This is a genomic window from Faecalibacterium sp. An77 (genome assembly GCF_002161315.1).
In the GTDB taxonomy this organism is placed as follows: Bacteria; Bacillota; Clostridia; order Oscillospirales; family Ruminococcaceae; genus Faecalibacterium.
The window spans coordinates 1-56335 of sequence record NZ_NFHK01000016.1 but is presented as its reverse complement, the minus strand read 5'-3'; the positions used below and the strand labels follow the sequence as shown (position 1 = coordinate 56335).

The window sequence follows — 56335 nt, the reverse complement described above, 5'->3', positions numbered from 1 at the left end:
CTTGTTCTTTCCACTACGGGCGCACTCCTGCAGCAGGCTAAGGTAGTGCTGCTTTTTTAATTTCTGATATTGATTGCTCATTTTTTACCCCTGCGAGACTTCTCAGATTTCTAAGACTTTTGATACTTTCTCTTATTTTCTCACAGGTCAGTACTTTTTTACAGTCGGGGGATTATGGAGCGCTTACAAAATAACCCCTGTCTCGCTCTGAGACAGGGGTTACATTGTATAGTTTTTTCTGCGTGTGCCGGGTTATCAATAGTCAGGCTATGCGGAACTTTGCATCGCACCGGGGCGCAGCCCCAAACGTAACGAGCGAGCACGAGCGGAACTGCCCCGCGGAACCGCCGGAGACCCGCAAACTTCATGGTACACAGTAAAATCCCCGCCCAAAAGATGGGCAGGGGTTATTTTTATGGACAGGGTTTCAGGGCATACCAGGCGAGAAAACCAAGCCATGAGAAACTTTGCATCGTACCGGGGCACAGCCCCAAACGTAACGAACGAGCACGAGCGGAACGGCTCCGCGGAACGACCGGAGACCCGCAAACTTCATGGTACCCAGTGAAAAGTCTTTTGCCTACTTTTCTTCAGAAAAGTAGGGGGAGAAGAGGGGGATTTCGGGGATGCGCTTTTTGCGCAGCAGGAAGACGGTGGGGATCAGGTAGATCAGGACGCTGACCAGCATGCTGGGGTCGTAGGTGCTGACCACCTCGCTGACGCCGCCCACGCCGTCGTACAGGCCCGACTGAATCAGGGCGGCCACGTCCTGGAACATATGCAGGAAAACCACCACCCACAGGTTGCCGGTTCGGAAATAGATGGCGCCGTAGAGCATGCCCAGAGCCATGGTGATGCAGCACTGGATCAGGACGCCCAGGGTGGCGCTGCCCAGCAGGTTCACCATGTGTCCCGCGCCGAACAATACGCCGGACAGGACCACCGCCTTCCAGACGCCGGCCCGGTCAGAGCCGAAATGTTCCAGCAGGGTCTGGGCGATGACGCCCCGGAACAGGGCCTCCTCAGCCAGGCCGATGAGGAACATGGTGATCAGAAAGACCACCACCCGCCAGGCCGCCTTGGGTACGGCGCCCTCCGGCGGTCCCACAATCCCCACGTTGAGGCTGAGGCTCAAACTCAGCATCACAAAGGGGAACATGCCCACCAGCAACCCGTCCAGAAATCCGGTTCCCCGGTGGGTCAGGACTCTCATTCGTCCGGTGCGCCACAGCAGCACCAGCGCCACCAGGAATCCGATCAGGTCGTTGACGGCCTGCAGCAGATATTCTTCCGTCATGAAGGGCCGGATCACTCCCTCCGGCGCCAGCAGAGCCATCAGAAAGGCAAAGAGGTTGAGTCCCAGCGCCATACATGCCATAAACAGGATGACGGACAAGAGACAGTACAGATACGGGTGATTGCCCCGCAGTCGTTTCAGCATTCGGTGTTCCTCCCGGATCAATCAGTCGGGGCGCGGCCGGGCCGTCCCCAGCCCCATTGTACCACAAACCATACGGGAAAAACAGACTTCACAGATTTTTCGCCCCTTCGGGATCAGGCCGGTTTTCCAGCAGGTCTTTCAGGGTGGCGCAGAGGATGCGGAAATCGATGGGCTTGGAAATATGGGCGTTCATGCCGGCGGCGGTGGTGGCCGCGATGTCCTCCGCGAAGGCGTTGGCCGTCACCGCCACAATGGGCACATCGGCGGCGTCGGGGCGGTCGGCGGCCCGGATTTTCCGGGCTGCCTCGCAGCCGTCCATCTGAGGCATCTGCATGTCCATCAGGATGGCGTCAAAGGCAAAGGGCGCCGACGCCAGGAACAGGTCCACCGCTTCCCGGCCGTTCCACGCCTGGAACACTTCCAGCCCGTTCATGGTCAAAATCTCGCTGGCAATCTCCATGTTCAGGACGTTGTCCTCCGCCACCAGGATCTTTTTCCCCTTGAGGGAGCAGGGTTCCTCCGGCTTTTTCTCTGCGGCGGGGGCGGGAGCCGGCTGGTTCTCCGCCGAGGCGGCGGCCGCCGTCAGGAAGGGCACCGTGATGGTGAAGGTGCTCCCCTCTCCCAGCTTGCTGTCCACATAAATCTGGCCGTTCATCTGGGTGACCAGGCTCTTGACGATGGGCATGCCCAGGCCGGTGCCCATCACCTGGCGGGAGAAGAACCGGGTCTCCCGGATATAGGGCTCAAACAGCTGGGGCAAAAACTCCTCCGACATGCCGATGCCGGTATCCCGCACCACAATCTGGTACTGGGGCGTGGGCGGGACGCCCATCTGGCGCACCGTCAGGGAGACGGTGTCCCCCTCCGAGGTGAACTTGAAGGCGTTGGACAGGAGGTTGTTCAGCATCTGGGTCACCCGGGTGCTGTCCCCCATGATCCGCTTGTCCTGAAGCTTGCAGCTGACCTGGAAGGTTTTCTTTTCCTGCCGGGCCTGGGGCCGGAAGGAATCGGCACAGGCCTGGATGCACTCCTCCAGATCAAAGGCCTGGTGGTTGAGGGTCATTTTGCCCTGTTCCATCCGGGACATTTCCAGAATATCGTTCACCAGGTCCAGCAGCTGCCGGCCCGAGTAGGAGATCTTGTCGGCGTATTCCCGCACCTTCTGGGGATCTCCGGCGTGCTGGCGCAGCAGGTCCAGAACCCCCAGAATGGCGTTCAGGGGGGTGCGCATGTCGTGGGACATGTTGTTGAAGAAGGACAGCTTGGACTTTTCGTTCCGGCGGGAGATGGCCAGGGTCTCCTCCAGCAGCTTCCGCTCCTGGATTTCCCGGCGCTTTTCTTTGTCCACTTCCCGGAAGCAGAGGACCGCCTCATCGGGGCCCAGAGCCTCGTCAAAGAGGACCCGGATGTTGATCCACTTTTCTCCGCTGTCGTACCGGCCCAGAAAATCGCCGCCGTAGTCCCGGATATGGCCGGCGTTCAGGGCCCGCAGGCTCTCGGAGGAAAAGCTCTTGCAGAACTCATTGACGGTGTCGGCGTCCATCAGGCCGCTGATGGCGGACACAAATTCCGAATAAGGACCCTCCCGGGCCAGACGGTCCCTGGTGTAGGGGGAACTCTTGATGATCTCGTAGGTGTCCTCCTCGTAATTGACCCGGAAAATACCATAGTAGGAGTTGCTCAGGACCCGGATGGTCTCGCTGGAGCGCTCCACCATGGAGTCCAGGCGCAGATTGTGCCAGATGGTCACCGCAAAGCCGATGATCCAGGCCAGCATAATCAGGATATAGATTCCTATGAACTGGGTCAGCTGGCCCAGCATCCGGTCCACCGGCACCGTGAGGATGACTTTCCAGCCGTTTTCGGTGTCGGCGTAGTAGATGCCCCGCCGCACCCCGTCCATTCCCAGCACAAAGGAGTCATAGCGGCCCACCTTTCCGTCCTGGATGGAGGCCAGCATCCGGTCCACATAGACCTGCTGCTGGCTGGCGTCCAGCTCGGTGCGGGTGTAGACGGCGCTGCCGCTGGTGTCGCAGATAAAGACCGAGGTTCCCTCCGCCGGGACCACGCCGCTGGGCTGGATGTTGAGATTTTCCGGGAAGATATCCAGCGCCACCACCGTGTCGCTGTGGAGGCAGGCCCCCACCACCGTGATGATCCCCCGGTGATAGATGGAGTCGGTATACACGTCGGTAAAGACTACTTCGCCCCGGTGCTCCATGGCTTCCTTGTACCAGACCGAGGAGAGATAGTCGTAGGTTTCGTCCCCTTCCCAGGGGTTGGCTGCGTAGATTTTGCCCTTGTACACCACATAGGGGTCCACCTGGTCCTGCCCCAGGATGGTCTGGATTCGGATGCAGTACTGGTTGATGCGGGAGATGATGTCCTCGTCCGAGTCCCCTTCCCCCATCCGGGCGTCCAGCATATAGGTGCCGTAGGAGATCAGGGCCTTGTAGGTGCTCAGGTCGCCGTCCACCTCTGCGGCATAGTGCTGGGCGGCGGACGTCTCAATGGTCTGGTGGTTCTGGAGCAGGACTTTCTGCAAAAAGGCAGAAAACACAATCCCCGCTGCAATCAGCACCAGGGTGGCAAAGAGATAATAGCGCAGTTTTTTCCACAGGTTGACCCACTTTTCCCGGTTGATTTTCCGGGGCCGGGCCGGTTTGTATTTTGAATACCACATATTACAGCTGCCCGATGGCGTCGGCCGCCCGGCGGTAGGCCGCCTCAATGGCGGGCATCAGGGCGGCGGCGTCGGCAGGCTTGTCCTCCCGCAGCAGGGCCACCTGACGGGTGAACAGGTCGTACAGCTCGGTCATGGACAGATTGCCGCACATTCCCTTCAGGGTGTGGGAGGCCGCCAGGGCCTGCTGCCAGTCTCCGGCCTCCACCGCCTGGCAGAGGCTGCTGTAGGTCGCATCTTCCAGAAAGCGCTTGAGAAACCGCTCCAGCAAAGCGTCGCTGCCCATAAAGCGTTCCAGAGCGTCGGCGGCCTGGATGCCGCCCCGGGCCAGATTGTCCAGTTTTGCCTGATCCATGGTTTAATCCTCCTTGCAGGGATGTTGGTAGAGTTTGGCCAGTTCTCCTTCCACCTGGAAGAAGCATTCCAGCAGACGGGGGTTGAAACTGCCGCAGTCGCCGCTGCGGATCATTTCCAGCACCTTTTCCCGGGGGAACGCGTCCTTGTACACCCGCTTGCAGCTGAGGGCGTCGTAGACGTCCGCCAGGGAGACGATCTGGGCCGCCAGGGAGATCTCATCCCCCTTCAGCCCGTCGGGATAGCCCCGGCCGTCCCACCGCTCGTGGTGGTGGCGGGCGATGTCCCAGGCGTAGGGATAGGCGCCGTTTTCCCGCAGCTGGGGGATCTGTTCCAGCAGGCGGGCGCCCTGGACGGTATGGCTCTTCATCACCTCGAATTCCTCGGGGGTGAGTTTGCCGGGCTTGTTGAGGATGGCGTCGGGCACCGCAATTTTGCCCACGTCGTGCATGATGGACCCCAGGGCGATCTGTTTGATCTCGATGGGGGACAGGCCATCGCCCAGAGGGGTATGGGTGAGCAGGTAGGTGGTGATATCGTGAATCCGGCGGACATGGTCCCCCGACTCCTCGCTGCGGAATTCAATGGCGGCGGCCAGGGCCTCGATCATGCCCTTGTTCAGCTCGATGATCTGTTTGGCCTGGGCCAGCAGGTCGGCCTGCTGCAGCTCCACCACATTGCTCAGCCGCTCCCGCGCCTGGAACAGTTCCACCACCGACTGCACCCGCCGCAGCACCATATAGGGGATGATGGGCTTGCCGATGACGTCCATCACGCCCAGGGCATAGGCCTCTTTCATCACCTCGCCGCTGGCCTCGGCGGTGATGAGGAACACCGGGATTTTTTCCAAAAGGCCGTATTCCTTGAGGCAGCGCAGCACCTGGATGCCGTCCATCTCGGGCATCATCACATCCAGCAGGATGGCGCACAGGTCGTCCTGCCGCTCCAGCACACGATCCAGGCCGGCCCGGCCGTTTTCGGCCGTATCGGTGTCATAATAGGGCGCGAACAGGTTCTCCAAGATCGCGCAGTTGATTTCGTCGTCGTCCACAATCAGCAGCAAGCCGCGTTCCGGCCGCACCGCTGCCTGCATGGCCTGGGTCTGTTCTGTATCCATGGTTTCGTTCCTTCCTATCCTCAGCAACCCGCAATCAATCGTTGCTCAATACATTATTATACCTGCTTTTCCAGCAAATTACAATTCAAAAGACAGAATCGAGCTTTAAAAATTCGCATTCCCGCCCAAACCCGGCCTCCGGGCCCCGCTCCCTCCCCCGCCGGGCAAATTTTGCCCCCTCTGCTCATAGATTGAAAGCAGAAACGGCCCGTTCCGGCCCAATGCAAAAGGGAGGTTTTCATCATGCTGCTGAGCCTGCTCCAATTTTTCTCCGCCCGCTTCCTCTACCTGGCCCTTCACCTGGAATCCGGGAGCTTTCCCCGCCCCCTGACTCCCCGGGAGGAGGCCGCCGCCTTTGAGGCGCTGCGGGAGGGCGACCCCGCCGCCCGGGAAAAGATCATCCGCCACAACCTGCGCCTGGTGGCCCACATCGCAAAAAAATACTACGCCCTCCCCGGCGACCAGGACGACCTCATCAGCATCGGCACCATCGGCCTCATCAAGGCGGTCAACACCTTCGACAGCACCCGCCAGGCCCGCTTTTCCACCTATGCCAGCCGCTGCATTGAAAATGCGACCCTCTCGCCAAGGCCCTTTTGGAGGACCTGGCTGGAAAAGCGGGGCGGATTTTCAGGCTCCCGCCGGGGTGGAGCTTCTTTGGACAAATTGCGCCCCGTATCTTCCTTTTGAGCCGCGGTAGGACCTTATTTGCACCTCTTTGCCTCCACTCCTTCCGCCTGTCTCCGGCCTGCCGGTTATCGGAAGCACGAAAACTCCATCACCTTGGCGGCAGCTATGCACAAGCAGTCACCGTCCCCGAACGGCTGCGGTGGCTCCGCCATCATTTTGGCCTGCTGCAGAAGGAAGCAGCTGCCCAGGCGGGCATCCCCCTTCCCCGTTACATCGACATGGAGACCGGCGCCTGCACCCACTACCCTGCCACCGTCATGGACAAGCTGGCGGCGCTCTATCAGGTACCAGTAGAGGAGCTGCTGGACGAGTATAACCTCTTCCTTTACAAAGGCCAGGCCCGTCAGATCATCGCCCTGCGGGAAAAGCTGGGTCTGAGCCGCACCGCCTTTGCCCGGCAGTTCGGCATCAGTGAGCGCTCCCTGCGGGCGTGGGAGAGCGGGGAGAAGGTTATCAGCAAGGGGTGTTGGGAGAGGTATTTTCAGAGATTGATGGGGATACTATGAGCTCTTTCCAGATTCCCTCCGCAAAGGCCCGGTGGCCTTGTTCCGTAAAGTGTACACCGTCGTATGCCAGGCCCACACCCCATGCCCCGGCGTCAGCAAAACGGACCCCCAGTCGCTCCGCCAGCGCTCGATACTGCACGGCCAGCTCCGCCGAGGCATCAATCAGGCGCTGCTCCTGCACCCACGCGCCGAAAGCCACCGGCGGCGGCGCGATGAGCAAGATTTTATCATGTTCCACCGTCAACCCGGCAAGGAAGCGCAGCATTCTTTGCGCTGTCTCTGACGGGGTACGGCCCTGCAGCAGGTCATTGGTACCCAGCATTACCATCAATAAATCTGTGTCAGCCGGAAAGGCAGGTGCCTGTGACGGTATCTCCCGGCCATTCATCCCCCAATTCAGGATCTCCCAGCCGGTCCGCCGGGCAAGGATGTCAACCCATCGGTCATCCGCACCATATCGCTCGCCGAGCCAGCCACGCGGGTCGAAACCATAGGTGTTGGAATCACCGTAGCAGATGACTTTCACCGCTTTCCTCCTTGTATCAGTTTCCCCCACACTTCACGGTATACATCGGTCGTTCGGTCATCAAAGCAGGCGAACAGGACCGTCATGCCGGCGTTCGGGTAAACCTTCATCCAGTCGGCAACCGTTTCGAGGGCGATCTCAGTCGCCGCCCGCAGCGGATAGCCATAAACACCGGTCGAAATGGCTGGAAACGCAATGCTGTGGATGTCATGAGCCCGGGCCAGCTCAAGAGAGTTCCAATAACAGCTGTGGAGCAGTTTGGCGTCCTCGGCTGCGCCGCTGTACACCGGGCCGACGGTGTGGATGATGTATCGGGCCTTGAGGCGATAACCCCCTGTGATTTTTGATTCGCCGGTTTTGCAGCCGTGCAGGGTGCGGCATTCTTTCAGCAGGTCAGGGCCGGCAGCCCGATGGATGGCTCCATCCACGCCGCCTCCACCCAGCAAACTATTGTTGGCGGCATTGACGATGCACTCTACATCCGCCTGGGTAATGTCTATGGTGCGAATCGCGATGCGGTTCTTCCCTGTCAAAGCCCGGAATGTATCGAACCGACGCAAAACCGCTCTCAAGTCATCGGGCAGGTACTGCCGGCATTTTTCTTTCAGCGCATCGGGGACGCCATAAAAGCCTTCCGCTATGCTGCCAGCAATGGCAGTCAGAGTGTCGCAGTCGCCGCCCAGCGAAACGGCCGTGCGGATAACATCCTCAAAACTCTCCCCCTCCAGAAATGCCGTGATGGCCTCGGGGACTGTTTCCATGCAGGACTCAACGTGATGATAAACCAGTCGTATCTCGTCACAGGTACGATCCAGCGCGTAGCCGAACTGTTTCTCGATGTAATCGCGAATCTCTGCTTTGCTGTGCCCGGTCCGTGCCAGGAAAATGGCACTGGCGGTCGCCTCTGCGCCCTTGATCCCCTCAGGATGATTATGAGTGACCACGGCAGACAGGCGAGCTGCACGACGCACCTCATCCAGCGCATCAAACAGCCATGCTGCCGAAGATACCCGCATGGCCGAACCATTGCCAAAACTGCCGTAGGGCCGTGGATCTTTCTCCCGCAGCCACTGTGAAAACCTGGCGCCATACCCGGCGTCAGGGTAGCGTGCGCTGTACTTTTGCATCGCATATACGACGTTTTCTTTCACCACCTCATCCGTGAGACCTGTGCCGCCGGTTTGAGCAAAGTGCCTACCACAGGCTTCAACGGTATTCATCAGTGCCTCGGCGACAGCCAGGGTCATGACGCTGTCATCGGTGAAGGTGGAATCTTTGGAGAAAAGCGGAAAATCCTTCGTCTTTTCACCCTGGTCAAACTCATAGGGGCTGCCAATGATATCTCCTAAAATGGCGCCATACATAAAATCGCTCCTTTTAACGATGTGTTTCATTGAGTGCTGTTCCACCTATTTCTCGATTGCTGTTTACAGAAATCGGTGTCTTATTCACAATTCATTTTATACTCAGCTATAGGCAATTCGGTCGATCTCTATTGCTATCATCTTTTTCGAATCCGATCGATCCAAGATTTCTTAAATGGAATGTCAAAAAACTCCCGTGCTTCCTCCAGGTTTATAACGATCCAATCGCGAGACTTATGAGGCTCTAACGTTTCCGGCAATTCTTTCAGGATGCGGTCTGCTTCCCAAGTAGCCCCAGCATTGTAACGCAATTCATTGGCTCGTTCGGAAATTTCAAAGGAGGAGCGGCTCGTCTGCCAGGCATTACGGATCGTTTCCATGACATAACGACCGGTTACTTTCTCACTGAAATAATCTTCAAGCGTCAGAGGCCGCACATAAGCCGGAAGATCACTTCCCGCGCACTCAGAAAAAATATCCAGCAACACTTGGGAAGAAGCCGCCAGAATATCGGGAGCACTTTCTGATGCATCGTCCTTTATTTCTTCCAGCAAATCAGCTACAATTGTCATCATCCGATGAAGGTATTCCCGGTAGAAAGCAGTCCCGATTTCACGCTGTACAGTGCGCACCACACTACTGCGCATCACTTCTGTGTTCGTTAGTCCTGCCTGAACACGGCAAATCACCGTGCGTCGAATCACTTCCGGTGCAACAGCTTTTACATCCTCATTGGCGCTGATCACAACAGCGGGATAATGCAGCAATCCTTCAGCTACGCCGAAATCATCATTTTTGATGGTTTCGATAGCATGTTGATTAAAGCGCGAATTTGTTAGATCATCAACAATAATAGGTGCACCCTTTACGGTATGTTTCAGCTTTTCAATACCGGAACGTGTAAAGTCAGGAGCTGAAAGTTTGGGTTTTTGCCCAATCATCATTTTTAGAAGCGTTTCCAGAAAACTGGTTTTTCCAGCTTTGCTTTGTCCGTAAACCAGGCCGAATACCGGATAAGGAAGCAGATTTTGATTATAACGGACCGCCATATCACGCATACAAGCCATAAACGGAGAACAGAAAAACCAGTTGGCAAACTCAAAATAACGCCGCTGCATACCAACAACATCACCATGAAATTTTTCATAGCCTGCCATATAGCTTAAAAAGAGTTGCACATCTTTGGCTACTTCTTCCTGTTCTGGATGTAAATCCAAATCGGTTCCATTGAGCCGAGCTACAGACTCATCAGGAAAAACTTCCAGTTCTGGATATTCGCTTTGGAGTTCTTTTTCTTTGGTTTTATTCACGGCAACTTGGCGACGGATTGTCTTTATTTTTTCTGGAGAAAGTAAAAGTTTTCCTTTTTTGTCCGGTTTTGGCACAGAAGGCGCCAGCTTGGCGGTCAGATTTTTAATATCCAACGCAAAGCGCACCTCTTCCCTTGCTTCTTCCACCGGTTGAAGTACCAACGCTTTTTTGATTTGAACCGTTTTAGCAATAGGAAGCTTATCCAGATTCTCTCCATCATCGGCAAAAAGCAAGGATTCTTTGGCTATTTGGTCCGTACTCTCATCCCGTAGCTGACAGTAACACTCCCAATACCAGTTATAAGCATCTTCATCATCCATATAGCAAATATTTTCCCGCTGGCGGCCACCAAAAGCCGCATAAGACAAATTTGCGGAACCCATAATCACACGTTTTCTGCCATCTGCCGCCGAAAGAAGATAAATTTTTTCATGAGATAGAACACTATGTGCCACATAGAGACGCAGTGTTCCCTGATCAATGCGGGAAACCAGATTAAGCTTTGTCTTACTTGCAGTTTCTCTTATACGTTCTACCATCTTGCATTGGTATGCCATTACCTCCTGTAAGGAGTAGGAAATCACCTCATCACAGCCGAAGATGATCTCTGCCTGCACAAACAGATCCAAAAGGCGGTAGACAAAGTCAATTCCAGAGGAGTATGTAATAGCATACAGTGTATCAAAGCCAGAAAAGAGATCTTGCCATGACATTGTCTCAACACCAGAAAATTTCATTTTCACGACATCAAGATTCCCGCTCTGTGACATTTCCATCTGCCCTTGTGCATCTTCCATCATACCGAACATAGATAGGTTTTCCATCATTTCCCGCCTTTCCGTTGATTTTTTATTTTTAGAGATAGGTAAAGCAAATTGAGCAAATCGTCCTTACCTGGACCAGTTCAGCGTTCCGCAGGAACGCGCAGCCGCAGAAAGAACTTCTGCGTTCAACTGGGGTTTGGGGCGTGCACCAACAAGTATCGTCTGGCAAAGTGGATAGCCAGGCGAATTGCTTGCTGAAACTTTGGTACCAGCAAGCACTGCTTGCCGCGTCACTTGAATCTATATGACATTCATTTCTATCGATCGATCTTTCATGCCTCCTCCGCAATAGGCTCACCTGGATCAAGCAAACCAAAGTATTTTTCAAAGAAAGTTTTCAGCTTTTCAATAACAGTTTGTTTCTTCTTATCTCGTGGACTCCCGCCGCCAAAACGTGAGACCGGAGGCATCATTTGATCTATATCTGTTCCAGTCGTTTTTAATACACCGTCACGGAACGCATTGGACACAAACTTACAGGTTTCTTTCGGTTTAAGTTTTTCTTCCTGGATGAGAGTCTGAATATCTTTTTGTCGCTGCTGGCGGACAAACTTCTGCCAGTCTACGCCGACATTGGTACTGGCGTTGATCGTCTCCAGGAACCGCTCGATCAATTCTTTCTTGGAACGCAGCTGCAGGCTGGAGCGGATGGCCTTATCAATCGCCACCAGGATTTCTTTATCCTTGCAATTGTCCTTGTGGTACTTCTCCACCAGCATCAGGATGTAGTCGATGTTGACTTCCACCTGCTTGACCAGTTCCATCTCAAAGACCACATCATCCATAATGCTGTCTTTGTCGCCGGGCTTGGGCTTGATCTCATCGTACAGGTCGTGGTATGTACCAGTGTAATCCTGGAAGTCAATTTCGGTCAGAATCTCATTGCCCACAAAGCAATCAAAGGCGGAGAGGATATTCCGCAGCCGCAGGATGTTGCCGAACAGGATGATGAATTCCTTTTTGTTCTGCTCTCCAATAATTGGCTGTCCCAGCGGGAAGCGCTCCATCAGCTCCTCAATCCGCTGCTTATACCCCTTCTGTTCCTTGCCCTTGTCGTCGGTGTAGCCAAAATAGTAATCTTCATAGGACTTCAGCAGGACGATGCCGCCCGCATCCTTATTGCCAAACAACGCGATGGCATCATTGGTTTCTTTTTCCAGATCCCGGAAACAGACAATATTGCCGAAGGTTTTGACCGAATTCAGGATACGGTTGGTCCGGGAAAATGCCTGGATCAGGCCGTGCATTTTCAAGTTTTTGTCTACCCAAAGGGTATTCAGGGTGGTGGCATCAAAACCAGTCAGGAACATATTGACCACCAACAGAAGATCCACTTCCCGCTTTTTCACCCGGTTGGAGAGATCTTTGTAATAATCCTGGAATCCCTTGCTGGAGCTGTCATAATTGGTCTTGAAGATCTTGTTATAATCATCAATGGCCATGTCCAGAAAGTCTCTGGAACTCTGGTCCAGCGCGTCAGTCTCAAACCCTTCTTCGGCCAGCAAGCCGTCCGCCGGGTCTTCCTCGTTGGACGCATAGGAAAAGATGGTGGCAATGGTCAGGTCCCGATGCCGCTGAGCGATCTGCTTTTTCAGTTCCAGATAATACTTTTTGCAGACAGGAATGGAACTGACTGCAAAGATGGAATTAAATCCATTCACCCGCTGACCTTTCAAGCTGTACCAGGAATTCCGCATGGTCTTTTGATCAAAGTGATCCAGAATATATGTTACCACTTCTGAGATACGTTCCGGCGAGGACAGAGCTTCCTCGGTGTCGATGGCGGTCACCTGCTTGTCCCGGCCGGTGTCCTTCTGTTTGATTGTGTTGATGTAATCAATACGGAAGGGCAGCACGTTGCCGTCGTTGATGGCGTCCACAATGGTATAGGTGTGCAGCTTCTCTCCGAATGCCTGGGCCGTGGTTTTCAGATTGGGGTTGCCGCCGCTGGTGGTATTCTCGGAAAAGATAGGAGTCCCGGTAAAGCCAAAAATATGGTAGTTCCTGAAATACCGGTCCACCTTGATGTTCTTGCCGCCCTTTTTGATGACGCCCCCTACGATGCGGGTGTGCATATCACCAAACTGGCTGCGATGGCACTCATCGAACACCATAACAATGTGCTTATCCCGGATGGGATGGTTCGAATTCTTGGTGATGAACACATCCAGCTTCTGGATGGTGGTGACAATAATCCGATACGGGTGGAAATTGCCCTTTTCGTCCCGGTCCTCCAGCTGGCGCTGCAGCACCGCGGTGCTGCGGTTGCCGTTGGCCGCGCCCTTCTCGAACCGGTCGTATTCCTTGATGGTCTGGTAGTCCAGGTCCTTGCGGTCCACCACAAACAGCACCTTGTCAATGTAAGGCAGAGCCGTGGCAAGCTGCGCCGTCTTGAAGGAGGTCAGGGTTTTGCCGCTGCCTGTAGTGTGCCAGATGTAGCCGCCGGCCTCCAGGGTGCCGGTTTTCTTGTAGTTGGTAGAGATTTCGATCCGGTTCAAAATCCGCTCGGTGGCTACAATCTGATAGGGCCGCATCACCAGCAGAAGATTTTCCGAAGTGAACACGCAATACCGGGTCAGGATGTTCAGCAGGGTGTGACGGGCGAAAAAAGTCTTGGTAAAGTCCACCAAATCCGGGATGGTGTGGTTGTTGGCGTCCGCCCAGTAGGAGGTAAATTCAAAGCTGTTGGAGGTCTTTTTGCTGCGGTTCCGGGCGGATTTGTCCTGCTCCCGGATGTGGCTGTCCCGGGTGGTATTGGAATAGTACTTGGTGTGGGTGCCGTTGGAGATGACAAAAATCTGCACATACTCATACAGCCCGCACCCCGCCCAGAAGCTGTCCCTCTGGTAACGGTTGATCTGGTTGAAGGCTTCTTTCAGCGCCACCCCCCGGCGTTTCAGCTCCACATGGACCAGGGGCAGGCCATTCACCAGAATGGTCACATCGTACCGGGTATCGTGGCTGCCGCCGCTCTCCTCATACTGGTTGATGACCTGCAAGAAGTTGTTGTGGATGTTCTTCTTGTCGATGAGGGAAACATTCATGGTTGTGCCGTCCTCGCGGGTGAGGTTCTGGACAAAATCTTCCTGGATCATCCGGGTCTTTTCCACGATGCCATCGTTGGCGTTGGCCAGCTTGGTCTTGAAAAAGCCGTCCCATTCCCGGTCAGTAAAACTGAAATGATTGAGCCTTTCCAGCTGGCGGCGGAGATTGGCCACCAGGTCCGCCTCGCTGTGGATGGTCACATATTCGTAACCCTGCTCCCCCAGCATCTTGATGAAGGCCGCTTCCAGCGCCGCCTCGCTCTGGTAGGCATCGGAGCGCTTGGTCTGGGGCTCGTATTCTGTTACTACAGTACTTTCGCTGGAGGACAGTACAAGGTTATAGGTGCTCATGGTTGTATTCCTCGTTCCGTACCCTTATTGGACAAAAAGATTATTGCATCTAGCCAAAGCATAACTTTCAAAAAATCAATTTTTTCATAATCTCGATGGGTTCTACCATGTAAAAGCCAATCCCTTTTCAGACGATCGCTCTCATTTTCGGAAAACTTTCCACCATAAAACATAGACAATTCTTTTGATTTTTCAAATCTTTTTATTGCAAAATAAACGGCAACTTCTTTTCTTTCCATATCTCCTAATTTTTTCTGTGCTGAGGCTTTATCCATAATCTTTTTTATTCGATTCGTAAAATTCGTAACATCCATATTTGAAACGTCTGCTAACACGCCGTCCATCAAAGCAAAGAGTCCAATACAAGCAAGCTGATAATGATTTTGTTCATAAGCCTCACTAATCTCGCGGAACAATGTATTGTACGGCCTTATCTGTTGAGCTGTCTCACATCTACAAATCAAATCATTTATTTTATCATCATCAAAATAGTAATGACTCACCACATCCTCAACATTATTTGAGTCGAAAATTTTCTCGACAAGTTCTAATGTCAATTCATCTGTAAAAACAATTTGACAATTTGCTAGCCTATCAATGGCTATAAGCCATTTAGCCCCATCTGCAATAATAGATAGCCGTTCAAAAAGCGTTTCAGGATCAATCTCACAACTATAGGAAAGCCGTCCCAAACTATTAGCAATATATTTCAACCCTTGAATTATACCTTTAGAATTATTAAAAGTTTCACTTTTCATTTAGAATAGTCTCTCTTTATTAAAGGTCAGCAGCTTATCCCGATAATACTCATATTGTTTTTGCCGGGCTGCAATTTCAGCGGGCAAACCGCTGGTCAGGTCGTTACAAAGGGCGTCAAAACGGTCGAGAATGGAAACAATGCGGTGTTGTTCGTCAAGAGGCGGAACTGCAATTTTAGCTTTGCTAATATTATCATTGTACAATCTAGCAATCGTTCCACCCGTCGAAACAGCCCACGGCTGAAGCTGGTAATAGTAATACAGATACTTATTTAAGACCTTGCTTTCATCATTATCCAACCAAACAATATTAGAATCCTGATAATAAGCAGGTTTGCCATCATAAATTACGGTTCTTCCTATTGTTCCAGCTGCTGAGATCAGCACGTCACCTTTTTTCGGAAAAGAATACTTTTCACAATATTCCTCAAACTTTTCTCTGGTTATATAAGCGTCCGGCTCTTTTCCAAAAGTTCCTATTTTAAAGAATGGAACTTCTCCTTGGCTGCTTGTCTCTGCTTTCATAATTCTCTTACACATAGAGACCTTGCCTATATCACCCAATGTCATCCAGACGACTTTATCGCCTTGTATTAGTAATCTATCTCGATAATACTCATACTGTTTTTGTCTGGCGGTTAACTCTACGGTCAGCTCTGCGGTCAACTCTGTGGTCAGCTCCGTGAAATGGTCCAGAATACGGACAATTTCACGCTGGATTTCCAAAGGCGGAATCGAAATTTTCAATGTTTTAAAATCTCCACCTGTCAACTTGGGTATGTTTCCATGAATCAATGATGTAACGTCTATGGTCTGTATATAGTGAAATAGATATCGAAGAAGAACGCCAGTTTTTTCCTCAATAATATGCGCGTGATTATTTACCCAAATTTTCCCCTCAGCCCAGGTTACAACTGGTGTTCCTGCTTTGGTTATCACACTTCCATCTTCTCCAACAAGAACAAACGTCCCATCGAAAATATAATCCGAAACATAATCTTGAATTCCGTTTGCTCCGTAATATCGATATTCTCCGGCTTCTCGTGCCGCTTTTGTAACAGGTTTTCTTTTTTTGTCAAGAATATTACAACATTCTTCAAGGTTTCTGCACTCCACCCCATCCGGGCAAAGCTGCTGGATCAATTCTTCAAGTTTGCTCATGTATGAGTCTCCTGTTTTAGTTTACATCAACGATATCCGTCACTATCATTAAATACTCTTGACTGTATCGACCTGCTTCAAAAGAAATATCTTTTGGCGCTTGTTTTATCAGCATTGGAATCTGCTGCAGGTCTATCACTTCACAATATTGGCCATCTGTAAAAACAACATAAGAAACCTGCTCTTTATATGCATCCAGAAAATGCAGCATGGCAACATCCTCCTGTAGCTGGTAGAAATAGACAAACTTTCCCCCACGCATTGTTTTGAAAAGCGGGCCAACGTATTCCACTAAAAAGATGCCAATATTTTTCGCCCCTCTATATTTTTCCAACGAGTGGATATGGTGTTCCCAATTTTTACGAAAAGACGATTGGAACATCTCATAGCTATACTCTGGCGGAATCATTTCATATGATATAGTGCTGATTGTATTTTGGATTGGGAGCGGAGACTGTTCCAGCTCCTGACGCAAATTCTCCTGAATACAGTCCATCTCTCGGTGAAACTCCGCTTGCGTTTGTTTATGACAGGAGCCTTTTTTATTTTCTTTTGATGCTGTGATCTGAAAATGTTCGATAAAACCATCTTCAAACACAAAATCCGGGAATTTGCTCGCCTCCAAATTTGGTTTTGCACGCTTAAGTATCGCTGCAATTTTTCGCTTATCGTGGCAGAAAAAGCGGGTCTCAGGCCCATACAAATGCTCTCTTACCCAAGCAAGGCATCGGCTTTCCTGTTCGCCTCTCATCCCTCGATCTCTCCGATGATCTTTGCAATCTCATCCCGCAGCACCTGCTCCCGGGCCACGATCTGTTCAATCTCGGCGTTGAGCTTAACGATGTCGATGACCTCCCGGGTATCCTCCGGCTGCACATAGGTGCTGACCGACAGGTTGTATTCATTCTGGGCGATCTCCTCGTAGGGAACACAGCGGGCAAAATGGTCCACATCTGCCCGGGAGACGAACTCGTCCACGATGTGGCGGATGTTCTCCTCGGTCAGCTTGTTGTTATTGGTCACCTTGATGCACTCAGACGAAGCGTCAATGAAAAGGGTGCGGTTGTCCGCCTTGCTCTTTTTCAGCACCATGATGCAGGTGGCAATGGAGGTGCCGTAGAACAGGTTGCTGGGCAGCTGGATGATGCAGTCAATGAAGTTGTTGTCGATCAGGTACTGGCGGATTTTCTTTTCCGCACCGCCACGGTACATGATGCCGGGGAAACAGACAATGGCGGCCGTGCCATTGGTGGCCAGCCAGGCCAGGGAATGCATGATGAACGCCAAATCCGCCTTGGACTTGGGTGCAAGGACGCCGGCTGGCGAGAATCGTGGGTCGTTGATCAAAACCGGGTTGTCGTCCCCCTCCCACTTGATGGAGTAGGGAGGATTGGAGACAATGACCTCAAAGGGTTCATCGTCCCAGTGCTGGGGGTTGACAAGGGTGTCCTCGTGAGCGATATCAAACTTATCGTAGTCGATATCATGCAGGAACATATTGATCCGGCAGAGGTTGTAGGTGGTCAGGTTGATTTCCTGGCCGAAAAAGCCCTGGCGGACGTTGTCCTTGCCAAGAATTTTGGCTGCCTTCAGCAGCAGTGACCCTGAACCGCAGGCAGGGTCATAGACCTTATTGACCTCGGTTTTGCCTGCAACTGCCATCCGGGTAAGCAGTTCAGAAACCTCCTGCGGTGTAAAAAATTCACCGCCGCTTTTACCAGCATTGGATGCGTACATACCCATCAGGTACTCGTAGGCATCGCCGAAAGCGTCAATGGAGTTGTCCTTGTAATCCCCCAGCTTCATATCCGCAATGCCGTTCATCAGCTTAACAAGATTGGCATTTCGTTTGGCCACGGTAGCGCCCAGCTTGTTGCTATTCACATCAATATCATCGAACAGACCTGCAAAGTTGTCCTCACTGGGACTGCCTTTGGCCGATTCCTCAATATGGCGGAAGGCTGCCTCCAGGGTCATGTTCAGGTTTTCATCTTTTCCTGCCCGTGCTCTCACATTGCAGAACAACTCCGAAGGAACAATGAAAAATCCTTTTGTGTTAATCATGTCCTTGCGGGCCTGCTCAGCATCCTCATCCGACAGCTGCGTATAATCGAATCCGTCGTCGCCTGCCTCCCATTCTCCCTCGTTGATATAGTTGGTCAGGTTCTCAGAAATATAGCGGTAAAACATCATGCCTAGTACATAGGCCTTAAAATCCCAACCGTCCACACTACCCCGTAGTTCATCGGCAATGGCCCAGATGGCGCGGTGCAGTTCATCCCGTTCTTGTTCCTTCTTCATATCGACCATTTTTTATAATCTCCTTCGTTGATCTCCATCTGCATCATCCATGTTCGATCCCAAAAATCCTCAAACTGCAAACCACTCTCCATTACTCACAGGTCGGGGAAACGCACATCATTTTTACGTTGTGTACAGCTGTGTACACAACGTTTTCCTCTTGCCCTTTCGCCCGTACGCTCCGTGCCCCATCAAACCAGCGGGAGTGCCGGTAATGTCTCCCAAAAATGGCGCCATGCAAATGGATACTCCTTTTTTGAATAGAATAACGCAGTATCTATACTATAAAGCGGACTTTTGTGCATAAATGGGCAGATGGTTTTTTCTTTATTATACACAACCGAGCAGAGTACTTCAATTCCGACAACCCTTTTCCTGGGCAGAAGGGTTCTTTCATAGACCAGGCTATCTCTATATCGCCCCTCAAAAGGTGTACTGTCAGTACCCCTAAAACGCCAAAAAGGGGTACTCCCAGTCACTCCCCCAACATCAGAAACTGTGGTATCCTATTTACAAACTCCTGTCAGGGTTGTCTACGAGACAACCTAAGGCTCTCTACGAGACACTCCCGGAACCCCAAAAAACATGGTATCCTAATCATAGCATCCTCCTTCAACCGCCCAGGTGGTACTGAGAGACACGGTAACCGGTACTACGAGACACTCCCATCAAGGCAAATTCCCTGGTAAACTTGAATCAAACTCTCAGAACCTTGAAAAGTGAATATGCAGCCCTTTGGTACTTCCAGATCATGATACTTCCGTAACGCGCGGCCCGGCCATAGAGAAGGCGGGGCGGCTGAAAAGCCGATGGAGCGGTGCAAATCCGCCGCCAAAGGGTTCCCACTCTCAGGGATGCCGGGGGCAAATATGAGAGAAGCATCCCATCGGGGCTGTATAGGCCCTGTAGACCATTCCGCTTCCGGTTAAACGATAAGCCGCAAATGTGAAAGGAGGCCGTTCTATGTTGAAAAAATTAAAAATCGACCACGAGTTTCAGAGCAAGATACCGCCCTTGACCTTCCATGAACGCAACCAGCTCGAAACCAACATCCTGGAGGAAGGCCGCATCCTGCACCCCTTGATCGTCTGGAACGGCATCATCGTGGACGGTCACACCCGCTACGCTATTTTAAGGCAACACCCCGAAATCCAATACACCATTCTGGAAAAGGACTTTGCAAACCGCCATGAGGCAATCATCTGGATCTGCAAAAATCAACTGGGCCGCCGCAACCTGACGCCAGAGCAGCGCAATTATGTCCTGGGCAAACAGTATGAGGCCGAAAAACTCTCCCGCGGCGGCGCACACCCGCGCAGCGTTGCCCCGCCGTCAGAAGCACCAATTGCTCAAAATGAACAATTGAAAGGGACCGGCAGCGCCACTTGCGACCGCATCGCAGCGGAGTATGGCGTGAGCAGAAGCACGGTGCTCCGTGCAGAAACCTTTGCCAAAAGCGTGGACGTTGCAGAGGAGGCTGTTCCCGGAACGCGGCAGGCCATCCTCTCCGGCAAGCTCAAAACCACCGACAAAGCCATTTCTGCCATTGCCAAGGCTCCGCAGGAGGAACGGCCTGCTCTGGTCCAGCAGCTTTATCAGCCAAAACCGGACAAGCCCATGCGCCGAACTCCCAAAGGTGCCGCGGCCGCCCAGTACAAGGCCATCGAAGAAATATCCGCCAAGATGGAACAGCCGGCCGGCCCCCTTGAACAAAGCGATATTCTGGCCGAGTTGGAAGATGCCCTTCGCCTCATGATATCCCGCTGGAACACCTGTCTGGCGCACAACCCGGATCATCGTTCTGCCTGCCAAGCAGGCATCCGCCGCCTGGCCGAATAGGGGGTCCATTACCTCCAGACCATGGCACAAGATGACGCCGGGCCGTCATATCAGACAGGCATTCCGCAATAAATTGCAACAAACAGACATACCAGGAGGTGACCCGGTGAGGAAAACGCCCCCCATCAAAATCATTGTACACTATCCCCAGACCCAGCAGGGCAAACAGGAGCTGGCGCAGCGCCTGGCCGATGTTCACGCCGATGCCGTGGTCTCAACCATCAACAAGCTGGACTGCCCGCTTAAACAAAAGTTGGATCTGCTGCAAGCCGTAATCGACACCGCCAGGGGAACCTATCAGCCCAAAAAGTCTGCCGAAGCAGAACGTTAAAACCATGCGTCCCGGAGAGAAAACTCTTCGGGACAATTCCATAAATACGCAAATAAATCAAATCCAAAGAGCAAAGTTGTTGCTTTATTGGTGTCCAATGGATATAATAAGTGCAGAGGTGATATCCATGAGCATCCAGGAGCGCAAGGCACGCATCCTCATCAACAAGGCGGGCGGGAACGCCGGACCCGAGGGAAGGAATTACCGGGTTGCCCTACCTGCGGCGTGGGTCAAACAGCTGGGCATCACCAGCGCTGACCGGGAGGTGCTTTTGCAGTTTGACGGCGAGAGCATCACCATCCGTCGGGCCGCGGCCGCCGACTATGACCGTTTTCTGGCGCAGGCACGCAAGCGCGGGCATGACCTTTTGATCTTATATTTTTACGACGGGGACACCCTCTGCACCAAGATCTGCGCCGACCAGACAAGTCGGCAGCTCGCTGTCGAAAACCTGACAGACGATCCGCTTGCCACTGCCTTTGGCGTCAACAGCTCTCCCACCTGGGAGGACTTGCGTATCTTTTTGGAGAGCCGCTGCGTCCCGCGCCAGCGTGACGGGTTGTCTCATTACCTGACGGAACTAGGGTTGGACCACTACGACCCGCTGGAGATCATCCGCAAGACGGCAGGGCGGATGGCGGAGGATTACTTCTGGATCAAGATTTTGGAGGGCTGATGATGTCGATCAAGCTGACCACCGGGGACCGCATCGCGGAGACCTCGTCGAAGGGCAATCAGGAAAAATGGCGGGAAAAGGGCCGCTGGTACAAGCTGGACCTGTTCGGGTACGAGGGGCTGGCCGAGACAGTCATTTCCACCCTGCTGAGGCAGACCAATGTGGAGACGCTGGGGTTCCGGTACGTCTCCTACCGGATGGAGCGGCTGGAGGTCCACCGACGGGTCCGCAACGGCTGTTCCAGCCCGGACTTTTTGCAGCCAGAAGAAAGCATCCTGACCCTTGCCGATCTCTTTCGCAAGGGAGTCGGCCCCGACTGGTACACCGCGCTGACCCGCCAGCCCAACCTCACCGGCAAGGTGCGCTGGATGGCCGAACAGACCGTCCGGCTCACCGGCCTGCAGAGGTTTGGCGTCTATTTGACCCTGTTGTTCGAAGCGGACATGCTGTTCGGCAACGAGGACCGGCACCTCAACAACATCGCTGTCCTCCGCCGGGGCGAGGGATTCGACTACTGTCCTCTCTTTGATTTCGGGGCCGGGCTGCTCTCCAACATCCGGGATTATCCACTGGACATCGACCCCAAAGCCCACATCCGGCTGCTGCGGGCCCGCCCGCTAGGTACTACTTTCACACGGCAGGTCCATGCGGCACAGTCCCTTTACGGCCCGCAGTTTGCATGGCATGTTACCTCCGTCGATCTTCAAAACGCTTTGGCCGAGCCCCTGACGTTCTACGCCCAGCGGGACGCTGCTTATATCGCCGAGCGGGCGGCTGTTTGTATCGAAATGCAGCAGAAAAAGATGAAGAAATAAGATTTACTGCCCGGACAGAAAATTGAGACGAAACCTCTCCTACAGTTTTTCATTTTCCGTTTACACGGTTGTTACTTTGTGTTATACTAAAATCAAGAATATCACTTATCGGGAAAGGAGCCTTTATGCAAAAGACCCCCAACAAGGATGTCATTGCCATCTATTCCCGCAAGTCCCGATTTACCGGCAAGGGCGAGAGCGTGGGCAACCAAGTGGAGCTGTGCCGCAGCTATATCCGCAGCGCCTATGGCGACAGCTGCGCCGCCAGCGCCGTGGTCTATGAGGATGAGGGCTTCTCGGGCGGCAACCTCAACCGGCCCGGCTTCAAACAGATGATGAAGGCCGCCCGGCAGCGGCAGTTCCGGGCGGTGGTGGTCTATCGGCTGGACCGAATCAGCCGCAACATCAGCGACTTCTCGGGGCTGATCGAGGAACTCAACCGCCTCAGCATCGACTTTGTTTCGATTCGAGAGAGCTTCGACACCTCCAGCCCTATGGGCCGGGCCATGATGTACATTGCCTCGGTGTTCAGCCAGCTGGAGCGGGAGACCATCGCCGAGCGCATCCGGGACAATATGCACGAGCTGGCCAAGACCGGCCGCTGGCTGGGAGGCACCACCCCCACCGGCTACACCTCCGAAGCGGTCAAGACGGTGACGGTGGACGGCAAAAGCAAACGGGCCTGCAAGCTCAAACTGATCCCCGAAGAAGCCGACATCGTCCGCACCATCTACCAGCTGTACAGCGAGACCGATTCCCTCACCATGACCGAGGCGGAACTGCTGCGCCGCCGCATCCTGACCAAGACCGGGCGCTACTTCACTCGCTTTTCCATCAAGACCATTCTGCAAAATCCGGTCTATCTCATCGCCGACCAGGATGCCTGGCAATATTTCACGGACAGGCAGGCGGAATTGTTCTCCCGTCCCGAAGAATTTGACAGGGTACACGGCATCCTGGCCTACAACCGCACCGACCAGGAAAAAGGCCGGGCTACCATCTATCTGCCGGTCAACCAGTGGATCGTTTCGGTGGGGCAGCATCCGGGGCTTATCCCCGGTAAGACCTGGGTGCACATCCAGGAGTCCCTGGAGCGCAACAAGTCCAAGGCCTACCGCAAACCCCGCAACAATGAAGCTCTGCTCACCGGGCTGCTCTGGTGTGCCTGCGGCAACCGGATGTACCCCAAGCTCTCCAAGCGCCTCACCCCCGAGGGCAAACCGGTCTACACCTACGTCTGCAAATTAAAGGAGCACAGCCAGCGTGCTCTGTGCAACCGGCGGAACGCCAGCGGCAACCTGCTGGACGCCGCGGTGATCGAGCAGGTCAAGCATCTGGCCGATGATGACAGCACCCTTATCCAGCAACTGGAAAGGAGCAAGCGTTTTTACACCGGCGGCCGCGACGCCTACGCCAGCCAGCTGGAAGATTTACGGGGCCAACAGGCCGAGATAGAACACAAGATCAACGCGCTCATCGACTCGCTGGCCGACTTTGCCCACAGCGACGCGGCGGTCCATGTCAAAAAGCGGATTGAAGAACTGCACGCACAGCAGGCCAGCCTGGACACCCGCATTTCCGAGCTGGAAGGGCTGACCAGCCAGCACGAGCTCAGCAGCGCCGAGTTCGACATAATGCGCCAGCTCCTGGTCACCTTCCAGAGCAGCATCGATAACATGAGTGTCGAGCAGAAACGTACCGCCATCCGCACAGTGGTGCGCAAGGTGATTTGGGATGGAGAATATGCCCATCTCATCCTGTTCGGCGCAGTGGAGGATCAGCCCGACGCCCCTGTCCTCTCGGGCGGCGATGCCACCGATGAGGACCCGGCTTCCCTGAAAGCCTTTGCAGATATCGAGTACGAGGAAAGCGACGCGGAAACCCAGTCTGACTCTGCCGCTAAAACCTCTTGGGGAGAGGATAGCAAATGCTATCCTCACCAAACAGCGCATTGAAAATCCGCGCGTTTCTCGCCAGCAACCGGCATGAAACGGCGGACTTTTCTCCTGGTCTATCTTAAAAACCACCCCGAGGGTCTGCGCGCTTTTCTCATCGGTTTGGGTTAGCAGCTTGATTTGGGCGGTGGCCTTCGGTAGAATAAGAAAAAACAAATGCAGCGCCGCCCCGCCGGGCGCGGCGGGAAAGGCGGCCCCTATGGCCAGAAAAAACACCTACAACACCAAAGGCAAAATCATTGAAGCGGCCTGGGATCTGTTCTACCGCCAGGGATACGATGACACCACCGTGGAAGAAATCATCGCCGCATCGGGTACTTCCCGCGGGTCGTTCTACCATTATTTCGAGGGGAAGGATGCCCTGCTGTCCTCCCTGTCCTACCTCTTCGACCACAAGTATGAGGAACTTTCCTCCACCCTGAACCCTGAAATGAACCGGTTTGACCAGCTGATGTACCTCAACCGGGAGCTGTTCGCGATGGTGGAAAACTCCATCTCACTGGATCTGCTGGCCCGGCTCTACTCCTCCCAGCTGGTCACCCGGGGGGGACAAGCATCTTCTGGATCACAACCGCATTTATTACAAACTGCTCCGGAAGATCGTGATGGAGGGCCAGCAGCGGGGAGAATTGCGGGAGGATGTGACGGTCAGCGAGATGGTGCGGGTCTACGCGCTGTGCGAGCGGGCGCTGATCTATGACTGGTGTTTGTCCGAAGGCGGTTACTCTCTTCAGCAGTATGGGCGGACCATGATGCCGCTGTTTCTCGGGGGATTCCGAAAAACGAGAAATAATTCAGCAGAATGTGCAAATTATAAAAATAAAAAATGTACAGCATTTTTTAACGATAAATTGTTTAAAATCCAAAAAGTGCAGAATAGTGTATAGAATAAATTCTATGCACCGTTCTGCATTTTATTCTTTTTCGCTCCGTGCTATAATAAACGTATTGTTCCGCCGGCACAGCAGACCAGGAGGCCGGCTCCGGCGGCGAACGAGGGAACGAAAGGGGTATATAACTATGGCACAGGGATTCATTCTGCTGGCCATCGTCCTCTACCTGGGCGGAATGCTCTGGGTGGGCGTGGCCTATTCCAAGAAAAACAACTCGGTGGACGACTTCTACCTCGGCGGGCGGAAGCTGGGGCCGCTGGTCACCGCCATGAGCGCCGAGGCCAGCGATATGTCCTCCTGGCTGCTGATGGGCTTGCCGGGGGTCGCCTACCTCACCGGCCTGGCCGAGGCCAGCTGGACGGCCATCGGCCTGGTGATCGGCACCTACCTGAACTGGCTGATCGTGGCCCGGCGAATCCGCCGCTATTCCTACAAGCTGGGCGCCATCACGGTGCCCCAGTTCTTCTCCAAGCGCTGGGGGGACCGCGGATATCTGCTCTCGGCCCTGGCCGCGTTGATTATCATCATCTTCTTCATCCCCTACACTGCTTCCGGCTTTGCCGCCTGCGGCAAGCTCTTCTCCACCCTGTTCGGGGTAGACTATCTGGCCGCCATGCTGGTTTCGGCTGGCGTCATTGTGGCCTATACGGTTCTGGGCGGCTTCCTGGCGGCTTCCTTCACCGATCTGATCCAATCCATCATCATGACCATTGCCCTGGTGGTGGTGCTGGGCTTCGGGACCACCCAGGCGGGCGGCATCTCCGCCGTCATGGAAAACGCCCAGTCCATGGCGGGTTATCTTTCGCTGGATCGGATCTACGACCCTGCCACCGGCGGCTCCAACCCTTATACGCTGCTGACCATCTGCTCTCTGCTGGCCTGGGGCCTGGGTTACTTCGGAATGCCCCACATCCTGCTCCGGTTTATGGCCATCGAAGATGAGAAAAAACTCAAACTCTCCCGGCAGGTAGCCTCCTCCTGGGTAGTCATCTCGATGACAATGGCCATCGTCATCGGCGTGGTCGGCAACGGCATGACCCACGCCGGGGTGATGGAGTCTCTGCCGGACTCCGAGACCATCATCGTCCATATTGCGCAGCTGATCAGCCATTATGGAGCCCTGCCCGCCCTGGCGGCCGGCATCATCCTGGCTGGTATCCTGGCGGCAACCATGTCCACCGCCGACTCCCAGCTGCTGGCGGCTTCTTCCTCTGTTTCTCAGGACATTGGCTGCGACTTCCTCAAACTGGATCTCACCGGCCGGAAAGGCATGGCCGTGGCCCGGGTCGTGATGATTCTGGTCTCCCTGGTGGCAGCGTTCCTGGCGCGGGACCCCAACAGCTCGGTCTTCCGGGTGGTGTCCTTCGCTTGGGCCGGTTTTGGCTCAACCTTTGGCCCCACCATGCTGCTGGCCCTGTTCTGGAAGCGCTCGAACAAATGGGGCGCGCTGGCCGGTATGCTGACCGGCGGCGTGATGGTCTTTGTCTGGAAGTTCCTGATCGCTCCTATGGGCGGCGCCTGGGCCATCTATGAACTGCTGCCTGCGTTTCTCTGCGCCTGCGCAGCGATTGTGGTGGTTTCTCTGCTGACTCCCGCACCGGAACAGGAGATCGTCGAGCAATTCGAAAACTATAACCGATAAACATACAGAAAACATCGATTGCGGCAAAATACCGCCCGGAAGAGCCTGTTCTTCCGGGCGGTATTCTTTTCCCTTCTATTCTGCCGGGAAAGCGGCGCAGTTTGCCCCGTCCTCTTACAGATATCCCTTCCCCTTGGCCTTTGGGCAGACGCCGGGGAAACGATTGCTGCGCACTGTATCAATAACCGATTGCAGCAGCTCCAGCTTTTGCTTCACCAGTCAACCAGCGTTTGGATGGTGACTGCCACAAAATCAGCATGAACCTCCGCCATCATTATTGATACATTTTTCATGGCATTTTTAGGCGAAATGCCCCTAGACAAAATGTAAGGCATATAATTAAATTGCACTATATAGATCTCTCGGTGGTGAGATATTCATTCGCCGTTAAAAGCCCCTAAAACGTTTTTAAACACCCGGTGAGGAAAAAACATGAGCAGCAAAATCACAGGAAAAGAATATCCTCTTCTTAAAATTTTCAGTTCGGACTTTGAGTATCACATTCCCGAATATCAGCGTCCCTATGCATGGACGTCCGACGAGACGGGAAAGCTGTTCGACGATCTGTACGATTTTTACCTGTCTGAGTCTGGGGATAATTATTTCTTAGGAACTGTTGTCCTTGTCAAAGAGGATAACAACCCTCGTGCAGATGTTATTGATGGGCAGCAGCGGTTGACAACCCTCTCCATTCTTTTTTCTGTTCTGGCCGAAACACTAACCGCCCCCGATGCAGTCAAAGGGTGCAAGGATTTGCTACAAGAGCCCGGGCAATTATTGGCAGGGATCCCGCCCCATCCCCGGCTTTACCTGCGCCACCTGGATCAAGCCTTTTTTAATCGCTATATCCAAGCTACAGATATTCCGTCCTTATTGGCACTTGATCCTTCTACTTTAAGCACCGAAGCGCAGCAGCACATCCAGCAAAACTGTTCTATCTTAAAGGAACGATTTGCGGATACCTTCGGCGGAGCGCAAGATAAGCTCCTCGACTTCAGTGCTTTTCTATTAAATCGCTGCTTCCTTGTTGTGGTCAGCACCGACAGTCAGGATTCCGCTTTCCGTATTTTTTCGGTTATGAACAGTCGGGGGCTGGACTTGCTCCCCATTGATATCATCAAATCAGAAGTTATTGGCAAAATCCCAAAAACCGAACAAACAAGCTACACCGACCGCTGGGAAGCTCTCGAAAACCTGGTAGGACGGGACGGATTTAACCAAGTATTTACGCATACCCGCACCATCTTTGCGCAGGAACGCCCCAAAAAGAGCCTGCTGGACGAATTCCGCGAGTTTGTTGTGAATCGGACCACCCCCAAGGGCCTGATCGACGATATTCTTACCCCCTACACCAAAGCATACTTTGCCGCAAAAAACGCCCAGTATTCTTCTGTTTCCCATGCAGCAGAGGTCAACAACCTGCTATATTGGCTGAACAAAATCGAAAATTACGACTGGATGCCTTCGGCTATTAAATTCCTTGCGGAGCATCCAAATGATCCGGACTATACCCTATGGTTTTTCCAAAAGCTGGAACGGCTAGCCGCTTATCTGCTCGTGACCGCCCAGGATGTCAACCACCGCGTCGACCGCTATAAATGGGTGCTTGCCGAGATGTCCGGCAACTCTTCCCGCAATCTTTCCAGCCCGCTGCAAACCATTGAATTGACGGCAGCTGAGCAAAGACGCTTTATTGAATGCCTGGACGGAAACATTTATGCCATGACATCCCGCAGGCGGAATTACATCGTCCAGAGATTGGATTCCTTTTTGGCTGCTGGCGGCGCACAATATGATGCCAAAATTTTCACCATCGAGCATGTACTGCCGCAGAACCCCGCCCCCAACAGCGAGTGGCTTCAGCTTTGGCCTGATGCCGCGGAGCGGGCGCTCTGGCTTAATCGAATTGCGAATCTTGTACCGCTGACCCGCCAACATAATGCAGCAGCCCAAAACTATGATTTTGCCACGAAAAAACAGAGCTACTTTCAAACCAAAGGCGGCGTCACATCCTACGCACTCACCACACAGGTAATCAATTGTACTTCCTGGACGCCGGATCTTGTCAAACAGCGCCAAAAGGATTTGCTCAGCCTTTTCTGTTCCAAGTGGGAGTTGTCCGCTTCCCTTCCCGATGCACCCGATGTCGTGTTTCATCTGGCGATCCGCGACAGCAACGCCACGGGTGTTGCCGGCTCAGGTACTGACTTTATCGTTAAGGCTGGCAGCCGTATCTCTGCGGATACAACCCCCAGCTGCCATTCAACCTATCTTGCTATGCGCAACGACCTGATCCAGCAGGGTGTCATTGTAAACAGAATTTTCACCCGCGATCACACCTTCGACAGTGTATCTGCCGCCGCAGTGGTGGTTGGCGGGCGTTCCGCCAACGGCCGCAAAGAATGGGCAACCCTGGATGGTCAACCCTATGGAAAAATCATCGGACGCTAACCTCTGGTTAGCGCCTTGGCCGCCGAGGAATTGGTTCCCCGGCGGTTTTCTTTTGCGGTTCGGCGGGTGCCCTTTTCTGTCCAAAATAGCTGAAAAAGCCCCGTCGGATTTAGGTGCACTGCAATCTCTTATGCTACGCAGCCGCATATAACAGATGGTGAAAGGAGTTTGCAATGCAGAAGAATCCAAACCAGGAAGTCATTCGGTATTCTCTCCCTTTTGGGGTCAGAGACTGATAAAATGGACGGCGCAAAAGGCCCGGAATCCTTTGAAGCGGCGGATTTCCAGGACACGGATAAACTACTGTTCCCTGCCCCGCCTATGCCGCAAAAATGCTATCCTCACGCAGGGGCGCGAAAAACCGGGAAGTCTCTCAAAGGAGAAACTTCCCGGTTTTGTGTTTCGGTCTGTGTTCTTTTTGACGCCAGCGTGCGTTGGAAACTCTGCCTATCGGACTGTGCCTGTCCTACCCGACAAGCTATCAGGGACACAATCCAAAACGTTCTTTGCATGTCACTCAAATTCCACCCCGTCCCGGGCAGGCAGGCGGCGGTAGAGGGTCAGCCACATGGTGATGAAACAGGCCAGCCCGCCGATGGCGTTGGAGATGGGTTCGGCCCAAAAGACGCCGTCCACCCCCATGCCCAGCTGGGGCAGCAGGATGGTCAGCGGAGCCACAATCACCGCCTTGCGCAGCAGCGAGAAAAAGACCGCCCGCTTGGGGCAGCGCAGGGAGGTGAAACAGGCCTGGCCCACAAACTGAAAGGCCATGAAGAAGAAGCCGAAGAAATACTGTTTCAGGGCCACCTGGCCGGCTTCCAGCATAGCGGGGTCGCTGGTGAAGATGGACACCAGCAGATGGGGCATGGCGATGACCACCGCCCAGGCCGCCACCGTATAGCCCGTGCCCAGCAGGGCGGTGAAGCGGATTCCCTCCCGTACCCGGCTGTAGCGCTGGGCGCCGAAATTGTAGCTGAGCACCGGCTGGGCGCCGCTGGTGATGCCGTTGACCGGCAGAGACAGGATTTCCCGCACCGAGTTGAGGATGGTCATGACGCCCACATAGAGGTCACCGCCCCAGACCCGCAGGGTGGCGTTGCAGACCACCTGTACCAGACAGTTGGTGCCCGCCATGATGAATCCCGACATGCCCAGGCCCAGAATATCCCGCACCAGGGGCAGCTGCAGCCGCAGATTTTCCCGCCGGATGCGGCAGATGCTCTGACGCCCGGCGAAAAACAGCAGCACCCACACCACCGAGGCCAGCTGGCTGAGGACGGTGGCGATGGCCGCGCCCTGGACCCCCATCCCCAACCCGAAGATAAACAGCGGGTCCAGCACCAGGTTCAGGGCCGCGCCCAGCAGGGTGGTGCCCATGCCCACCCGGGGATGGCCCTGGGCGTTGATGAAGCCGTTGAGGCCGGTGGCCAGCATGGTGCAGGGGGTGCCCAGCAGGTAAATTTTCAGGTAGGCGTCGGCGTAGACGTAGGAGGCGTCGCTGGCGCCGAACAGATACAGCACCGGCCGCCGGAACAGATAACAGACCGCCATCAGGGCCGCGGCGCTGACCGTCAGCAGCGTCACCACCTGGCCCAGAATCCGTTCGGCCCGCTTGTCATCCTGGGCGCCCCGGGCGATGGCAAACAGCGGCGCGCCGCCGTTGCCGTACAAATAAGTAAAAGCCGAAATCAGGGTGGTCAGCGGAAAGGCCAGCCCGATGCCGGTGAGGGCCATTGACCCCACATCCGGCAGGTGGCCGATGTAAATGCGGTCCACCACATTGTAGAGTAGCTGGACCATCTGGGCCACCGTCAGGGGCACCGCCTGAGCCACAATGCTGCGCCAGATCTTTCCCTGGGTGAAGTCGCTGCTGTTTTTTGCTTCCATCCTCGTTTGTTTCCTCTCTTTCCGCAATCTTTTCTTCCTTATTGTAGCACGCCCGGGGGCCGGGCGCAAATGGGCCGGCCCAGCGCCCGAAGCCTTGTATTTCAGCCCCCGCTCTCTTGAAAAGCCCCGCCCGCTCTGCTATGCTATAGGAAAATACAACCATTTTCACTGGACAACACATGAAATACGCGCTTTGCAGAAAGGGGAATTCCTGGATGGCCACACCAAACACCAAACACATTCTTCGCCCTGTCCTTGTCCTGACGGCGGCGCTGTATACGCTGGCGCTCTGCGCCGGATGCAGCCGCCTGCCCGAAGTGACCCTGGACCAGCTGATGGACCAGGTCAACGCCGCCCACCAGGCGGTCAACAACGACGGGCTGAAAGAGAAATTCATTCCGCGACAGCCCGTGGACGAAAACGGGAATTTAATCCGTATGCAAACGTACTATACCTCTCCTGAAGATGTCCAGCCCTATGACCCCGACCTGGTACTGACCCGGCAGCAGATGGAGGAGGACGTGGTCTATCTCTTTGACGCCTTCTATGCCTGTTATGGAAACTATGACAAAATGGGCGGGAAGATCATTTTTGACAAGGCAGAGCGAGCTGTCTTGAAAGAGTGCGCCAGGCATGATTCTCTCCGGGCCGAAGACTTCCAGCAAATGCTGCTGCCCTATTTTACCTTTGTGAAGGACGCCCATTTCCAAATCCAAAATCAATCTCCCAACCCGCTCTGGTATCCCTTTTTCTTCCGGGAAGTGGCCTTCTATCTGGACGAGGACCAGTACATCACAGCTGACCGCAAAACCGTCGCCTCGGTGGATGGGTATGACGATTTGAGCCAGCTGTTCAGACGTTCCATCTCTCCTGAGGGGGAGATCGTCTATTATCCCGTTGTGCTCCAGGACACCACCACCTGGGACGAGCCCCTCATCGTCCACTACACCGACGGCAGCACCCAGGTGCTCCGGTGCGAACCCTACAGCTGGGGAGAAGGCATCGGAAAAGTGGACCAGGATGCCGTCCCGGAAGTACATTATGACGACGATATTCCGGTTCTCCTGGTAAACGCCATCCGGGGCGAAACGGTGGAGGGCTGGCAGGAAGGGTTTGACCAGGGAGCAAAGGTGCTGGGAAATGCCCCCGTTGGAATTCTGGATCTTCGTTTCAACCCCGGCGGATATGGCGACGTGGCTATGGGGTGGCTCAAAGATTATGCAAAAACAGCCGTCCCCACCAATTCCCTGTTTTTCTTCTTCAATTCAGAAAGTCAGCAGACCAACGCGAGGGATCTGTGGGTGTCCAATGACAACCTACTGGTGATCTTGACCAGCAAATGGACGGCCTCTGGCTCCGAATGGCTGATCGACGCCGCCCATAACCTGGAAAATGTGCTGATCGTGGGCGAAAATACCGGCGGTGCCTTGATCGGAGGCTCAGCCCCCGTCCAGCTGCCAAACAGCAGGCTGTCGGTCACAATTGGGCCCTCCCAGACCATCATCCCCGACACCAACGATTATTTTGAGGAATTCCGGGGCTTCTGCCCCGATTTGTGGGTGCCCGCCGACGAGGCGGAGGACCTGGTCCTCGCCCTTCTGGCCAGACAGGCCAAAGACCCGGCATAAGCTCCCCCGTTGACCCCACCGAAAACCGCCCCCCATACACAGAAACATCCGCCCTTCCCTGACCGACGGGGAACGGCGGATGTTTTCGCTGCGGGTTTTGGGGGGCGTCACGCGCCTTTTGCGGTCCGCGGCCGCACAGGCAAAATGCTCCCTTCCCGGCCAGCGGCGGCGCCGTCTGCCGGAGAGGGAGCATTCTGTTTCAGGGGTTTAGGCTTTTTGCCGGCGTGTCACAGGTACGCCATCTGCAGGCTGCTGGAATCACACTTCTGGGAAAACTCCACCTTGAAGGTGTGGGTGGTGTCGTGCGCGCCCGCATTGGCGCCGTGCTGTTCCGGCGGGGTGAAGGTGAGGGTCAGGGTGCCCGCCTCGCTGCTCATGCTGCCGGTGGCGGTCACTTCGATGGTCTCCCCCGGGTTGACGCCGTAGGCGGTGCAGACCTTTCCGTCCGCGGTGGTCTGGTCGGCCTGGGCCATGTCGTCGCTGCGGGTGATCTGGACCTGGAAGGCCTGGTCCTGGAAGGTCCCGCTGATGCCGGTGGACCCGTCGTAGTACTCACCAAAGGGATTGCCGTGGAGGTGATACAGCCACACCGGCTCGGACGTCCGGTTGGTGACCGAGAACCCCAGCAGCACCAGACAGGACGGCTCCTGCTGCCCGTAGACCGAGCGGGAAACCGAGTCAAGTTTGATCTGCAGATAGGCGTCCTCGGAGGTGGCCTGGAGAATCTTCACGCTGTCCGCAGCGGACATCTGTTTGTCGCTGGCGGCGCGGGCGGGCACAGAGAGCGTCAGCAGCAGCGCAGCGGCGCCGGCCCGGGCGGTGCCCTTCAAAAAAGATCTGCGGGATATCAACATGGTACATCCTCCTCGCTGATCGAAGGTTTTGGGTTTGATCCCGGCGCAGATCCCACCCTCTGCCCCAAAGGACAGGCAGAATCTGCTGGTTTTAGTATAGCACGTCCAGCGGAAGAAAGGCGGATTTTTTGGCTTCTCTTTCCTCCAAACCCACAGATTCAGTACAGTATACAATTTTTCGCTGTGGTATTTGTGGGGTTTTGCCGTGGCAAAATCCACAAAAACGGCCTGTCCTCCGCGTAGGCGGCCGGTTACCTCCGCGCCCTAGTCAGCGCTTTTCGGCGGGCCGTCCCGCTTTGGGCCGCCGCCTTTTTCCTGTGTTTGGTTGGGCAAAGCCATCCCTGAAACCCTCCTCCGCTTCACAGGCAAAAACCGGAGAAGCCCGGCCCGCAAAGGCCCGGCTTTTCCGGTTTTGGTTTGGCGTGATTCAGTTCAAAATCCAGACCCCTAGGTTGAGATACCCGGCAAAGGCCACCCACACCAGATAGGGAATCTGCAGCCGGGCGGCCAACGGTTCCACCCGGGCAAAGACGGTGATCATCCAGAGGATGACGCCCCACAGGGCGGCCAGCCAGATCAGGGCCAGGCCGAACATCTGGAAGCGGAAAAAGAGAATGCTCCAGAAAAAGTTCATGGCCAGCTGCAGCCAAAAAATCCACAGCCCGTGCCGCCGTTCCAGAGTGTCGGCCGTCAGGGCAACCCGGGCCGCACTGATGCCCATGAGGGCATAGAGGATGGTCCAGACCACCGGGAACACCAGCGGCGGCGGCGACAGGGGCGGCTGGGCGATGCTGTCGGTGTAAATTCGGACATCCTCCCGGGTCAGCCAGCCGGTCAGGCCGCCCGCGGCCTCGGCCAGCAGAATCCAGAACAGATAGGTCTTGATTTTGGTGTGATTCATATTGCATCCCTCCATCACAGGGTATGCAAAAACCACAGGGGTATACACTGGGAAATGTTTGGGGCGTTGCAGATACGTTTATTCTTCCCTCCATAGGTTGTAAACCGTCTTGCCCTGTTTGCGGGCCTCATTGGCAAACCGGGCCGCCCCACCCCACGAATGGGCCACATATGTCACCACATAATCGGCATGGCCTAGCATCCAACGGTTTCTCCAGCAAATGGCATACCGTTTGGGAACCTTTTCCACCCCCTCCGGCAGTATGGTGTGGGGGCCTCCGTCCTCTGGTCTGCGCGGCATATAGGCCAGAACGACGGTATACGAAATTTCCGGATACAAAAGTTTTAGTTCCCGCAGGACACCGGCGGCCATGGCATCAAAGGCGCCATGATTTCCCACGTAAAATGTCGTCACGCCCTGCCGCTCCACCAGTTCCATCAGCAGTGCCCTCAGCTGCGGCCGGATTGACGCGGGACTGTCCCGATGTCCAAAGAAGGTACATCCTTTTTCCTGCATATGCTCTCCTCCCAAACAGTCTATGTATAGCCTATATAGTAGCACGCATAGCCTATTTTGCGCAACCGGATTGTTTATCCTAAAGAAAAACATCCGGGAGGGAAACATCATGGACACGGTTGCTGCCGTCCGAAACCGCATTTTGACTCTCTGCGGAGAGCGCTCCATCACCATCAACAAGCTGGCCACCCTCTGCGCGCTGCCGCCGTCCAGCATCAAAAACATCCTGTACGGCAAGAGCCAAAATCCCAAGCTGTTGACCATCAAAATGATCTGCGACGGCCTGGGCATCACCTTGGGGGAATTCTTCTCCACCCCCGAGTTTGACGCACTGGAGCAGGAAATTCAATAAAACCCACAAAAAACCGTCGCCCAAAGAGGTCTCCCCCTTCGGGCGGCGGTTTGATTTGTTTTGTTACAGGCTGTGGCGGTAGGTGTCCTTCAGCTGCCGGATTTCTTCCAGGCGCTGGAGGGCGTCGGAGCCCATCCGGGCCGACACGGCCAGGGTCAGGGCTTCCGCCACCGCCACCGGGGCGCTCATGGAATGCTGGGCGTTTTCCTCCCCGCGGTAGACCAGAAGCCGGATGCTGGCCTGGGCGTCCTGCATCTCGTGATAGGCCCGGCTGGTGAACAGCAGGGTCTGGTAGCCGGCCTTTTTCTGGTAGTCCAGAAGCACCCTTCCCTCGGCCGACAGCTTGGCGAAATTGAACAGCACCACCAGGTCTTCCGGGCCCATGGCGGGCAGGCTTTCCAGCAGCTCGGTGCCCGCCGAGGGAATCTGCCGCACATCCACCCCGATCCGCCGCAGCCGGTATTCCAGCAGCTGGGCCGGCGCGCGGGAGGCGTTTTTGCCGTAGAGAAAGACCCGCCGGGCCCGGCAGATTGCCTCCACCGCCTGGGCGAACCCCTCCTCGTCCAGCAGCTCCTGGGTCTTTTGGAGGTTGTAGCGCTGCTGTTCCAGCCAGTAGGCCAGCGGGCTAGCCTCCTGGGTCTGCAGGGTATGGGTCAGCTTCTGGGCGGGGCCCCGCTGGACCGTCTGGTCCAGAATCACCCGCTTCAGATGCCGGAAATCCTCGCAGCCCACATGGCGGGCAAACCGGGAAACGGTGGCCTCCGAAATGCCCAGCGCATCGGACAGCTGTCCGATGGTCATGCAGAGAAATTCGTCCCGGTGGGCGGCGATGTATTCCAGAATGGACTGCTCGGTGGACGTCAGCCGGTCCGGCATCTGAGGGAAGGAAAATGGCATGGATGGCTCCTTTTACAGCAGGGATTGCAGCTCCGAATGAATCTGCCCGTTGGTAGCCAGTATAGCACACCGGGATGCGTCAAGCAACGGGGCGTCCCCGGCAAAATCCGTCACCCGGCCCCCGGCCTCGGCCACAATCAGCATCCCGGCGGCGTAGTCCCAGGGCTTGAGGCCGTGTTCCAGATAGGCGTCCAGCCGTCCGCAGGCCACATAGCACAGCTCGATGGAAGCGGCCCCCACCCGCCGGACGTCGTGGCACCGGTCGTAGATGCGGCGCATCCGGGCAAAGGCGGCGTCGGCCTGGTCCCGGCAGCCGGGGTTGGTGCCCACCGAACAGAGGCTGTCGGCCAGGGCCGCCGCCCCGCTGACATGGATGGGTTCTCCGTTGCAGAAGGCGCCCTTCCCTCTCCGGGCGGTGAACAGTTCATCGGCGTAGGGGTCATAGATGAGGCCCAGCTCCACCCGGCCCTCCACCGCCAGCGCCAGCGAAATGGCGCTGTGCCGGAATCCGTGGATCAGGTTGGTGGTGCCGTCCACCGGGTCCAGCACCCAGACCGCGCCGTTCAGGTCCACGGCGGCGTTGTCCTTTTCCTCGGCCATCAGGGCCGCGCCGGGGGTCAGCTGTTCCAGGGCCATCCGGATGTTCTCCTGCACCCGGGTGTCCACGGCGGTGACAAAATCGGTCTTTCCCTTGGCCCGGGTCTGGCCGGCCAGGGTGCGGCTGTGGAGAAGCTGTCCCTGCTGCCGCAGCAGGGCGGCGGCTTCCTGCAGCAGGGCGCTGCTGTCCAGGGTCAGCATGCGCTGCGCCCCTTGGCCATCAGGACGGCGGGAGACTCGCCGCCGTTGCGCAGCAGCACCGACACATAATCCCCGCCCAGGGCGTGGATTTCCTTCAGGGCCCGCTTGAGGACGTTGGCGGTCTTGACCTTGATGTCGGCGTCGGGGTGAATCACAATCTGGTAGCGGCCGGCCTTCATCTCCCGGGCCAGCTCCTCAAAGGTGTCGAACTCCTCCTCGAAGCAGGTGCGGATGCAGCCGTACTGCACTGCCTGATGGGTGTCGCTGCCCGCCACCACCGGCTTGTTCAGCCGCTGGCCCAGGCCGAAGGTCAGATGTTCGGTGCGGTCCTGGTCCACGGCCACGTCCTTGCCGTTCAGGTCCAGAAAATCAAACCGGGCCAGCAGTTCGGGGGACAGCTCGGGGATGTGCCCGCCCTCCCGGAAGGGGTGTCCGGCGCCCACCAGCACCGGGTACTGGTCAAACAGGCGGAACAGTTCCTCTGCCGGCAGGAAGGCATTTTTGCTCTTGTAGGGGGTCAGGCGGCGGTTCAGCTCCCGGATGGCCTCCATGGGGCCGATGGACAGCACATGGCCCCCCTCGGCGATGTCGGTTTCCATGCCGGGGAACACCTTCAGCCCGTCGATGACGTAGGCGTCCCCTTCCTTGTCCCCCCGGTCGGCAATGTAGCCGTAGAGGGTGTCAAACTGCTGGGTGTTGAAATGTTCGGTGAGGCAGATGGCGTCCAGCCCTGCCTCTTTGGCCTCGTTGAGAAGCCAGTCGGTGTATTCGGTGGAGAAGGGCAGGTATTTGGCCAGCTTCCCGTGGGTGTGAAAATCCATATACATAGGTAAAAACCTCCGGCGTCAGATCAAAGTGGAGATCAGGATGGTGACCGCCACCCACAGGAAGGAGACCGACAGGAACAGCAGGTCATTGTTGGTGACCCGCAGGACCGACAGCTTGAGCCGCTTGACCTCTTTGTTGACGGCAGCGTAGCGGTAGCCCTTGATCTCCAGCACTTCCACGGTGGTGCGGGAGCGCTTGGCGGTGTTGAGCATCAACGGATAAAAGGCGTACACGATGATCCGCACCTGATAGATCAGGTAGCGGATTTTGCCCCCCAGGGTGTCGTGTTCGGGCGGGTTGCCCCGCAGCCGATAGGACAGCAGCACGCTCTGGAACTCCTCCATCAGGATGGGCAGCATCCGGTAGGCGTAGGAGATGGAGAAGGACAGCCGTTCGGGGCAGCCGAACCACATCAGGCCCTGGGACAGTTTGTCGGGGTCCATCCCGGAAAAGACGGTGACCGACGCCAGCGAGACGGTGGCCACCTTGAGGGTCAGCACCAGCAGCGGGGCGATGGCGGAGGCGTCGCCGCCGAACAGCCAGGTCACCACCAGCAGGTACCCGGTCTGGGAGAACACGCCCAGACCGAACAGGAACAGTACCAGCCCTGCCACATGGGCCAGGGCGGTGGTGATGGTCACCAGCACAAAGCACCCCAGCAGGAAGGGCAGACTGTTCACAAACCAGGGCACCAGCCCGAAGAACAGATACCAGGCAATCAGAATCCGGGGGTCCATGGCGGCCACCAGGGTATCGTTGTTGCCGTAGGCATTTTTCAGCACCTGATTGCGGAGAAAGTCCATGGAGAATTTGTCCAGGATGTTTTCCGACAGTTTATCGACCATTTTCACAGCAAGCGGTCCTCCCCTCAAAACAGCGCAGGAAATCATCGATGGTATAGCACAGGGCGTGCGGGTCCAGCGCCTGCCCCATGGTAAAGATCTCGGGCGGGCGGATGCCCACCTGTTCCAGGACGGCCCGGTTGCCGAACACCTCATCCCGGGTGCCGTCGGCCACCACCCGGCCGCCGCACAGCACAATAATCCGTTCGGCCCACTCGCAGACCAGCTGCATATCGTGGGTGGCGATGACCACCGTCTCGGTGATCTCTTTCAGGTCCTCCAGGGTCCGCATAATCTCCTTGCGGGTGGCGATGTCCAGGTTGGCGGTGGGCTCGTCCAGCAGGAGAATCCCCGGATTGAGGGCGATGCCGATGGCCAGGCTGGCCCGGCGCATCTGTCCGCCCGACAGCAGGCGGCCGTCCCGGTCCCGCAGGCCGCTCAGCCGGAACCGCTGCAGCAGCTCATCGGTCCGCCGGGCGGCGTCGGGCACTCCCCGCGCCTCCATGGCGTAGGCGATGTCCTTAGCGATGGAATCTTTGATGAACATGTCCTCGGGGTTCTGATAGACCATCGAGATCTGGCGGGAGAGGGCTTCGGGCTTGACGTCGTGGAGCCGGACGCCGTTCAGCTGGACGGCGCCGGATTCCGGTTTCAGCAGGCCCACCAGCAGTTTCATGAAGGTGGATTTGCCGGCGCCGTTGGAGCCGATCAGGGCCACCTTGTCCCCCTTGTGGATTTCCAGGTCCAGCCCCGAAAAGACGCTGTGGGGCGCGCCCTTGACGCTGCGGTAGGACACCGACACCTTTTCAAAGGCGGCCGCCGCAGGCCCGACCGGGTGCGGGACGGCTGCCGGACGGGGGGCCGGCTCTGCCTTGGGGGCAAAGACCGCCCGGCCCGCCTCCACCGTGGTGGGGAGGAGCACATCCGGGGCCAGGGCGCCGGCCTGCTGCATCCGCCGGGCGGCAATGGTCACCTGGGGCGGGAAGATGTTGCAGCTCTGCAGCTCGTCCACCCGCTGCAGAGCGTCGGCGGTGGGCAGCACCCACTGGACCCGGCCGTCCTTCATCAGCATCACATGCTTGCAGAAGTCCGCAATGTATTCGGTGTGGTGCTCGATGACGATGATGGTCTTGTGACAGGTTTCGTTCAGCTCCCGCAGGACGGCGTAGATCCGGTCGGCGTGGCCGGGGTCCAGCTGGGCGATGGGCTCGTCCAGAATCAGCACGTCGGGCTGGAGGGACACCGCCCCCGCCAGGGCCAGCAGATGGGTCTGGCCGCCGGACAGCTGCCAGATGAAATCATTTTCCCTGCCCCGCAGGCCGCACTGTTCCAGTGCGTCCAGGCCCCGCTGGCGGTAATCGGGCATGGCGTAGTTCTGGCAGGCATAGGACGCATCGTCCAGCACGGTGGGCCGGATGATCTGGTTTTCGAAATCCTGGTACACATAGCCGACCTTGCGGGCCAGGGTGCCCACATCGGTTTCCCGGGTATCCAGCCCGCAGGCAAGGACCCGCCCCTCCATCGCACCGCTGATGAACTGAGGAATCAGACCGTTGAGGGTCTTGCAAAAAGTGGACTTTCCGCAGCCGTTGTTTCCAACGATGGCGAGAAAGTCCCCTTGTTCAATGGTTACGGTGATGTCGTTGAGGGTGGGATGCTCTGCGCCTGGATAGGAATAGGTCAGATGATCTATCTCTATCGCGTGCATGGGTTCAACCTCTTTCTGCGGGGATCTGTTCGGTGCGTTTCCGCATGGCCAGCACCACGGCCACCACAACCACAGCGGCTGCCACCATGGCCACCGCAATGGAGGTGGAGCTCTCGGCCCAGTCGGCCTCCCAGTCAATCAGGCTCATGCCGCTCTTGGCCAGCAGTTGGGTGACGGCCGCCACCACAAAGGCCGCAGCGCAGCCCAGGATGGCTTTTGCGCCCAGGGGTTCCAGGGCGGTCTGGGTGGTGCGGGGCTCCATGCCCAGCAGGGGCTCGATCTTGCCGTGGAGCTTGGGCACCAGGTAGAGGGTGGGCAGCAGGCAGAACAGGATGCCGGAGAACAGCAGGTCGTTCAGGAAGGCGAAGCCCTCGGTGGCAAAGACGCTCTCGGGCAGGCCGGCCACCGCCTCAAAGTCATCCACAGCCAGCTGAACTTTCAGGATGTCCACCACCATGCCCAGGAACAGCTGGATGGCGGTGCCGCCGATGGCCGCCGCACCCACCATGGTGCGGTTGGCGGGGTCGCGGACCAGACGGCCGGCGACGTAGACGCCGATGGTGACGGTGATGAATTTCTCCACTTCGCCCAGACCGCCGAACTGGCCCAGCATGATCTCGCTGAACACCAGCTCACCGGTGGCGGCGCCCAGGGCCGCCGACATGGGGTCAAAGAGCATGGCCAGCGTCAGGGGAATGAACAGGAAGTACTCCACCGAGAATTCCACAATGCCCACCTGAAACTTGGGGATCAGCTCCGAGAACAGGGTAGCCAGGCCGTAAAGGGCCATGGACAGCACAAAAATCATCAGCTTCTGCGACTGGTTGGCCGCTTGCTTATGGATGGACGTCATACATGATACCTCCCAATGATATCCATGAATTGTTTCGCTTCTTGGAACAATTCACAGTCTACCAGAGGAATGTAAATCCTGCGACCAAGGCCCTGTAAAATGTTTGTAATTATTTCAGTTTCTTGTTTTTATGAAAATATATTTTCTTTTTGAACCCCGCATGACGTCCCGACGTGCAAAAACCGCCCGGAGAGGTTTCCCTCCGGGCGGCGGTGGTTTTCCTGTTCGGTTTTTCGGTCAGGACTCAATGTCGTAGGGCCAGGTAGTGATCCCGCCGAAGTCATAAATGCCGGTATACCCCAGATCGGCCAGGGCCTTGGCGGCCTTTTTGCTGCGGTTGCCGCTGCGGCAGTAGACCAGCACCACCGAGTCCTTTTCAGGGATGACGGCGGCGGCGCTCTCCTCGTCGATGGTGCCCACCGGCAGCAGGACGGCCCCGGGAATATGGCCGCCGTCGTATTCGCTCTGCTCCCGCACATCCAGGATCAGAACCTCCTGGGTGTCCATCATCTCTTTGGCTTCTTCCTGGCTGATCTTCTTGTAGGCGTCGGAGGATGCGGCACCGCAGGCGGTGAGCATCATCAGCACCGAACACAACATAGGCAGAATGCGCTTTTTCATCGAAATACCTCCTTGTATAGACCCTCTGCAAAGGCCCGGTGGCCCTGCTCGGTGAAATGGACGCCGTCGTAGGCCAGGCCCACGCCCCAGAGCCCTGCATCGGCGAACCGGATTCCCAGCCGCGCCGCCAGTTCCCGGCAGAGCCGGGCAAACGCTTTGGAAGCGTCCATCAAATGCTCGTCCTGAACCCATTCCCCAAAGGTCACCGGCGGCGGGGCAATCAACAGAATCTTTTCCCGCTCCAGGTCCAGCCCGGTGATAAACCGTTCCAGCCGGCCGGCGGCGTCCGCCGGGGTGCAGCCCTGCAGCAGGTCATTGGTGCCCAGCATCACCACCAGCAGGCCGGTGTCCGCCGGAAAGGAAACGGGCTGCCGGGGAATCTCCCGGCCGTTCTGGCCCCGGTTGGAGATGTTCCAGCCGGTTTTCCCGGCCAGAATGTCCACCCATCGGTTTTGGGGGTCGTACCGGTCCCCCAGCCAGGAGCGGGGGTCGTAGCCATAGGTATTGGAATCCCCAAAACAGATGACGTTCATACGGCTTTCCTCCGGTCTGTTTCCTTTGCATTCCCCGCCCGCCGCAGCGTGCGCGTGTGGGTTGGATGGCTTTATTATAACATGCCCCGTTTCCCCTCACAACGCCTCTTTGGCTCCACTGTGACTGACGCACATTCGCTCCCTCTCTTTTCTTTTTTCCGCATCTGTGCTAGAATGGAAAAAAGACGTTGGAAGGAGCGCTGTGTATGGGTGAATTGCTGATGGATCTGGCCTCGTTTCTCCTGAGTGAAGTGCTGTTCCGCCTGCGGGAAAAGAACCGGGCTCTCTATGTTCTGATTATGGGCGGCTTCATTGCCGCCTTTGCCGGTGTGGCCGTCCTCTTTTACAGCCAGGGCGCCCCGGTCAAGGGGACGGTCATGGCCCTGTTTGCCCTGCTGATGCTGGTGCTGCTGGTCTACACCCTGCGCAAGGACCCCCAGCCCGCCCGCCGGACCTGGAACTCCTGGTACGACAAGCACTCCCGCTGACCCGTTTATTCCAAACAAAACAGCCGCCCGGCCTCTCCCCGTTGTGGGATGGGTTCCGGGCGGCTTTTTCTGTTCAGGGGCGAGGGGGCGGGGTTTTCCCGGGCTGTCCAGAGGGACAGGCGCTCTGGACCGTGTCCATCACCGCCTGCAGCAGTTCCAGCTTCTGCCGGGCCGGACAGTCCAGACGCCGGACGGCGTCGGCCACAAATTCGGCGTGGACTTCCGCCGCCCGCCGGGCCAGTTCCTGCCGGCCCGCCCCGGTTCCGGGGCCATGTACCACCACCCGAATGGGTGCGCTCCGTCTCATCCCCACCGCCTCCCGCCTGTTCGCCTGGTTCTATCCTATTGTGCACGGCCTGTCTGGTATGACTGGGAAGCAGATTGTTTGCAGACAATATCTGTGCTATAGTAAAATCAACTGTTTTTCACAGAGCATTCAATATCGCCAAAGGAGGCGCTCATGGTACATATTCTGTTGGATATTCTGGATTTCTCCTCCGATTTCCTCTCAGCGGAGCTTCGCCGCTATATTCGCCCGGAAAACAAGGTGGTTATCCTTGCCTTTTCCTACCGCGACAGCGCCGTCCATTGCCTGAAAGACTGGAATACTTTATACGGAAAAGATGGCGGCATGTATTACGATGCTATGGTCACCCCCTTCCTGCATTACGGCATTCCCGAATCCAACATCCGGATCATCAACTACTATACCGACACTCCATCCCAAGTCGCAGAACTCCTTCGCCAAGCTGACATCGTCTATTTCCCGGGCGGGCTGCCCGACCGTATGCTGGAACGGATTGACGCCTTTGATTTGAGAAACACTCTGCTCTCTTTTCAGGGGATTATGATGGGCTACAGCGCTGGCGCAGTTCTTCAGCTGCAGGAATACCATCTGTCGCCGGATTCAGACTATCCGGAATTTTCCTACTATAGCGGACTCCCACTTCTCAAAGATTTTTATCTGGAAGTCCACTATGAAGGAACCGATGTGCAAAATCAGGCCATTCAGCGGGTCCTGAATGAACGCAGGAAAATCGTTTACGCCACCGTCACAGACCGTTCCGCCATCCTAATCGACGGTTCCGAGACCAAACTTTTGGGGGATGTCCGAGTATTCACCCCCTTATCCCAATAACCAAATTTTCTTTTGCCGACTTACCTGGCCTCTCCTTCATGGGATGTCCCTCCCCCGCATATAACATCCAGTGAAAGGAGTTCCGCCATGCAGAAACAGCCAAATCCCAACGTCATCGCCATCTATTCCCGGAAATCCCGCTTCACCGGCAAGGGGGAAAGCGTCGGGAACCAGGTGGAGCTTTGCCGGGCCTATATCCGCACCGCCTTCGGGGACCGCTGCGCCGACGGGGCGGTGGTCTTTGAGGACGAGGGCTTCTCGGGCGGCAACCTGAACCGCCCCGGCTTCCAGAAAATGATGCAGGCCGCCCGGCAAAGGCAGTTCCGGGCGGTGGTGGTCTACCGGCTGGACCGGATCAGCCGCAGCATCAGCGACTTTTCCGCCCTCATCCAGGAGCTGGGCCGGCTGCAGATCGACTTTGTCTCCATCCGGGAGAGCTTCGACACCTCCAGCCCCATGGGCCGGGCCATGATGTACATTGCGTCGGTGTTCAGCCAGCTGGAACGGGAGACCATCGCCGAGCGCATCCGGGACAATATGCAGGAGCTGGCCAAAACCGGCCGCTGGCTGGGAGGCACCACCCCCACCGGCTACACTTCCGAGGCGGTCCAAACGGTGACGGTGGACGGCAAGACCAAGCGGGCCTGCAAACTGAAATTGATCCCCCAGGAGGCGGACATCGTCCGCACCATCTACCAGCTGTACAGCGAGACCGACTCCCTCACCATGACCGAGGCGGAGCTGCTGCGCCGGCAGATCCACACCAAAACCGGGCGAAACTTCACCCGGTTTTCCATCAAGGGGATTTTGCAGAACCCCGTGTATCTCCTGGCCGACCCGGACGCCTACCGGTATTTTGTGGACAAGCAGGCCGGACTGTGTTCCCCCGCCGGGGATTTTGACGGGGAACGGGGCATCCTGGCCTACAACCGCACCGACCAAGAAAAGGGCCGGGCCACCCTCTACCTGCCCCCCAGCGAATGGATTGTGTCGGTGGGGCAGCATCCGGGCCTGATCCCCGGCCGGGTCTGGGTGCGGGTGCAGGAATCTCTGGAGCGGAACAAGGCCAAGAGCTACCGCAAGCCCCGCAGCAATGAGGCGCTGCTCACCGGTCTGCTCTGGTGCCGGTGCGGCAGCCGCATGTACCCCAAACTGTCCCGGCCGGCCGCCGACCGCAAACCGGTCTACGCCTACGTGTGCAAACAAAAAGAGCACAGCAAGCGGAGCCTGTGCCGCTGTCCCAACGCCAGCGGCGGCCGGCTGGACGCCGCCGTGGTGGAGCAGGTCAAACAGCTGGCGGGCGACCGGGACGTATTTTTGACCCTGCTGGAAAAGAGCAAGCGCCCGTACACCGGCAGCCGGGAGGAATCCCCGCCCATGCTGGAAGACCTGCGCCAGCAGCAGGTCCTCACCCGGCGCAAAATCACCGCCCTGCTGGACGCTCTGGCCGATTTCGGCGGCAGCGCCGCCTCGGTCCACCTGAAAGAGCGTCTGGAGGAGCTCCACGCCCAGGACGCCGCGCTGCAATCCCGGATTCAGGAGCTGGAAAGCGCTCCCCCGCAGAACACCCTCAGCCCGGCCGAACTGGACCTGCTGCGGCAGATGCTGGCGGTTTTCCGGAACAGCCTGGACCAGATGTCGGTGGAACAAAAGCGGGCCGCCCTCCGCACTCTGGTGCAAAAGGTGGTCTGGGACGGGACCTGGGCCCATGTGGTGTTTTTTGGCGCCGAGGACGAGGCTCCGGACGGGCAGACCGCCGGCCCCGGCGCGGAGGCAAACCCCGTCGAACCCGGGGATTTCGGGCCGATGAATCCCCGCGAATCCTCCGGTCATCCGGGACATTTGGCGGAATCCGGCGCTTTGGGGGCCGATTTTCCCGATTCGACTCTCTGGGGAGAGGATAGCAAATGAAATCCGGATGCAGTTCCGGCGCGAAAAAAAAGTCGGGCCGACGGTCTCTCTGCAGGAATCCCTCGACACCGGCAAAGACGACTCGGCCCTGACCCTCTCCGATCTGCTGCAGGACACCGCCTGCATGGAAGAGACCTGTGAAAAGAAAGACGACGCATCCCGCCTGCGGAGCCTCATCGAGGCACTGCCCGCCCGGGAGCGCCAGCTGGTTCTGCTGCGCTACGGTCTGGGCGGCCAGCCGCCCCTGACCCAGTCCGAAACCGCCCAGCTGTTGGGCATCAGTCGGAGCTACGTATAGCGACGCCGCTAATGTAAACGAAGCCCGGAAAGTCTTGTGGAATAAGGCTTTCCGGGCATTCATTATTGTATAGATAATTTAGTTAAGCGGCCACTCATCAATTGAATTAGCATCCAAAAATATCGTGTTCTAATTCTTGATAAACTGCCATGTCTGGGGTAATTAGTTTTGCTAATGTGTCACGCATAATCATTTCGCCGTTATTGCCACATGCGGTAACCCCAAGGAGCTTTTTGCCTAATGTGCAAATATCGTTTCCTGCGGACTTGATGTCATCAGGCGCATTTCCACGAGCAACACTATCTGCGATTTTTTGCGTTTTAATGGCTAACAGTTCATTTTCCTTGTCAGGTGAATTAGAAATTTGACACCATTTCTTTAAAACGGAATCATCCAAGATGTAAGATTCAATGTGTCGACGAGAAATGACTTTAACGCCATCAGCTTGTAGGTCTGCAATTTCCTCAGGACTTCTATCATCTCGATCCACAAGACGTACTATGGTTGAAGAGGGAGACACCTTGGTTATGAAATCAATAACTGATTGTTTGCTTTCAATATCGTTGCAACTTCCGAGTGAATAAAAAATAGTATTTGGGTGTGTGCTCTTGAAAATAATTGAATAGCAGCGAGCATCAAAATCTTTTCTTTTTCTACCCCTTGTTGTTCCTTCACAGAATACGATTGTTTCCGGAGAAAGAAAAGGTGCGTAATCATCCAGTGTAATTTCAACCATTTTATTCCAAAGAGATGTGTCACAACTGCTTGGCTCTAAAGTTACATTTTCATCAAAATCATATCCATCAAAGTTTAAAAAAACAACTTCTCCAGGATTCTGTTCCAAGAGCTTTCTGGCTTCTTTTAACATACCAAAAGAATGGGTAGAAATCCACAGCTGAGATTCGTTGGGAACAAGATCGAATAGTTCAACAAGAAGTCGTGCTTGCAAACTGGTATGAATATGTGTCTCAGGTTCATCAATACAGAAAATAGTATCCTTGTAAAACTCACTTTTGATAACCATGTCCAAAAGCAAATCAAAGGCAGCCTTTTCACCACCAGACAATTTTTCGTAACCGAATTTTGTCGTTGTCCCCTTGGAGAAGTAGAACTCAGCCTTATCTGTAACTAAGCCAATTTCCGTCAACGTTAAATCAGAAAAAAGTCGCTTCAGTGGTTCTCTGATTTTCTTAAGAGTTTCATCTCTTAATGTCTTAACTGTTTTTCCATCATTCTCTTCACTATAAAACTGTGATAAAGTTTCAGAAATAAGCCGTTGATAGTTATCGTCCACAGTCGAATCATTCTGAATCATCATTTTATGATCAGCTATTTCAAGCGGAGATTTTACTTCGCTCAATGTTTTAATGGAAATCTGAGGAGAGTTTCGGTATGCCGTTCTAAAATAGAAAAACTGATGATATTGCTCCTGTGAAAACGAAGAGATATCAGTATGAAAATCTATGTTAACCAATTCAAAGCTATTCTTTGCACTATCAGAATCTTTTCTGCAATAGTCATTATTGGCTCCATTTCTATATCCATTAAAGAGATGCCATGTTTTGAATGCATCAAAAACAGAGCTCTTCCCGCATCCATTAGGTCCAAGTAAAACAACAAGTTTTGCTGTTTGGGGTATATTTTGAATGCTCAGGTCGGTAAAGCGTTTGAATTGTTCCAAGTGTACTGCTTTAATTCTCATCTTCTGTTTCCTACCTTTTCGAATTTTTTATATGCCCAATGTCCGCCTTCACGATATTTGTTCAATTTTCTTTCCTCAACAAAACTCGATAGAATCCGATTCGCTGTTGCCGCCGACACCCCACACAATTTCCGCACATCGGCATTCATGATATAGTCGTGAGTTTTGAGATGCTTCTGGATCTTGTTCCAGCGGAGCGTGGCCTTGTCCATTTTTTCATCGTTCATTTCATCACTCGTGCTAACCGCTTCTATGAGTGATGCTTTGATGGCGGAGAGTATAAACTCAATAAACACCGTGGACTCTCCGGCATCATTGGAAGTATTGATGGCATCATAATATTCCTGCTGGCGGTCATAGATAATAGACTCTACCGGAAGCCAGGCAAAGGCTGGATTCCATTTAGAAAGCAGCAGCGTATGCCACAGGCGGCCCACACGCCCATTTCCATCAGCAAAAGGATGAATCAGTTCCAATTCATAATGGAACACACAGCTGCGAATGAGCATGTGAACCTCACTAGTCTTTACCCAGTCCAGCAACTCCATGACCAGATCAGGAACATATTGTGGAAGCGTACCGAAATGTAGGACATGTCCTTCGCTGTCTACCACTCCTACAGGTCGTGTTCGGAACATGCCTGATTCCTCGACTAAGCCCCGAGTCATAATGCCATGGGCAGTCAACAGGTCGTCCACCGAATAAGGATCAAGCTCATCAAGCCGCTCATAAATTTCATAAGCATTTTTGACTTCAGCAATATCCTTGGGTGGAGCCAGGACATGCTTCCCATTCAGTACGGCTGTTACCTGCTCCAAGGAAAGGGTGTTCTGCTCAATTGCCAACGACCCATGTATGGTACGGATTCGATTGCTACGGCGCAAAGTAGGATTTGAAGAAAGCGCGTCTGTCACATTCAGTTTTCCGAGCAGTTCGGCGATTTCCGCTACATAGTCAATCATCTGGTTTGTGATTTCAAAAGGAGGCTTTTTGTTTCTCATTACAATACCTCATAATCGAAATAGAGTGATTTTATTATATCATGCATCGCTCATTTCATCAATCAAAAATAGTGCATCGTTTGAGTGATGCTCCCTTTGGAGAAACAAAACAAGGCCGTGGATTTTTCCACGGCCTTGTCATACATAACGGATTTTGAGTCTGCTTCGTCTGACCATGTGCCTGGTGGCCATAGTAACATAAGATCACCAACATTAGGAAAGGCGGTTTTATGTATGGTTGCTGGACACTTGCGTGTGCAAAATGGATATTGGCAGATGATTTTATCTTATAAAGATAGCACCGGAAAACGGCGAACAAAATCGGTGACGACCCACTTGAAAGAAAAAGGAAACAAACGGCGGGCAGAGGAGATGCTGCTGGATCTGCGCAGAGCATTTACGAAAGAACGGCAACATGCCCTACAACATGGGCCCATGTTTTCCGACTTTATGCGAGATTGGCTGGCACAAATTTGCCCCACCGTAGCACCTACAACATTTGCCTCTTACTGTCGGGTTGTCGAACAATCCATTGTGCCATACTTTGAAGAAAGAGAGATTACACTTCAGGCTCTGACAACCGGGGACATCACAAACTATTATGACTGGCTGCTTCACAAAGGACTTTCCCCAACCAGTGTTTTGCGCCATCATGCCAACATTCACACTGCATTAGAAAAGGCAGCTGCTCTTGGCCTAATTGAAGCAAATCCGGCAAGGCAGGCGTCCAAACCGCGCAGGGCTGACTTTTTGCCGCAGACCTATTCCGCCGAGGAAGCTTCCCAGCTTTTGACCCTACTCCATGGACAAACTCTGGAGCTTCCTGTGGCATTGGCTCTGGTGTTCGGTCTACGACGCAGTGAGGTACTGGGACTTCGCTGGGAAGCCCTGGATTTGGAACGTAAATTGCTCTATGTCCGCTGTGCAGTCACGCAAACGTCTTTGCATGGAAAAAGCAAAGTGCACAACCGGGAGGTATTGAAGCGAAAGGCAAGTTATCGCACCTTGCCCATTCCGGAAAATATGCTCCCCCTATTACGCCAGTATCAGCGGGAAAGCGGTTGGCTTTGCTTAGACGAGAGCGGTGTCCCTTTCCGTCCCAATCAGTTGAGCCGCCGCTTTCAGTCTTTTTTGCAGAAAAATAACCTGCGGAAGATACGGTTTCATGACCTGCGACATAGCTGTGCCGGGATTTTGATTTCCTCTGGGGTTCCATTGCTGGAAGTGCAGCAGTGGCTGGGACACAGCACCTATCAAACGACTGCGGATTTATATGTCCACCTTGATTTTTCAACCAAACTCAAAAGTTCCGAAACCATCAACACAATTCTTGAAAAGGAGCAAAAACCATGAAATTACCGGACATTCACGATTTCAGTACTACCGCCCTATACCAACAAGCAACACAAATCCTGCACAGTTCACAGACGTTCTCTATCGAGGAGGAAGCCCCAAACGAATTTGCGGCATTGTTTCAAACCGAAAAAGAGCTTCTCCAAATCCGCTTGCAGCTGGATGATGACCTAACCATACAATCCATCCTCAGCAGCGCCAGTGACGGGTGGATTCGTCCTTATGTATTCGCTGTCTTGATTGCAACGGATTCTATGCGAGGATATGATGTATCCGATTGGGACGCAGTCTGTGCAAATACTTCCTCTATTTCGTAAGCAACTCTCATCGCCACTCGAACGGGTGGCGATTTTTTTATGCCTTTTTCAATGGACAGGCAATGCATAGAGGATTTGCACATATTCTTTTCTATATCGTAAAGGAGGATGATACCATGCCGAAAAACGCCCTTGTTGTACGTTGTGTTTTTGAGTCAGCCGAGAGAGCACTGCCGGAGCTTCTGGAAGAGTCCTTTCGGCTGTATCTTCACCGCATCCTTGCTGGATATGGAAAAGTCACGATACAATAATGTCGATGAATGGCCGCTTATCTCAGGAGGTATGGTATGTACTTAGAGATAAGCAACCCCATGGATTACCATGTGGCTTTATACATCAGACTATCGAAGGAGGATGAAAACGAAGGACCATCCCAAAGTGTTCAGAACCAGGAATCTCTGCTGCGGGAGTTTGTGCAGCAGCACCGGCTGTCCGTCTTTGACACTTATGTGGATGACGGATGGAGCGGCACCAGTTTTGACCGTCCCAGTTTCCAGCGGATGATTGGCGACATTGAGACAAAAAAGGTCAATATGGTCATTACCAAGGACCTTTCCCGTTTGGGCCGTGATTATATCATGACCGGCCACTATATGGAGCGGTACTTCCCAGAACACCGGGTGCGATACATTTCCCTGCTGGACGGCATTGACACCGGCGTAGACTCCACAGCCAACGACATTACCCCATTCCGTGCCATCATGAACGACATGTACGCCAAGGACATCTCCAAGAAGATCAAGAGCGTCAAGCGGGATAAGCAGCGGAAAGGGCAGTTCATCGGCGGCAAGCCCATGTACGGGTACAAGATGCACCCCACCGAGAAAAACAAGATCGTCATTGACGAGGAAGTAGCTCCGGTGGTGCGGCGGATCTTTGCCCTGGCTCTTTCGGGTATGAGCTGCCGCAAAATTGCGACCACGCTCAACGAAGAAGGCATTCCAACACCAGCCACCTATTGCGGCTGGAAAGTTGGAAATCCTGGCCCCTACACCGGGCTGTGGAGCAGCGAGCGGATCTCCGAAATGCTGAAGAACGAGACCTACATCGGTAATATGGTGCAGGGACGTATGGTGAAGATCAGCTACAAATCCAAGAAGTGTCTGAGGCAATCACCGGAAAACTGGGTCGTAGTGGAAGGAACGCATGAGCCCATCATTGACCCGGAGACATTTCAAAAGGTACAGATGCTGGTAAACAGCCGCAAGCACACCCGAAGCCGGACCTATGACTTCTTGCTGAAAGGGCTGATTTTCTGTCACGAGTGCGGCTACCCCATGGCGGTACTCAACCGCAAAAATGCTGCCGGAGAGGATCGCCTGTTCTTTGTCTGCCGAACCTACCAGCGTTTTACCAAAGCTGGTGTTTGTACCTGTCACTCCATCAAGGAAGAAACGGTGAATGAAGCCGTGCTTGCCAAGGTGCGGGAGGTCTGCCAGACCTATCTGAATCCTGACCGGCTGAGCCCGATTGCGCAAGAAGTCGTGGAGAACGCCAGCAAGGAGTCCAGCTGTGAAGCGGAGATGCAAGCGCTGCAATCTAAAATCACCGCTCTGACTACCAATCTGGATCAGATGTACATGGACCGGCTGAATGGGCTTCTATCGGAAGAGGACTTCCAGCGCATCTATCAGAAGGTCAAGCTGGACCGCACAGTTCTGGAAGATCGGCTGAAGAGCCTTCAGGAACAGGCAAAACAGCCGGTGAACACCGAAGAAAAAGCCAAGGCACTGGTGAAACAGTTTCTGGACTCGGTACTGACCAGTCGGGAACTGCTGGTCAGCCTCATCGAGCGGGTGGAGCTGACCGAGGAAAAAGAGGTCATCATAAAATTCCGCTTCCACGAGCTGGAGGCGATTTCTTAGAGGGCATCGTTTACAATAGGCGTGTCGCTATGTATCCCGCCTGGAAACCCACGCCCTGGAAGAAATCCGGGCGCAGTGGGAGCTGTAAAAGGCGCGTGCTGCCTTTTTGCCCCAAGACTTCACACAAAATCGAGGAGCGCCGGCCTTTTCCCCGCTCCACAAAAAAGACGGGCTGAGAAACAAGGTTCTCAGCCCGTCTTTTTGCGTCATTTGTTTGCGGGAGGCGCGTTCGCCTCCCGGCAGCATTCCATCCTCCGGCGGATCTGCGTTGAAAAAGCCGGCAGGTGCAGCGGTTTTCCCCGCCGGACCCCTGCGGGGCCAAAATGCGGCCTGTTTTTCTCAAAGACAGGCGTTTTGGTGGATTTCCGGTCAGCCCAGATACTTGTAGATGGTGTACCGGCCTCGGTTTTGAGTCTTGCTGCCGTACTGGATGGCCTGCTGGGGGCACTCATGGAGGCACCGCAGGCACTGGCAGCAATTCCCGGTCCAGACCGGGGGCCGGCCGTCGGTGACGGTGATGGCGTGCGCCGGACAGTTCCAGGCGCACAGGCCGCAGCTGTTGCACCGGTCATCGGCGTGGAATGACTTGGTGTCCCGGGCGAACCGGTTGAATCCGGCGTTCACCACCCCCGACTTGATCCAGGCCATGGGCCCCTCTTTGACCCGATAGACTTTCTGACCGGCCAAAATTTCCCTGGCCATCCGCTCCATCTGCCAGGAGGCGTCCGCCAGTTTCCGCCGGACGGCGCCGTCGCTCTCCACGTCCTCGGCCAGGATATAGTTGTTGGGCATCACCAGGCTGTAGCTGCTGTCCAGCGGGCAGACCGCCGCCAGCTTTTTCAGGGCCAGGCCGGCCTCCGAGCCGCAGGTCCCCACGCCAAAGGTGAAGGCTCCCGTCCGGGGCAGGTTTTGGGCAAACTCCATCACCATCTGGGGCGGGCCCCAGGCATACACCGGGAAAACCAGGCCGATGCGGCTCTCCCCCTGCAGGTCGGGCAGATTGTCCATCCGGGCCAGGTCACAGACCTTGTCGCCGGTATAGGACGCCAGCTGCTGCGCAGCCCACCGGGAATTTCCGGTGCCGGAAAAGTAAAAAATCATCCTTGCTGTCCTCCTGTTCCCGCCGCCTCCGCCGGGCGGATCTCCTCCCCTTCTGCCGGGCCGGGGGCCGGCAGGGTGAAGGTAAAGCAGAACCACCGGTCCCTGCAGCTGAGGGTATACTCGCCGCCCCAGCGGTCCAGCACACCGCAGACGTTCACCAGGCCCATGCCATGGCCGGGCCCGGTCTTGGTGGTGGGCGGCAGGGTGCCGCCGGGCCAATCCAGATCCTGTTCCACCCGGTTGCGCACCGACACAATATATTCCTCTCCGGTGCGGCGGATGCGGAGGGTGATCTGGGGCGGGTCGGCCCGCACCGCCGCCTCCACCGCATTGTCCAGCAGGTTGCACATCACCGTCACCAGGTCGGTGTTCCGCAGCGGAAAGCTGCGCAGATCGCACAGGTCAAAGTGGAGCATCACCCCTTTTTCGGCGGCCTGATGATACTCCTTGCTCAGGAGGGCATCCATCAGGGGGTTGTGGGTATCCACCACCGCGGTCCCCGCCGAAATCTTCTGGGAGACGCTGGCCAGGTAGGCCCGGGCCCCCTCCATGTCCTGCTGCTCCAGATAAAAATGGATTGCATCCAGGTGGTTGGTGAACTCATGGGTCAGCCGCCGCTGGGTCTGGTAGGATTCCATCAGAGCGTCGGCCCTCTCCTGTTCCATTTCCATCCGGCTCTGGGCCCGGCTGGCCCGCAGGGTCTGGCCGCTGAACATGGTCAGCAGCACAAAATACACCGCCACCGACAGCAGCAGCCCCACACACAGCAGCAGCATAAAGCTGTATTCATCCGAAACCTGGTCAAAGGCCGCCAGCAGCACATTCATGGCGGCGGCCACGCAGAGGTAGATGTCGGCCACCAGCCGCTGGCGGGGCTCAACGTATACCACAAACTTTTTCATCCCGCGGACGGCAAGCCAGACCAGCAGGTTCAGCACCACGTCATAGGCCAGGATGGAAAAGGGCATGGGCCACACGTCCGCCAGCCGGACGCCCCAGAATGTGGCCGCCAGCGAGGTCATGACGTTTTCATAGCCCAGCACCGTCACCCCGCAGACCACCACCGAAAAGAACTTTTCCAGCAGTTTCCCGCCGAACAGCAGGGACGCGGCCGCAAACCGCAGCCCGTTGAAGGTCAGCGACCAGGGGGAGTATGGGACATAATCCCCCCACAGAAACTGGGAGATCATCCACAGACCCATGGCCAGAGCGGCGGCCCGCCGGCAGGACAATCTGCCGCGGCCCAGCATGGCCGCCTCAATCTGGAGCACCGCCAGGAATTCCCCCGCACAGGGCAGATACATCAGCCACTGTTTATCCATTGCCAAATCGCCCTTTCCACTCCAGATAGGTGCCCCGGATCGCGCCGTATCCGGCCCGGCTGACGCTCAGCTCCACCTGATTTTCCATCTGGACTTTATAGCCCAGAATCTTGTGAATATACCGCATATTCACCACGGCGCTCCGGCCCACCCGCAGGAATCCGCTGCGGTACAGTTCCTCCGGAAGCTCGGACAATTTTCCGTAATAAATGCACAGCGGTTTATGGGGCGTCTCTCCAAAGACCATCACCCGGCGGCCTTCGCTTTCCAGAGAATAAATCCGGTCATAGGGAATCCGCACCACTTCCCGGTTGACCTCCACCACCAGGGCCTTCTGGCTGATGAACAATTCGGTATAAACTTCCTCCAGGCAGACCGGCAGGGTCTGGCGCAGCGACTCCTTCAGCAGATACCGGAAGGCGCTGACGGTATATCCCTGGGTGGCAAATTCCAGATAGGCCGAGATATACACCAGCATGATGTCGTGATTTTTCTGTTTGAGGGTGCGGCCCAGCTGGATGCCGCTGGCGGTGATCAAATCCACATCCAGGAACGCCAGCTGATATTGTTCCAGATCCGGCAGGGCCTCTGCCTCCTCCGCACGGGTGCAGACCCGGGTCTGGACTTCCACCCCTTTTGTTCCAAAAAAAGAGGTCACCGCTTTTTGAATCCGCTCCCCAAAGGCGGGTTCATCGTCGCATATCAATATATTCATCATTCTTCCGCCAATCCCCTGTTTTTTGCAGTCACTTCCGGCCTGATCCGGCGCCGGCATCACGGTATTTTTTCAATAAAAATACACAATTCCGCCGCGGTTGTCAAGCGCCGGGCCGGGCCCCTTTTTCGCCGCCTTTTGGCTTTTGTTCCGACGAATGAGACTCAGGCACTGGCATCCGGCGTCAAACCGTGCTACAATAGCAGGGAACCACATCTTCCCGCCGGCCGCCGGAAGGCGCCGGCTTTTCACAACAGAAAGGAAACGACTATGAGAATTGCAGTTACCTATCAGGATGGTTTTGTTTTCCCCCATTTCGGCCACACCGCCCAGTTCAAGGTCTACGATGTGGAAAACGGCCAGGTGGTGCGCAGCCAGGTGGTCAGCACCAACGGCCAGGGCCACGGCGCTCTGGTGGGTCTGCTGAGCCAGCTGCAGGCTGACACCCTGATCTGCGGCGGCATCGGCGGCGGCGCACAGGCCGCCCTGGCCTCGGCCGGCATCCGCCTGTACGGCGGCGTGTCGGGCCAGGCGGACGCTGCGGTCCAGGCTCTGCTGGACGGCACCCTCAGCTACAATCCCGACGTCCACTGCGACCATCACGGCCACGAGCAGGGCCACAGCTGCGGCCAGCACGCCTGCGGCAGCGAGGAAAAGCACGGCTGCGCCGGCAACGGCGGCTGCCACGCTGAGTAATCCCTCTTTCACCCACAGAAAAACCCCGGCCTGGAACGCCCAGGCCGGGGTTTTTTGCTTTGTTTGCTTAAGCGTAAAAACAACCCCCGGCTCTGCCGGGGAGTGTAGAAAAATTACATATAAAAAGACCTTCTGGTAAAATAAGTCTGCGGTCGGCCAACTGCAGAAAAATACCAG

Annotated in this window: 51 protein-coding genes and 1 pseudogene; 21 read left to right on the top strand and 31 right to left on the bottom strand. The window is 55.5% G+C overall.

What is annotated here, in order from left to right; genetic code table 11:
• Window positions 1–580: 580 nt before the first annotated feature.
• The 4 genes from B5G28_RS07440 to B5G28_RS07425 all read right to left on the bottom strand — a co-directional run bounded on the left by B5G28_RS07440 (window position 581) and on the right by B5G28_RS07425 (window position 5595).
• Complete coding sequence (locus B5G28_RS07440; RefSeq protein WP_087247421.1) at window positions 581–1441, bottom strand: CPBP family intramembrane glutamic endopeptidase; 861 nt, start codon at window positions 1439–1441, stop codon at window positions 581–583.
• Between the two features lie 88 nt (window positions 1442–1529).
• Entirely contained in the window at window positions 1530–4124 is a 2595-nt protein-coding gene (locus tag B5G28_RS07435; RefSeq protein WP_087247419.1) for an ATP-binding protein, read from the bottom strand.
• Window position 4125: 1 nt separating this feature from the next.
• Complete coding sequence (locus B5G28_RS07430; RefSeq protein ID WP_087247417.1) at window positions 4126–4479, bottom strand: Hpt domain-containing protein; 354 nt, start codon at window positions 4477–4479, stop codon at window positions 4126–4128.
• Window positions 4480–4482: 3 nt separating this feature from the next.
• On the bottom strand, window positions 4483–5595 hold the full coding sequence (locus tag B5G28_RS07425) for an HD domain-containing phosphohydrolase (protein ID WP_242967507.1): 1113 nt from the start codon (window positions 5593–5595) through the stop codon (window positions 4483–4485).
• Between the two features lie 243 nt (window positions 5596–5838).
• Here B5G28_RS07425 and B5G28_RS07420 point away from each other — a divergent pair, with 243 nt between their 5' ends.
• Complete coding sequence (locus B5G28_RS07420) at window positions 5839–6285, top strand: sigma-70 family RNA polymerase sigma factor (protein WP_087247415.1); 447 nt, start codon at window positions 5839–5841, stop codon at window positions 6283–6285.
• The gene (locus tag B5G28_RS07415) at window positions 6282–6791 is read left to right on the top strand and encodes a helix-turn-helix domain-containing protein (protein WP_158099598.1); all 510 of its coding nucleotides are present in this window, start codon (window positions 6282–6284) and stop codon (window positions 6789–6791) included. The genes B5G28_RS07420 and B5G28_RS07415 overlap by 4 nt, the downstream gene beginning before the upstream one ends.
• Here B5G28_RS07415 and B5G28_RS07410 read toward each other — a convergent pair.
• From B5G28_RS07410 to B5G28_RS07375, 9 genes and pseudogenes are all read right to left on the bottom strand, one after another.
• On the bottom strand, window positions 6739–7317 hold the full coding sequence (locus B5G28_RS07410; protein ID WP_087247411.1) for a GDSL-type esterase/lipase family protein: 579 nt from the start codon (window positions 7315–7317) through the stop codon (window positions 6739–6741). The genes B5G28_RS07415 and B5G28_RS07410 overlap by 53 nt on opposite strands.
• The gene (locus B5G28_RS14825) at window positions 7314–7850 is read right to left on the bottom strand and encodes an O-acetyl-ADP-ribose deacetylase (RefSeq protein WP_204228831.1); all 537 of its coding nucleotides are present in this window, start codon (window positions 7848–7850) and stop codon (window positions 7314–7316) included. Before B5G28_RS14825 ends, B5G28_RS07410 begins: the two co-directional genes overlap by 4 nt.
• A gap of 96 nt (window positions 7851–7946) precedes the next feature.
• Window positions 7947–8681 (bottom strand): annotated as a pseudogene (locus B5G28_RS14820) (ADP-ribosylglycohydrolase family protein); the annotation flags it as partial.
• Between the two features lie 137 nt (window positions 8682–8818).
• Window positions 8819–10819: a phospholipase D family protein gene (locus B5G28_RS07400; protein WP_087247409.1), complete on the bottom strand. Its 2001-nt coding sequence runs from the start codon at window positions 10817–10819 to the stop codon at window positions 8819–8821.
• Window positions 10820–11088: 269 nt separating this feature from the next.
• Window positions 11089–14211 (bottom strand): type I restriction endonuclease subunit R, encoded by a 3123-nt coding sequence (locus B5G28_RS07395; protein ID WP_087247407.1) that lies wholly within the window; start codon window positions 14209–14211, stop codon window positions 11089–11091.
• Window positions 14208–14969 carry a hypothetical protein gene (locus B5G28_RS07390; protein WP_087247405.1) on the bottom strand — a complete coding sequence of 254 codons (762 nt, stop codon included), beginning with the start codon at window positions 14967–14969 and terminating at the stop codon, window positions 14208–14210. The genes B5G28_RS07395 and B5G28_RS07390 overlap by 4 nt, the downstream gene beginning before the upstream one ends.
• Complete coding sequence (locus B5G28_RS07385) at window positions 14970–16130, bottom strand: restriction endonuclease subunit S (protein WP_087247403.1); 1161 nt, start codon at window positions 16128–16130, stop codon at window positions 14970–14972. It lies immediately after the preceding gene.
• 16 nt (window positions 16131–16146) lie between these two features.
• Window positions 16147–16881 carry a hypothetical protein gene (locus B5G28_RS07380; RefSeq protein ID WP_087247401.1) on the bottom strand — a complete coding sequence of 245 codons (735 nt, stop codon included), beginning with the start codon at window positions 16879–16881 and terminating at the stop codon, window positions 16147–16149.
• Window positions 16878–18440: a type I restriction-modification system subunit M gene (locus B5G28_RS07375; protein WP_087247399.1), complete on the bottom strand. Its 1563-nt coding sequence runs from the start codon at window positions 18438–18440 to the stop codon at window positions 16878–16880. Before B5G28_RS07375 ends, B5G28_RS07380 begins: the two co-directional genes overlap by 4 nt.
• 954 nt (window positions 18441–19394) lie before the next feature.
• Between B5G28_RS07375 and B5G28_RS07370 the strand changes: the two genes are divergently transcribed.
• The 8 genes from B5G28_RS07370 (at window position 19395) to B5G28_RS07335 (ending at window position 29033) form a co-directional block, all read left to right on the top strand.
• Window positions 19395–20270 carry a hypothetical protein gene (locus B5G28_RS07370; RefSeq protein WP_087247397.1) on the top strand — a complete coding sequence of 292 codons (876 nt, stop codon included), beginning with the start codon at window positions 19395–19397 and terminating at the stop codon, window positions 20268–20270.
• A 106-nt stretch (window positions 20271–20376) separates the two neighbouring features.
• Complete coding sequence (locus tag B5G28_RS07365) at window positions 20377–20601, top strand: hypothetical protein (protein WP_087247395.1); 225 nt, start codon at window positions 20377–20379, stop codon at window positions 20599–20601.
• A gap of 127 nt (window positions 20602–20728) precedes the next feature.
• Window positions 20729–21277 (top strand): AbrB/MazE/SpoVT family DNA-binding domain-containing protein, encoded by a 549-nt coding sequence (locus tag B5G28_RS14815; protein ID WP_087247393.1) that lies wholly within the window; start codon window positions 20729–20731, stop codon window positions 21275–21277.
• Window positions 21277–22092, top strand: a complete 816-nt coding sequence (locus tag B5G28_RS07355) for a hypothetical protein (protein ID WP_144265498.1) — start codon at window positions 21277–21279, stop codon at window positions 22090–22092. Before B5G28_RS14815 ends, B5G28_RS07355 begins: the two co-directional genes overlap by 1 nt.
• Window positions 22093–22217: 125 nt before the next feature.
• Complete coding sequence (locus B5G28_RS07350; protein ID WP_087247389.1) at window positions 22218–24047, top strand: recombinase family protein; 1830 nt, start codon at window positions 22218–22220, stop codon at window positions 24045–24047.
• A gap of 199 nt (window positions 24048–24246) precedes the next feature.
• On the top strand, window positions 24247–24747 hold the full coding sequence (locus B5G28_RS07345; protein WP_343214628.1) for a helix-turn-helix domain-containing protein: 501 nt from the start codon (window positions 24247–24249) through the stop codon (window positions 24745–24747).
• Window positions 24748–25067: 320 nt separating this feature from the next.
• Complete coding sequence (locus B5G28_RS07340) at window positions 25068–26582, top strand: sodium/proline symporter (RefSeq protein WP_087247387.1); 1515 nt, start codon at window positions 25068–25070, stop codon at window positions 26580–26582.
• Window positions 26583–27014: 432 nt separating this feature from the next.
• Window positions 27015–29033, top strand: coding sequence for a DUF4357 domain-containing protein (locus B5G28_RS07335; protein WP_087247385.1), 2019 nt, complete (start codon window positions 27015–27017; stop codon window positions 29031–29033).
• 513 nt (window positions 29034–29546) lie between these two features.
• Here the strand turns inward: B5G28_RS07335 and B5G28_RS07330 are convergent.
• The gene (locus B5G28_RS07330; protein ID WP_087247383.1) at window positions 29547–30920 is read right to left on the bottom strand and encodes an MATE family efflux transporter; all 1374 of its coding nucleotides are present in this window, start codon (window positions 30918–30920) and stop codon (window positions 29547–29549) included.
• A gap of 215 nt (window positions 30921–31135) precedes the next feature.
• On the opposite strand from B5G28_RS07330, the gene B5G28_RS07325 reads away from it, so the two are divergent.
• Entirely contained in the window at window positions 31136–32548 is a 1413-nt protein-coding gene (locus B5G28_RS07325; protein WP_158099596.1) for a S41 family peptidase, read from the top strand.
• 227 nt (window positions 32549–32775) lie between these two features.
• Here the strand turns inward: B5G28_RS07325 and B5G28_RS07320 are convergent, their stop codons facing one another.
• The 3 genes from B5G28_RS07320 to B5G28_RS07310 form a co-directional block, all read right to left on the bottom strand.
• Window positions 32776–33402, bottom strand: coding sequence for a twin-arginine translocation signal domain-containing protein (locus B5G28_RS07320; RefSeq protein ID WP_144265497.1), 627 nt, complete (start codon window positions 33400–33402; stop codon window positions 32776–32778).
• 427 nt (window positions 33403–33829) lie between these two features.
• A complete protein-coding gene (locus tag B5G28_RS07315; protein ID WP_087247377.1) occupies window positions 33830–34303 on the bottom strand; it encodes a TspO/MBR family protein in 474 nt (157 codons plus the stop codon).
• Between the two features lie 78 nt (window positions 34304–34381).
• Window positions 34382–34741 (bottom strand): hypothetical protein, encoded by a 360-nt coding sequence (locus B5G28_RS07310; protein WP_144265496.1) that lies wholly within the window; start codon window positions 34739–34741, stop codon window positions 34382–34384.
• 187 nt (window positions 34742–34928) lie between these two features.
• Between B5G28_RS07310 and B5G28_RS07305 the strand changes: the two genes are divergently transcribed.
• On the top strand, window positions 34929–35171 hold the full coding sequence (locus tag B5G28_RS07305; protein ID WP_087247373.1) for a helix-turn-helix transcriptional regulator: 243 nt from the start codon (window positions 34929–34931) through the stop codon (window positions 35169–35171).
• Between the two features lie 63 nt (window positions 35172–35234).
• On the opposite strand, the gene B5G28_RS07300 is transcribed toward B5G28_RS07305, so the two are convergent.
• The 8 genes from B5G28_RS07300 to B5G28_RS07265 all read right to left on the bottom strand — a co-directional run bounded on the left by B5G28_RS07300 (window position 35235) and on the right by B5G28_RS07265 (window position 42251).
• Window positions 35235–36068, bottom strand: coding sequence for a MurR/RpiR family transcriptional regulator (locus tag B5G28_RS07300; RefSeq protein ID WP_087247371.1), 834 nt, complete (start codon window positions 36066–36068; stop codon window positions 35235–35237).
• 12 nt (window positions 36069–36080) lie between these two features.
• Entirely contained in the window at window positions 36081–36866 is a 786-nt protein-coding gene (locus B5G28_RS07295) for an inositol monophosphatase family protein (RefSeq protein ID WP_242967506.1), read from the bottom strand.
• Window positions 36860–37693, bottom strand: a complete 834-nt coding sequence (locus B5G28_RS07290; RefSeq protein WP_087247369.1) for a PHP-associated domain-containing protein — start codon at window positions 37691–37693, stop codon at window positions 36860–36862. Before B5G28_RS07290 ends, B5G28_RS07295 begins: the two co-directional genes overlap by 7 nt.
• Window positions 37694–37711: 18 nt before the next feature.
• On the bottom strand, window positions 37712–38539 hold the full coding sequence (locus tag B5G28_RS07285; RefSeq protein WP_242956789.1) for an energy-coupling factor transporter transmembrane component T: 828 nt from the start codon (window positions 38537–38539) through the stop codon (window positions 37712–37714).
• Window positions 38529–40244 (bottom strand): energy-coupling factor transporter ATPase, encoded by a 1716-nt coding sequence (locus B5G28_RS15185; RefSeq protein ID WP_087247366.1) that lies wholly within the window; start codon window positions 40242–40244, stop codon window positions 38529–38531. Before B5G28_RS15185 ends, B5G28_RS07285 begins: the two co-directional genes overlap by 11 nt.
• A gap of 4 nt (window positions 40245–40248) precedes the next feature.
• Window positions 40249–41097: a cell division protein FtsQ gene (locus tag B5G28_RS07275; RefSeq protein ID WP_087247364.1), complete on the bottom strand. Its 849-nt coding sequence runs from the start codon at window positions 41095–41097 to the stop codon at window positions 40249–40251.
• Window positions 41098–41334: 237 nt separating this feature from the next.
• Complete coding sequence (locus tag B5G28_RS07270) at window positions 41335–41718, bottom strand: rhodanese-like domain-containing protein (RefSeq protein WP_204228830.1); 384 nt, start codon at window positions 41716–41718, stop codon at window positions 41335–41337.
• Window positions 41715–42251, bottom strand: a complete 537-nt coding sequence (locus B5G28_RS07265; protein WP_087247362.1) for a GDSL-type esterase/lipase family protein — start codon at window positions 42249–42251, stop codon at window positions 41715–41717. The genes B5G28_RS07270 and B5G28_RS07265 overlap by 4 nt, the downstream gene beginning before the upstream one ends.
• Before the next feature lie 206 nt (window positions 42252–42457).
• Between B5G28_RS07265 and B5G28_RS07260 the strand changes: the two genes are divergently transcribed.
• On the top strand, window positions 42458–42739 hold the full coding sequence (locus tag B5G28_RS07260) for a hypothetical protein (RefSeq protein ID WP_087247360.1): 282 nt from the start codon (window positions 42458–42460) through the stop codon (window positions 42737–42739).
• A 73-nt stretch (window positions 42740–42812) separates the two neighbouring features.
• Here B5G28_RS07260 and B5G28_RS07255 read toward each other — a convergent pair whose 3' ends face one another.
• The gene (locus B5G28_RS07255; RefSeq protein WP_087247358.1) at window positions 42813–43046 is read right to left on the bottom strand and encodes a hypothetical protein; all 234 of its coding nucleotides are present in this window, start codon (window positions 43044–43046) and stop codon (window positions 42813–42815) included.
• Window positions 43047–43199: 153 nt separating this feature from the next.
• On the opposite strand from B5G28_RS07255, the gene B5G28_RS07250 reads away from it, so the two are divergent.
• The 3 genes from B5G28_RS07250 (at window position 43200) to B5G28_RS07240 (ending at window position 46086) form a co-directional block, all read left to right on the top strand.
• Window positions 43200–43877 carry a Type 1 glutamine amidotransferase-like domain-containing protein gene (locus B5G28_RS07250; RefSeq protein ID WP_087247356.1) on the top strand — a complete coding sequence of 226 codons (678 nt, stop codon included), beginning with the start codon at window positions 43200–43202 and terminating at the stop codon, window positions 43875–43877.
• Between the two features lie 87 nt (window positions 43878–43964).
• The gene (locus B5G28_RS07245) at window positions 43965–45788 is read left to right on the top strand and encodes a recombinase family protein (protein ID WP_087247354.1); all 1824 of its coding nucleotides are present in this window, start codon (window positions 43965–43967) and stop codon (window positions 45786–45788) included.
• A 7-nt stretch (window positions 45789–45795) separates the two neighbouring features.
• Window positions 45796–46086: a sigma factor-like helix-turn-helix DNA-binding protein gene (locus tag B5G28_RS07240; protein WP_087247352.1), complete on the top strand. Its 291-nt coding sequence runs from the start codon at window positions 45796–45798 to the stop codon at window positions 46084–46086.
• A 106-nt stretch (window positions 46087–46192) separates the two neighbouring features.
• On the opposite strand, the gene B5G28_RS07235 is transcribed toward B5G28_RS07240, so the two are convergent.
• Together B5G28_RS07235 and B5G28_RS07230 are read right to left on the bottom strand one after the other, a co-directional pair.
• Window positions 46193–47788, bottom strand: coding sequence for an AAA family ATPase (locus B5G28_RS07235; RefSeq protein ID WP_087247350.1), 1596 nt, complete (start codon window positions 47786–47788; stop codon window positions 46193–46195).
• Complete coding sequence (locus B5G28_RS07230; RefSeq protein ID WP_087247348.1) at window positions 47785–48789, bottom strand: Fic family protein; 1005 nt, start codon at window positions 48787–48789, stop codon at window positions 47785–47787. The genes B5G28_RS07235 and B5G28_RS07230 overlap by 4 nt, the downstream gene beginning before the upstream one ends.
• Window positions 48790–49023: 234 nt before the next feature.
• Here B5G28_RS07230 and B5G28_RS07225 point away from each other — a divergent pair, with 234 nt between their 5' ends.
• The 4 genes from B5G28_RS07225 (at window position 49024) to B5G28_RS07215 (ending at window position 52324) form a co-directional block, all read left to right on the top strand.
• On the top strand, window positions 49024–50142 hold the full coding sequence (locus tag B5G28_RS07225; protein WP_158099595.1) for a site-specific integrase: 1119 nt from the start codon (window positions 49024–49026) through the stop codon (window positions 50140–50142).
• Window positions 50139–50459 (top strand): hypothetical protein, encoded by a 321-nt coding sequence (locus tag B5G28_RS07220; protein ID WP_087247344.1) that lies wholly within the window; start codon window positions 50139–50141, stop codon window positions 50457–50459. The genes B5G28_RS07225 and B5G28_RS07220 overlap by 4 nt, the downstream gene beginning before the upstream one ends.
• 116 nt (window positions 50460–50575) lie before the next feature.
• Window positions 50576–50710, top strand: coding sequence for a hypothetical protein (locus B5G28_RS15145; protein WP_255396774.1), 135 nt, complete (start codon window positions 50576–50578; stop codon window positions 50708–50710).
• A 36-nt stretch (window positions 50711–50746) separates the two neighbouring features.
• Complete coding sequence (locus B5G28_RS07215; RefSeq protein WP_087247342.1) at window positions 50747–52324, top strand: recombinase family protein; 1578 nt, start codon at window positions 50747–50749, stop codon at window positions 52322–52324.
• A 369-nt stretch (window positions 52325–52693) separates the two neighbouring features.
• Here B5G28_RS07215 and B5G28_RS07210 read toward each other — a convergent pair whose 3' ends face one another.
• Genes B5G28_RS07210 through B5G28_RS07200 form a run of 3 tightly spaced genes read right to left on the bottom strand, consistent with a single transcriptional unit; the run spans window position 52694 to window position 55465 of the window.
• Entirely contained in the window at window positions 52694–53425 is a 732-nt protein-coding gene (locus B5G28_RS07210; RefSeq protein ID WP_087247340.1) for an EFR1 family ferrodoxin, read from the bottom strand.
• Complete coding sequence (locus tag B5G28_RS07205; RefSeq protein WP_087247338.1) at window positions 53422–54747, bottom strand: sensor histidine kinase; 1326 nt, start codon at window positions 54745–54747, stop codon at window positions 53422–53424. The genes B5G28_RS07210 and B5G28_RS07205 overlap by 4 nt, the downstream gene beginning before the upstream one ends.
• Window positions 54740–55465 (bottom strand): LytTR family DNA-binding domain-containing protein, encoded by a 726-nt coding sequence (locus B5G28_RS07200; RefSeq protein WP_242956784.1) that lies wholly within the window; start codon window positions 55463–55465, stop codon window positions 54740–54742. The genes B5G28_RS07205 and B5G28_RS07200 overlap by 8 nt, the downstream gene beginning before the upstream one ends.
• A 267-nt stretch (window positions 55466–55732) precedes the next feature.
• On the opposite strand from B5G28_RS07200, the gene B5G28_RS07195 reads away from it, so the two are divergent.
• Window positions 55733–56158 carry a NifB/NifX family molybdenum-iron cluster-binding protein gene (locus B5G28_RS07195; protein ID WP_087247334.1) on the top strand — a complete coding sequence of 142 codons (426 nt, stop codon included), beginning with the start codon at window positions 55733–55735 and terminating at the stop codon, window positions 56156–56158.
• Window positions 56159–56335 lie beyond the last annotated feature (177 nt).

What these genes read in the sequence shown, in the direction of transcription:
- B5G28_RS07440 (WP_087247421.1), bottom strand. Translation starts at nt 1,441, where the DNA reads ATGCTGAAACGACTGCGGGGCAATCACCCGTATCTGTACTGTCTCTTG.
- B5G28_RS07435 (WP_087247419.1), bottom strand. Translation starts at nt 4,124, where the DNA reads ATGTGGTATTCAAAATACAAACCGGCCCGGCCCCGGAAAATCAACCGG.
- B5G28_RS07430 (WP_087247417.1), bottom strand. Translation starts at nt 4,479, where the DNA reads ATGGATCAGGCAAAACTGGACAATCTGGCCCGGGGCGGCATCCAGGCC.
- B5G28_RS07425 (WP_242967507.1), bottom strand. Translation starts at nt 5,595, where the DNA reads ATGGATACAGAACAGACCCAGGCCATGCAGGCAGCGGTGCGGCCGGAA.
- B5G28_RS07420 (WP_087247415.1), top strand. Translation starts at nt 5,839, where the DNA reads ATGCTGCTGAGCCTGCTCCAATTTTTCTCCGCCCGCTTCCTCTACCTG.
- B5G28_RS07400 (WP_087247409.1), bottom strand. Translation starts at nt 10,819, where the DNA reads ATGATGGAAAACCTATCTATGTTCGGTATGATGGAAGATGCACAAGGG.
- B5G28_RS07395 (WP_087247407.1), bottom strand. Translation starts at nt 14,211, where the DNA reads ATGAGCACCTATAACCTTGTACTGTCCTCCAGCGAAAGTACTGTAGTA.
- B5G28_RS07390 (WP_087247405.1), bottom strand. Translation starts at nt 14,969, where the DNA reads ATGAAAAGTGAAACTTTTAATAATTCTAAAGGTATAATTCAAGGGTTG.
- B5G28_RS07385 (WP_087247403.1), bottom strand. Translation starts at nt 16,130, where the DNA reads ATGAGCAAACTTGAAGAATTGATCCAGCAGCTTTGCCCGGATGGGGTG.
- B5G28_RS07380 (WP_087247401.1), bottom strand. Translation starts at nt 16,881, where the DNA reads ATGAGAGGCGAACAGGAAAGCCGATGCCTTGCTTGGGTAAGAGAGCAT.
- B5G28_RS07375 (WP_087247399.1), bottom strand. Translation starts at nt 18,440, where the DNA reads ATGGTCGATATGAAGAAGGAACAAGAACGGGATGAACTGCACCGCGCC.
- B5G28_RS07370 (WP_087247397.1), top strand. Translation starts at nt 19,395, where the DNA reads ATGTTGAAAAAATTAAAAATCGACCACGAGTTTCAGAGCAAGATACCG.
- B5G28_RS14815 (WP_087247393.1), top strand. Translation starts at nt 20,729, where the DNA reads ATGAGCATCCAGGAGCGCAAGGCACGCATCCTCATCAACAAGGCGGGC.
- B5G28_RS07355 (WP_144265498.1), top strand. Translation starts at nt 21,277, where the DNA reads ATGATGTCGATCAAGCTGACCACCGGGGACCGCATCGCGGAGACCTCG.
- B5G28_RS07350 (WP_087247389.1), top strand. Translation starts at nt 22,218, where the DNA reads ATGCAAAAGACCCCCAACAAGGATGTCATTGCCATCTATTCCCGCAAG.
- B5G28_RS07345 (WP_343214628.1), top strand. Translation starts at nt 24,247, where the DNA reads ATGGCCAGAAAAAACACCTACAACACCAAAGGCAAAATCATTGAAGCG.
- B5G28_RS07340 (WP_087247387.1), top strand. Translation starts at nt 25,068, where the DNA reads ATGGCACAGGGATTCATTCTGCTGGCCATCGTCCTCTACCTGGGCGGA.
- B5G28_RS07335 (WP_087247385.1), top strand. Translation starts at nt 27,015, where the DNA reads ATGAGCAGCAAAATCACAGGAAAAGAATATCCTCTTCTTAAAATTTTC.
- B5G28_RS07330 (WP_087247383.1), bottom strand. Translation starts at nt 30,920, where the DNA reads ATGGAAGCAAAAAACAGCAGCGACTTCACCCAGGGAAAGATCTGGCGC.
- B5G28_RS07325 (WP_158099596.1), top strand. Translation starts at nt 31,136, where the DNA reads ATGGCCACACCAAACACCAAACACATTCTTCGCCCTGTCCTTGTCCTG.
- B5G28_RS07320 (WP_144265497.1), bottom strand. Translation starts at nt 33,402, where the DNA reads ATGTTGATATCCCGCAGATCTTTTTTGAAGGGCACCGCCCGGGCCGGC.
- B5G28_RS07315 (WP_087247377.1), bottom strand. Translation starts at nt 34,303, where the DNA reads ATGAATCACACCAAAATCAAGACCTATCTGTTCTGGATTCTGCTGGCC.
- B5G28_RS07310 (WP_144265496.1), bottom strand. Translation starts at nt 34,741, where the DNA reads ATGGAACTGGTGGAGCGGCAGGGCGTGACGACATTTTACGTGGGAAAT.
- B5G28_RS07305 (WP_087247373.1), top strand. Translation starts at nt 34,929, where the DNA reads ATGGACACGGTTGCTGCCGTCCGAAACCGCATTTTGACTCTCTGCGGA.
- B5G28_RS07300 (WP_087247371.1), bottom strand. Translation starts at nt 36,068, where the DNA reads ATGCCATTTTCCTTCCCTCAGATGCCGGACCGGCTGACGTCCACCGAG.
- B5G28_RS07295 (WP_242967506.1), bottom strand. Translation starts at nt 36,866, where the DNA reads ATGCTGACCCTGGACAGCAGCGCCCTGCTGCAGGAAGCCGCCGCCCTG.
- B5G28_RS07290 (WP_087247369.1), bottom strand. Translation starts at nt 37,693, where the DNA reads ATGTATATGGATTTTCACACCCACGGGAAGCTGGCCAAATACCTGCCC.
- B5G28_RS07285 (WP_242956789.1), bottom strand. Translation starts at nt 38,539, where the DNA reads ATGGTCGATAAACTGTCGGAAAACATCCTGGACAAATTCTCCATGGAC.
- B5G28_RS15185 (WP_087247366.1), bottom strand. Translation starts at nt 40,244, where the DNA reads ATGCACGCGATAGAGATAGATCATCTGACCTATTCCTATCCAGGCGCA.
- B5G28_RS07275 (WP_087247364.1), bottom strand. Translation starts at nt 41,097, where the DNA reads ATGACGTCCATCCATAAGCAAGCGGCCAACCAGTCGCAGAAGCTGATG.
- B5G28_RS07270 (WP_204228830.1), bottom strand. Translation starts at nt 41,718, where the DNA reads ATGAAAAAGCGCATTCTGCCTATGTTGTGTTCGGTGCTGATGATGCTC.
- B5G28_RS07265 (WP_087247362.1), bottom strand. Translation starts at nt 42,251, where the DNA reads ATGAACGTCATCTGTTTTGGGGATTCCAATACCTATGGCTACGACCCC.
- B5G28_RS07260 (WP_087247360.1), top strand. Translation starts at nt 42,458, where the DNA reads ATGGGTGAATTGCTGATGGATCTGGCCTCGTTTCTCCTGAGTGAAGTG.
- B5G28_RS07255 (WP_087247358.1), bottom strand. Translation starts at nt 43,046, where the DNA reads ATGAGACGGAGCGCACCCATTCGGGTGGTGGTACATGGCCCCGGAACC.
- B5G28_RS07250 (WP_087247356.1), top strand. Translation starts at nt 43,200, where the DNA reads ATGGTACATATTCTGTTGGATATTCTGGATTTCTCCTCCGATTTCCTC.
- B5G28_RS07245 (WP_087247354.1), top strand. Translation starts at nt 43,965, where the DNA reads ATGCAGAAACAGCCAAATCCCAACGTCATCGCCATCTATTCCCGGAAA.
- B5G28_RS07240 (WP_087247352.1), top strand. Translation starts at nt 45,796, where the DNA reads ATGCAGTTCCGGCGCGAAAAAAAAGTCGGGCCGACGGTCTCTCTGCAG.
- B5G28_RS07235 (WP_087247350.1), bottom strand. Translation starts at nt 47,788, where the DNA reads ATGAGAATTAAAGCAGTACACTTGGAACAATTCAAACGCTTTACCGAC.
- B5G28_RS07230 (WP_087247348.1), bottom strand. Translation starts at nt 48,789, where the DNA reads ATGAGAAACAAAAAGCCTCCTTTTGAAATCACAAACCAGATGATTGAC.
- B5G28_RS07225 (WP_158099595.1), top strand. Translation starts at nt 49,024, where the DNA reads ATGGTTGCTGGACACTTGCGTGTGCAAAATGGATATTGGCAGATGATT.
- B5G28_RS07220 (WP_087247344.1), top strand. Translation starts at nt 50,139, where the DNA reads ATGAAATTACCGGACATTCACGATTTCAGTACTACCGCCCTATACCAA.
- B5G28_RS15145 (WP_255396774.1), top strand. Translation starts at nt 50,576, where the DNA reads ATGCCGAAAAACGCCCTTGTTGTACGTTGTGTTTTTGAGTCAGCCGAG.
- B5G28_RS07215 (WP_087247342.1), top strand. Translation starts at nt 50,747, where the DNA reads ATGTACTTAGAGATAAGCAACCCCATGGATTACCATGTGGCTTTATAC.
- B5G28_RS07210 (WP_087247340.1), bottom strand. Translation starts at nt 53,425, where the DNA reads ATGATTTTTTACTTTTCCGGCACCGGAAATTCCCGGTGGGCTGCGCAG.
- B5G28_RS07205 (WP_087247338.1), bottom strand. Translation starts at nt 54,747, where the DNA reads ATGGATAAACAGTGGCTGATGTATCTGCCCTGTGCGGGGGAATTCCTG.
- B5G28_RS07200 (WP_242956784.1), bottom strand. Translation starts at nt 55,465, where the DNA reads ATGATGAATATATTGATATGCGACGATGAACCCGCCTTTGGGGAGCGG.
- B5G28_RS07195 (WP_087247334.1), top strand. Translation starts at nt 55,733, where the DNA reads ATGAGAATTGCAGTTACCTATCAGGATGGTTTTGTTTTCCCCCATTTC.